Here is a 57,671-nt window from a genome sequence, read left to right on the forward strand (position 1 = left end):
TTACCACGCAGAGCGTGGGAACGATCATCTAAGCCGAATGAGGTCAAACTGTGGGAGGGGGCTTGCTCCCGATGGCGGTGGGTCAGTCAATTCATGTATCAACTGTGAAACTGCTATCGGGAGCAAGCCCCCTCCCACAAAAAGCAAAAAAAGCAGATCTGCGGTGTATGCAAAACTGCTTTTGATCTGCTTCAACCACTCAGGTCGGCTTTCAGGCCGCCGTGCTTTTGCTTTTGATCTTTGTGATCTTGATCTGAGAAGCGCCCCGTTAAACCACGCTGGCCGCACGCAGGATAGCGCTTCTCAGTCCAGATCACTCGCCGCGTGCCGCTCGGCCAACTGCTCGGCAGGTTCACCGGAGACCCGGTTCACCCGACGCCCGCGCTGCACCGCCGGGCGTGCGTCAATCGCGTTCGCCCAGCGCTGTACATGCGTGTACTCGTGCACCGCAAGAAACTCCGCCGCGTCGTACAATCGGCCTTTGACCAGCCCGCCGTACCACGGCCAGATGGCGATGTCGGCGATGGTGTATGCATCACCGGCGATGTATTCACTCACCGCCAGGCGCTTGTCCAGCACATCCAGCTGACGCTTGGCCTCCATCGCAAACCGGTTGATCGCGTACTCCATTTTGCTCGGCGCATACGCATAAAAATGCCCAAAGCCACCGCCCAGGTACGGCGCACTGCCCATCTGCCAGAACAACCACGACAAACACTCGGCACGCGCCGCCGGCTCGGTCGGCAAGAACGCCCCGAACTTCTCCGCCAAGTACTGCAAAATCGCCCCTGACTCAAACACCCGAATCGGCGTATCACCACTGCGGTCCATCAGGGCCGGAATCTTCGAATTCGGGTTAACCGCAACAAACCCGCTGCCGAACTGGTCACCGTCGCCGATCTTGATCAGCCAGGCATCGTACTCAGCGCCGCGGTGACCCAAGGCCAACAGTTCTTCCAGCAGGATCGTGACCTTTTGCCCGTTCGGCGTGGCCAGCGAATACAGTTGCAGCGGGTGTTTGCCGACCGGCAGCGCTTGCTCATGCGTGGCGCCAGCGATGGGCCGGTTGATGCTGGCGAAAGTGCCGCCGTTTTCGGCCTCCCAGTTCCAGACCTTCGGGGGTACGTAGTCGCTCATGCTTACTTTTCCTTAGTGTCAGTCGTGTTCCGCCGGCAGGCGCAGCGCTTCGCAGTCTAGACCCAACCGCCGTCGACAATAAAGTTTTGCGCCGAACACATCGCTGATACATCGGAGGCGAGGAACAACGTCATGTTGGCGATGTGTTCCGGCAGCACGCTGCCGGGCAAGCACTGGCTGCGGCTGATCAGTTCCCTGGCCGCGTCGTCGACCCACATCTCCAGTTGTTTTTCGGTCATGACCCAGCCGGGCACCAGGGTGTTGACCCGAATGCCACTGGGGCCGAGTTCCCGCGCCAGCGCGCGTGTCATGCCATGCGCGGCGGCTTTGCTGGCGGCGTACACCGGGTAGCCGGCAGACGCCATCATCCAGCCGACCGAGCCGAGGTTGATGATCGCCCCGCCGCCCGCCTTTTTCATCATCGGCACCACCGCCTTGGCGGCAAAAAAGGCGTGTTTGAGGTTGACTGCGATCAGCCGGTCGAACATCGCAGAATCGACTTCTTCGAGGGTGTGACGCACGTCATTCGCGGCGTTGTTGACCAGCACGGTGATGGCGCCCAGCGAGTGTTCAAAACGCTCGATGGCTGCCTTGAAGGCGATTTCATCGGTGATGTCGCAGCACACGAATTCAACGCGATGCCCTTGCGAACTTAAAAGCGCCGCCAAGCGTTCGCCCTGGCTTTGCGCACGGTCCACAAAACCGACGTTGGCGCCCTGCGCGGCGAAGGCGCGCACCATGAATTCGCCGATGCCGGAGGCACCACCAGAGACCAGTACGGTCTTACCCTTGAGGTCGGGATAAACGGCCTGTTCAGTACTCATATAACGGTTGCCTCGATCAATTAGTCTTATTTTATTTTACGTAATCGGCGTTAAAGGCTATAAATTCGCTGTCTACTCGACAAAATATCGCACATTAGTAGAACTATTCCACTCAAAACAACAAAAGGAAGTTCGACCATGAAGCACCCCAGGCATCTGCTGTCCGGCCTCGCTTTGTCCATGATGATCGCCAGCGGCGGCGCTCACGCCGCAGGGCTCACCAGCGAGCATAAACCCTTCGGCAAAACCAATGACGGCACCGCCGTCGAGCAGTACGTATTGCGCAACAGCCATGGCATGCAAGCCACGGTGATTACCTACGGTGGCGTGTTGCAGTCACTCAAAGTACCGGACAAAAACGGCACAGTCGAAGACGTGGTACTTGGCTTCGATGATGTGCAGGGCTACCAGGCCGGTACGGCGTTTTTCGGCGCAACCATCGGCCGCTTTGGCAATCGCCTGGCCGGCGGCGCCTTTGAACTCGACGGTAAACGCTACCAGGTTCCGCTCAACGATGGCCCCAACTCGCTGCATGGCGGCGCGCAGGGTTTCGACAAACACGTGTGGCAGGCTGAACCGGTCAAGGGCAAGGACTCGGTCGGCGTGAAGCTGAGCTACCTGTCCAAAGACGGTGAGATGGGCTTCCCCGGCAACCTGAAAACCGAAGTCACTTACAGCCTCAACGACAAAAACGAACTGCACATTGATTACACGGCCACCACCGACAAACCGACGGTGCTCAACCTCACCAACCACAGCTACTTCAACCTCGCCGGCGCCGGTAACGGTGACATTCTCAAGCAAGTCGCCACCTTGCACGCCAGCCATTACACGCCGGTAAATGCGACCTTGATTCCGACCGGCGAACTGGCCCCCGTCAAGGGCACGCCGATGGATTTTCTAACGCCTACCGCCATCGGCCAGCGCATCAAGGATGATCATCCGCAGCTCAAATTCGCCGAGCCAAAACAAGGCGGGTTCGACTTCAACTGGGCGTTGGACACCCAAGGCAATATCAAGCAACTGGCCGCCGAAGTGCATGACCCGGCGTCTGGTCGACGCTTGCAACTCTATACGACGGAGCCTGGCGTGCAGTTCTACACCAGCAACTTCCTCGACGGCACGGTGAAGGGTAAGGCTGGCAAGACCTACCAGCACTGGAGCGGTTTCACGCTGGAAACCCAGCATTTTCCGGATGCGCCCAACCAGCCCAAATTTGCCTCGACGCGGTTGAACCCTGGGCAGACGTATGCTCAGCACACGGTGTTTAAATTCTCTGCTGATTGATGAGGCTGCGAGCCCGCTTGTGTAGCGAGCGGGCTTGCTCACCACAGGGGCCCGCTCGCGACACAACTCTATCCGCGTTGCTTCATGCGGTCGATCACCACGGCCAACAGCAAAATAGAACCGCGAATCACGTATTGGTAGAAGGTATCGATGTTCTTCAGGTTCATCGCATTTTCAATAATCGCCAATATCAACACCCCGGCGATCACGTGCCGAATCATGCCCACCCCGCCGCTCAACGACACCCCGCCCAGCACACAGGCAGAAATCACCGTCAGCTCAAAACCCTGGCCGATCATTGGCTGGCCAGAGGTCATGCGCGACGCCAGAATCACCCCGGCCAACGCGCCGATCACGCCATGGATGGCGAATATCAGGATCTTCGTACGATCAACATTCACCCCAGCCAGCAGCGCCGCTTCGGGATTGCCGCCAATGGCCATGGTGTTGCGCCCGTAGGTGGTGTAGTTGAGCAGCCAGCCGAAAAACAAGAAACACAGAATCGTGATCAGGATCGGTACGGGCACGCCGAACAGTTGGCCGTTGCCGAAAATAAAAAACTGTTCCTGCGACACGCCAACCGCTTTGCCATTGGCAAAGATATACGCCAGGCCGCGCACGATCTGCATGGTCGCCAGCGTGGTAATCAACGCGTTGACGCGCAACTTGGCGATCACGATGCCGTTGATCAGCCCCACGATCAGCCCCATCAGTAACGCCGCGCCGATGCCCAGCATCACGCTGTCGGTATCGCGCATGACGATCGCTGCCACCACCCCGGCGCAGGCAATCACCGAGCCCACGGACAAGTCGAAATGCCCCGACGCCAGGCAAAACAGCATGGTGCAGGCGGCGATGCCCACCGTCGAAATCGCCAGGCCGAGCCCGCGCATGTTCAGCGGCGAGAGGAAGTTATCGATCAGCAAGGCGCAGAGTAAAAAGATACTCACGGCGGCCAGCAGCATCGCCCAGTTGTCGAGCAGCGCGCGCAGGTCGAGGGGTTTGCGTGCCTGCGGCAACGCGTTGTGTTGGGTCGTCATAGTCGTCTCTCAGTTCGCCGGGCCGCGCGGCAAGGCCAGCTGCAGCAAGTTGGATTCAGTCGCGTGTTCGCGGCGTTCTTCGCCGCGCAGGGCGCCTTCGCACAGCACCAGGATGCGGTCGGAAATACCCATCACTTCCATCAGGTCGCTGGACACCACGATCACCGCAATGCCGCTGGCCGCCAGGTTATGAATGATCTGGTAGATCTCGGCCTTGGCGCCGATATCGATGCCCCGAGTCGGCTCATCGAGCAACAGCACCTTCATCGGCATCGACAGCCAACGGCCCAAAATGGCCTTCTGTTGATTGCCACCGGACAGGTACATGATTTTCTGCTCTGCGTTTGGCGTTTTAACTTTCATCGCGTTGATTTGCTGGTCGGCATTGCCCTTTTCCCAGCCTTCGCGCAGCAGCCAGCCAAACGCTGCATGCGCGCCTCGCGCACTGATATTGATGTTTTCGGCGACGCTTGCCAGCGGAATAATGCCCTCTTTTTTGCGGTCTTCCGGGCACAGCAGCACGCCCGCCGCGATCGCATCGCGCGGTGAGCGCAGTTGCAGCGGTTGCCCACAGAGGTGCAACTGGCCGGCAGTCGCGCGCTCCAATCCGCTGAGCAGGCGAAACAGCTCGGTACGCCCCGCACCGACCAAGCCGAACAGGCCGAGAATCTCGCCTTTGTGCACCTCAAAACTCACCGGCTCACGCAAGCCAGGGCCGAGTAAACCCTCAACCTTGAGCGCAACCTCGCCGTGGTCGCGTGGGCGATAATCGTAAATATCCTGAATATCGCGGCCGACCATGCAGGTGACCAACTGGTCGTGGGTCAGCGCGTGCATGTCGTCAAAGGTGCGCACGTAACGGCCGTCCTTGAACACGGTGACGGCGTCGCAGATGCGGAATACTTCCTCCATGCGGTGCGACACGTAAAGCACCACTTTGCCCTCGTCACGCAGGCGCGTGATGATCGCCATCAGCCGGTCGATTTCGCGCGCCGACAAGCTGCTGGTCGGTTCATCGAAAGCAATCACATGCGCGCCACGCGACAGCGCCTTGGCGATTTCCACCAGTTGGCGCTGGCCGAGTGACAGCCGGCCGAGCTTTTCCTCGGGGTCGATTTCATCCGCCAGGCCTTTGAGGCAGGCCAGCGCCTGCTTGCGCAGCACGCCGCGATTAACCACGCCGAAGCGCGACGGCAGATGCCCGAGAAACAGGTTTTCGGCCACGCTCATTTCCGGCACCAGGTGCAGCTCCTGGTGAATCACCGCGACGCCGCTGGCGATGCTGTCGGCAGCGCATTTGAAAGCCATGGTGTGCTCGCCGATCTGCAACGTGCCGCTGCTGGGGATGTAGGCGCCGCCAAGAATTTTCAACAGCGTCGATTTGCCTGCGCCGTTCTCGCCCATCAAGGCGTGCACCTGCCCCGGCTGGGCGGTGAAGCTGATGGCGTCGAGCGCCTTCACGCCGGGAAAGGTTTTACCGATGCCGTTGAAACTCAAATGTGCACCGGCATTATTATGTGTTTGTAATTGCGCGTGCATAACCACCTCGTCACACCGATCAGGCGGCCCCGTTGCCGGGGCCGCCAAGCAAAACCATCAGTTCCACAAACCGATTTTTTCCAGTTCCTGCTTGAAGTTCTCGCGGGTAATCAGCGTCACTTCATCCATGGCGGTGTACTTCGGCGGCTCTTTGCCGGTGGTGACCCAGTCGAACATCATCTTCGCGGTGTTGTAGCCCTCGATGTGCGGGCTAGGCAGCATCGAGCCGAAGAAGCCGCTGTTGGGCTTTTTCAGTTCACCGATGGCGTCGGTGCCATTGATGCCAATACCGATCACATTGGCAGCGGCAAACCCTGCGCTTTCGGTGGCGCGTACGCCGCCCAGCACGGTGTTGTCATTCATGCCGCCGATGATCAGGTTTTTTGCGCCGCTGGGCAGTTTGACCAGTGCCGAGTTAGTCGCGTCCATGCTGCCGGGTACGTCGAGGGTCTTGGCGGCGGTGAAGAGAATGTGGTCCTTGGGAATACCGGCTTCTTCCAGCGATTTAACCGAACCGTCGGTGCGTTTCTTGCCGGTGTCGAGTTCGTTGAAGGTGTTGATCACGGCGTAGGTGTCTTTCCAGTCCCAGCCGCGTTTTTTCGCTTCAGCCGCCATCGCGGCGCCCTGCTTCTGGCCCACTTCGAAGGCGGCCATGCCCAGGTAAGGCACGTCCTCCATGAAGTTGCCCTTGGCATCGACAAAACGGTCATCCACCGCGATCACTTTCAGGCCGTTGGCCTTGGCTTTGGCGACGATGGCCGGGCCGAGCGACACGTCCGGCGGGCAGATGACAAAACCCTTGGCGCCATTGGCCGCAAGGCTGTCGATGGCCGAGAGGGTTTTTTCACCATCGGGCACGGCGATCTTGATCACGGTAAAGCCATGTTCCTTGCCAGCTTTTTCGGCAAAGGCCCATTCGGTCTGGAACCACGGCTCTTCAGCCTGCTTGACCAGAAAACCGATCTTCACTTCCTCTGCGGCCAGCAACAGGCCGCTCAAGCTTAAGGCTGATACCGCCACAGCGGCGCAGCACAGGGAACGGATACCACGACGACGATTCATACGGGTGACTCCTTGTTGTTGTTGTTCAAGTCTTGGGGTTAACCGGCAAAGCGGTGACAGGCGGTGCCTGGCACGTCAACCTCGATGGCCAACAGCGCTCCATCCAGGGGGTGATCAAGTGGGCTGGCGGCGCTGGTGATGTACAAGGTGTTGAGGTTGGGGCCGCCGAATACGCAACTGGTGGGGCGGCTGACCGGCAGTTCGATGATACGGTCGACCTCACCCGAAGGTGTCAGCCGCAGCAGGCAACTGCCGTCCCACCGCGCGTTCCAGATATAGCCTTGGCTGTCCAGCGCCGAGCCGTCCGGCCCGCCGCGCGCGTGCGCGCCGAACCACACCTGCGCCGGGCCGAGTTGGCCGTCGGCCTGGATCGCATGCCGATACAGCGTGCCGTCCAGGCTGTCGCCAAAATGCACGTGGCCGCCGTCTTCGCTCCACAGCAAGGTGTTGGGAATGCCCAGGCCGTGCAGCAACGGCGTGACCTGCGCATCGGCATCGATGCGAAACAGGCCGCCGGAACGCCGCGTGACGGGCAGGTCTTGACCCTGCTCACCGATATTGTTTTGCATGGTGCCCAGCCACAGACGACCCTGGGCATCGCAGCGTGCTTCATTGCCACGATTGCCCGTTTGCGGGTCGGCCACGCAGAGCAAGGTCAAGGCTTCGGTGGCGAGGTTCAGCCGGTAAACGCCGCTGCACAAGGTCACCAGCGCGTCACCGCTGGCACACGGAATAAACGCCGAGACGTGCTCGGGCAACTGCCAGATTTGCAGCTGCCCGCCCATCCAGCGCAGCGCCTGTTTGCCGATGATATTGACCCAATACAGCGCCTGAGTGGGCGCGTCCCAGAACGGACCTTCGCCCAACTGTGCGCGGTGCGGGGTAACGGCGATACACGGCATATGGCCTCCTGGATTATTGTTTTTTTCAGGTGCGTGTTTTCAAAGCAGTACTACAGCGAATCGCGCGACGGCGTGCCAGCCACCAGCCGCTGGATACGCAACGGGTTGGCGTTTTTCAACGCGTCCGGCAGCAGGCTGTCAGGGTAGTTCTGGAAGCACACAGGGCGCAGGAAGCGGTCGATGGCCAAAGTGCCAACCGACGTGCCGCGCGCATCAGACGTCGCCGGGTACGGCCCGCCGTGCACCATCGAATCGCAGACCTCAACGCCAGTTGGGTAACCGTTAAGCAGGATGCGGCCGACCTTTTGTTCCAGCAGCGGGGTCAGTTCGGCGAACTGTTCGAAGTCTGCCGGCTCGCCAATAATCGTCGCCGTAAGTTGGCCGTGCAGGCCGTGCAACGCGGCGCTGAGTTGCGCCTGATCGGCGACTTCGACAAACACCGTAGTCGGGCCGAACACTTCTTCTTGCAGCACTTCATCGCCGTCGATCAGCAAGCGCGCATCGGCCTTGAACAACTGCGGCTGCGCCTGGCTGCCGGCTTGGGTGCTACCGGCCAAATGCTCAATGCCAGGGTGCGCCAGGAGCTTTTGCAGGCCCTTGCCGTAACTGCTCAAGGTGCCGGCGTTGAGCATGGTTTGCGCCGGTTGCTCGCCGATCAACTGGGCGACCTGTTGGGTGAATGCGCTGAATTCAGGCGATGCGATACCGATCACCAAGCCTGGGTTGGTGCAGAACTGGCCACAGCCTTGCACCACCGAAGCGGTCAAGTCGCGGGCGACGTTTTGCGCGCGCGCCTGCAAGGCGTGGGGCAACACGATCACCGGGTTGATGCTCGACATTTCGGCAAATACCGGGATCGGCTGCGCACGTGCCGCCGCCATGTCGCACAACGCGCGGCCGCCCTTGAGCGAGCCGGTAAAGCCGACCGCCTGGATCGCCGGGTGCTTGACCAGCGCTTCACCGACGCCACCGCCGAAGATCATATTGAACACACCCGCCGGCATCTCGGTGGCTTCGGCGGCGCGCATGATCGCGTCAGCCACCTGCTCAGCCGTCGCCATATGCCCGCTGTGAGCCTTGAACACCACCGGGCAACCCGCCGCCAGCGCCGCCGCGGTGTCGCCGCCCGCAGTGGAGAACGCCAGGGGAAAGTTGCTCGCGCCGAACACGGCAACCGGGCCGAGGCCGATGCGGTATTGGCGCAGGTCCGGGCGCGGCAGAGGCTGGCGATCAGGTAGCGCTTTGTCGATACGTGCGCCGTAGAAATCACCGCGACGCAACACCGTTGCGAACAGACGCATCTGGCCGCTGGTACGCCCGCGCTCGCCCTTGATACGTGCGGCGGGCAACGCGGTTTCGCGGCACACCAACTCCACAAAATCGTCGCCCAGCGCGTCCAGCTCGTCGGCCACCGCGTCCAGGAACTGCGCGCGGCGCGAGGCACTCAAGGCGCGGTACGCCGGGTAAGCCGCTGCAGCCGCCGTGGCGGCTGCGTCGACTTCTTCGGCGGTAGCCTGGTAGAAATGCTGCGGCAAGGCTTCGCCGGTGGTTGCGTCTACGCTGTGCAAGGTAACGCTGCCGTTGGCGCTGCGCTGGCCGCCGATGTAGTTGTGGCCGAGTAACTGGGTCATGTGGCTCTCCTTAAAGGGTGATGACATTGCCGGGTTCGAACACCGCGTCAGCGCTGCCGACCGTGTTGATCAGCGGTGCGCCGAACTCGGCTTGGCTGATCTCGAACACATCGCCCGGTTGGGTACGTATACCGTCGGCGAATGACAGCGTAGCGGTGCCAAAGAAATGAATGTGCACATCGCCCGGCGTGAGGAACTGACTGTACTTGAAATGATGGTATTCGAGGTTTTCCAGGCTGTGGCACATATTCGCCTCGCCACTGAGGAACTGGTTTTCCCAAATAACCTTGCCGTCACGCAGGATGCGGCTGGTGCCCGCCAGGTGCTCGGGCAACTCCCCCACGCGCAGCTCCGGGCCGTAGCTGCAACTGCGCAATTTAGAGTGGGCCAGGTAAAGGTAGTTCTTGCGTTCCATAACGTGGTCGGAGAATTCGTTGCCTACCGCATAACCCACGCGATAGGGTTTGCGGTCGTGGCCGATCACGTACAGGCCGCCGATTTCCGGTTCTTCACCGGCGTCGTCGGCGAACGGCGGCACCGGGAATGCCTGGCCTGGGCGCACCACGGTGCTGCCGTCGCCCTTGTAGAACCACTCCGGTTGCACGCCCGCCTGGCCGCTGGCAGGTTTGCCGCCCTCCACGCCCCATTTGAAGATGCGCATGGTGTCGGTCAACGCGCTGTCATCGCCGGCCTGGTGCATTTTGTCGCGCGCCGAAGCGCTGCCCAAGTGGGTCAGGCCGGTGCCGCTGATCAGCATGTGCGCAGGGTCCGGGTGGTCGAGTGGCGGCAAAATTTTCAGCTCGGCCAGCAATGCAGCGTAGTCATGGCTATCGCCCACGCCGAGGCTTTCAACCTGTTGTTGCAGTTTGACGCCGGCCTCGATGGCGGCCAGCGCCAGCTCGCGCACCGTCTGCACGCTCTGAACTTCGCGCAGTTGCGTGCCTTCGACAACGCCAACCCGACGCTCACCGTTAGCCAATTCGAACTGAACTAAACGCATGAAACTTCTCCTCGATTAAGTGCGTGTGGCGCCGCGCGCGCTGGCGGCAAACTGGTCGGCGGGCAATACGTGCTTGCGTTCCAACACACGATAGACCACGCCGGTCAGCAGCAACCCGAACACCATCACGGCGGACAAAAAGTACAAACCCGACGCCATGTTGCCGGTGTATTCCTTGAGCGCACCGATCACGAACGGGCCGATGTAGCCGCCGAGGTTGCCGACCGAGTTGATCAGCGCAATACCCGCCGCCGCACTCGCGCCGGCAAAAAACCGCCCCGGCAAGGTCCAGAACACCGCGGTGCAGGAAAACAGTGCGAACGCCGCCAGGCACAGCGCCGCCATTTGCAGCACCGGCACACTCAGCCAGGCACTGAAAAACAGGCCGATGGCGCCGAGCACATAGAGCACGGCGAGGTGGCCATAGCGGTCATTCAAACGGTCGGAGCTGCGCGGGATGATCAACAGCCCGATGATGCCGAAGATATACGGCACGGCGGACACGAACCCGGTGGTCAGGTCACTGCCGCCGAACTGCTTGATCAGGGTTGGCAGCCACAGGCCAAGCCCATAGATGCTCAAAGTAACTGGCAGGTAGAACAACGCCAGCAGCAACACACGCGTATCTTTCAGCGCATGCAGCGGGTTGCCGTGGCGGGTTTGGCCATAGGTTTGCAGGTCCTTCGCCAGCTCACCGGTGAGCCAGGTTTTTTCGTCCTCGCTCATCCATTTGACCTGCTTGGGGCCGTCCGGCAGGTAGCGCAGCACCGGCCAGGTCAACAACAGTGCCGGGGTGCCGATCACAATAAACAGCCACTGCCAGCCGTGCAGGCCAAGTATGCCGTCCATACCCAGCAGGCCGCCGGACACCGGGCCGGTGATCATCATTGCGATGGGTTGCGAGAGGATGAACAGCCCGAGAATCTTGCCGCGATGGCGTATCGGAAACCACTGGGTGATGTAGTAGAGCACGCCCGGAAAGAACCCGGCTTCGGCCGCGCCAAGCAGAAAACGCATCACGTAAAAGCTGTGCGGCCCCTGCACAAACGCCATGCCGATGGTGATGGCGCCCCAGGTCAGCATGATGCGCGCAAACCAGCGCCGCGCACCGAAACGGTCGAGCATCAGGTTGCTGGGGATCTCAAACAGAAAGTAGCCGATAAAGAACAGCCCTGCCCCCAGGCCATACGCCGCGTCACCGATACCGACGTCGGCGCCCATGTGCAGCTTGGCAAAGCCCACCGCCGAGCGATCCACGTACGCGATCAGGTAGAGCAAGATCAGGAAGGGAATCAGTTTCAGCGTAATGCGCCGTATAAGCCGCAGTTCCTGGCTCATGGAGTCGATCTCCGATTGTTGTTTTTATAGAAGCTCGGGGGATGCCTCTGGCGAAAATACGCCAGGGTCATGCCGAAGATGAGATTGACTATATAGTAGTACTATTTAGCAAACAACACTTCCAAACAGAAGATTTTGCGCTTATGTTTAGCGGCATAGAGATCATATAGTCATACAATAAGAGAGACCATCATGCCTGACAAAAAGCCCGGCCTACGCTCCGCCCAGTGGTTTGGCACCGCCGACAAGAACGGCTTCATGTACCGCAGCTGGATGAAGAACCAGGGCATCGCCGACCATCAGTTCCATGGCAAACCGATCATCGGTATCTGCAATACCTGGTCAGAGCTGACGCCGTGTAACGCGCATTTCCGCCAGATCGCCGAGCATGTAAAACGTGGCGTGATCGAGGCGGGTGGCTTCCCGGTGGAATTCCCGGTGTTCTCCAACGGCGAATCGAACCTGCGCCCTACCGCCATGCTCACCCGCAACCTGGCGAGCATGGACGTAGAGGAAGCGATTCGCGGCAACCCTATCGATGGCGTGGTGTTGCTGACCGGCTGCGATAAAACCACCCCGGCGCTGCTGATGGGCGCGGCCAGTTGCGACGTGCCGGCCATCGTGGTCACCGGCGGGCCGATGCTCAACGGCAAGCACAAGGGCCAGGACATCGGGTCGGGTACGGTGGTGTGGCAGCTCAGCGAACAGGTCAAGGCGGGCACGATTACCCTGGATGATTTTCTCGCAGCCGAAGGCGGCATGTCGCGTTCGGCGGGCACCTGCAACACCATGGGCACCGCGTCGACCATGGCCTGCATGGCCGAGGCACTCGGTACGTCGCTGCCGCACAATGCGGCGATCCCGGCGGTGGATGCGCGCCGTTACGTGCTGGCGCACATGAGCGGCATGCGCGCGGTAGAGATGGTGCGCGAAGATCTGAAACTGTCGAAGATTCTGACCAAAGAGGCGTTTGAAAACGCGATCCGCGTGAATGCGGCCATCGGCGGCTCGACCAACGCAGTGATTCACCTCAAAGCAATTGCCGGGCGCATCGGCGTCGAACTCGACCTGGATGACTGGACCCGCATGGGCCGGGGCATACCGACGATTGTCGACCTGCAACCGTCGGGGCGTTTCCTGATGGAAGAGTTCTACTACGCCGGTGGCCTGCCCGCCGTGCTGCGCCGCTTGGGCGAAGCCAACTTGATTCCGCACCCCAACGCACTCACCGTGAACGGCAAGAGCCTGGGCGAGAACACCAAGGACTCGCCGATTTATGGCCAGGACGAAGTGATCCGCACGCTCGACAACCCGATCCGCGCCGACGGCGGTATTTGCGTGCTGCGCGGCAATCTTGCGCCGCTGGGCGCAGTGCTCAAACCCTCGGCTGCGAGTGCCGAACTGATGCAACACCGTGGCCGCGCGGTGGTGTTCGAGAATTTCGACATGTACAAGGCGCGCATCAATGACCCGGAACTGGAGGTGGATGCCAACTCGATCCTGGTCATGAAAAACTGCGGCCCCAAGGGTTACCCAGGCATGGCCGAAGTCGGCAACATGGGCTTGCCGGCCAAACTGCTGGCGCAGGGCGTGACGGATATGGTGCGTATTTCCGACGCACGCATGAGCGGCACCGCCTACGGCACCGTGGTCTTGCACGTGGCACCCGAAGCCGCTGCTGGCGGGCCGTTGGCCACGGTGCAGGAAGGTGACTGGATCGAACTCGACTGCGCCAATGGCCGCTTGCACCTGGACATATCCGACGCAGAGCTGGCGGCGCGCATGGCTGACCTTAAACCGCCGCAGAACTTGATTGTCGGTGGCTACCGCCAGCTGTACATCGAGCATGTGCTGCAGGCGGACCAAGGCTGCGACTTTGACTTTCTGGTGGGTTGCCGTGGGGCGGAAGTCCCGCGTCATTCCCACTAATTGGGATGCTATGATGCCGCCTATTTAGCCAGAGCCTGCCTTTCGTTATGGATCACCAGCCGCCCAAGCCGCGCAAGAGCATGCATGCCCAGATCGTTCAGGACTTGGGCATGCACATCGTTTCCGGCCGCTTCAAACCCGAAGAACGGCTGCCCATGGAGGCCACGCTCTGCGAGGAGTACAAGGTCAGCCGCTCGGTGCTGCGCGAGGCAACGCGAGTGCTTAGCGCCAAGGGCCTGGTGTATTCCAAACCCCGCGTGGGCGCAGTGGTGCGGCCGCGCTTGAAGTGGCATTTGCTCGACCCGGACGTGTTGTCCTGGTTGATGCAGTCCACGCCGCACAGTGAATTTTTCAACACGCTGGCCGGCGTGCGGCGCATCCTCGAACCGGAAATCGCCGCCATGGCAGCGACCACCGCCACCGACGAAGACATCGCTACCATCGAGGCTGCTTACCTCGGCATGGAAACCGCGAAGACCCACGATGCGCTGTTACAGGCCGACCTGGACTTTCACCGTGCGATTGCCGACGCCACCCGTAACGACTTGCTCGCCTACATGTGCAACATGCTGTCGCTGCCGCTGCGCGAGTCGATCAACATCACCAACCGCCGCCCGGATATTCAGGGCCTCAGCCTGCCCCGCCACAAGGCGATCCTCACGGCCATTCGCAACCGTGACGCCCTCGGCGCGCGGCACGCCTCGCTGGTGCAACTGGATGACACGCGGGTGGCGCTGGATACCGTGATGAACGTGCTGACCCCGCTGTAAGGCAGGGCCAGTCGGCTGCGCGTCAAAGCGTGTAGGCAATGCCTGCTTGCACCGTCCTCGGTTCACCCGGATACGCATACACGTTACCGAACGCGCCCTCTTCATAGTCACGGTTGAACAGGTTCTTCACCTCCAGGTTCAGCCGCACATGCTCGTTGACCTTGTAGTAGCTGAGCAGGTCGACCACGCTGTAGGCGCCCATCGAAAACGGCGTGTTCGAGGTTTGGCCGACCCGCTCAGCCACGTACTTGCTGCCCGCGCCGAGGCCCAAACCCTTGAGCGCGCCGTCCTGGAACTCATACACGTTAAGCAAGCTAAAGCTGTTGCGCGGGATGTTGGCCAAACGCGAGCCGACGCGAATGCTGTTGTCTTTGGTGACCTCTGCGTCAACAAAGGCGTAGCCGCCGATAACGCGCCACTGCGGGGTGATATTGCCGGCGATGTTCAAGTCAAAACCTCGGCTGCGCACCTGGCCTGCGGCAACGCTGAAGGCCGAGTCGACGGGGTCGGTGGTCAGCACGTTGCTCTTGTCGATCTGATAGATCGCTGCATCCACGCTCAGCGCTCGATCCAGGGCCTCCCACTTCACGCCCACCTCGTATGACTTGCCTTTTTCCGGCTGAAAACCACCGCCCTGGCGGCTGGCACCGGTGTTGGGCTTGAACGAGCGCGCGGCGTCGGCGTACACCGCCACGGTGTCAGTAAGGTCGTAGATCACGCCCACACGCGGGGTCAGCGCATTGTCGCTGGCTTGCCAGCTTTTGCCGCCGGCTACGTAGGTTTCATAGTCGTGCTCAAAGCGCTCGAAGCGCGCACCGGCCAGCACTTTCAAGCGTTCGGTCAGCGCTACTTGGTCCTGCACGAACGCGGCGTAGGTCTTGAGGTTTTCCTTGTCGTGGGTCGGCGTGCGCGTGAGGGTCGGGCGCGGCTGGCCATACACCGGGTTAAACAGGTCGATGGGGTAAGTACCCGCCGCGCCGCTGGAGCGTTGGATGATCGACGTGTAGTCGTAATCTTCAAACTCTACGCCGGTCAGCAATGTGTGATCAAAACCGCCGGTAGCGAAATGCCCGGTGAGGTTGAGCTGGGTGTCTTTGTCGGTCCACTCAAGCTTGCGGTAGTTGAAGTTGCGACTCAGCGTGCGCCCGTCGGCGGCCAGGCTGTTGGCTTCGATGGCGTTACCCTGCAAGGTGCCTTCAAGCCATTGAAAGCCGCCGCCGAGTGTCCAGTTGTCGTTGAGCACATGCTCGAAACGCAATTGGGCCATGTTGTTGTCGTTGTGTAATTTACCCGCGTCTTTTTCACCCCAAAAGGTGTCGCGCGAAGCCTTGCCGAGTTGATTCGGATAACGCGTCAGCCCGCGATCCAGCGGGTGATTGTTACGCATGAAGTCGCCTTCGAAGATCACCTTGGTGTCATCCGTAGCCTGCCAGCTCACTACCGGCGTCACGCCGTAGCGTTCGGTTTGCACATGATCGCGAAAGGTCTCGCCACCCTCGCCCACCACGTTCAGCCGGTAGGCCAGGCGGCCTTCTTCATCCAGTGGGCCAGAAGCGTCCAGCGTGCCGCGACGCATGCCTTGGTCATCCAACTGACTGCCCAGCGTCACGCTGCGCTGCGCCAGCGGCTGCTTGGAGACCACATTGAACGTACCGCCGGGATCACCTCGGCCGTAGAGCATGGTCGCAGGCCCGCGCAGCACCTCAAGACGCTCGATGGTGTTGGCGTCCGGCATGTTCGGGTAACCGCGGTTGATTGGAAAACCGTTGCGGTAGAACTCGCCGGTAGTGAAGCCGCGCACGGTAAAGGTGGTCAGCCCCTGCCCGCCGAAGTTGTTCGCGCGGCCTACGCCGCCTGCGTAGTCCAACGCGTCCTGTAAACGGGTAGCGCCGAGGTCTTCGACCACCGCCTGAGACACCACGCTGATCGACTGCGGCGTTTCATGAATCGACGTATCAGTTCGCGTCGCACTCGCCGAACGCGTGGCGTGATAGCCGTGCACCGGCCCCTGGGCCGTTTCATAGTCGGCAGTGCCGGTGATGCTGGTCGCTTGCAACTCTAGTGGGGCTTTTTCAACCGGCTCGGCGTCTGCCCAACTCAACGGGGAAAACGCCTGAAGCACACAAATCGAAACCAGGGTACGACGCATGGAAGATGAACCTAATCAAGAAGCCAAAGGAGGCAGCAAATCTGCCTGTTATTTTGGCGCGCAGGGTATACCAACACCCTAACGATTGATATGTATTCTCATTTGAGTTTTTTCGACAGGCCAAAAAAAAGCCACTCCTGAGAGTGGCTACAAGACTTGATGTTGGGGTTGCCTCGCCTCAGCGATAGCGTTCCAACCAATGCGCGTAAGGTGCCGGCAAGGTCCAGGACGCATTGTCGACGCCCAGCTCTTTGGCTGCAAAATACGCCCAATGCGGGTCGGCCAAGTGGGCGCGGCCCACCGAAACCAGATCAAGGTGCCCGGCTTGCAGGGCGCTTTCAGCCAGCTGCGGCGTACCAAAACCCCACGCCGAGGTGACCGGGATGCCCGCTTCGCGACGTACGCGTTCGGCGATCGGGCCCATGAAGGCCGGGCCCCACGGAATGTTGGTGTCAGGAATGGTGAAACCGACGCTGACACTCAGCAAGTCCAAGCCGCCAGCCTTGAAACGGCGGGCCAGTTCGATGGATTCAGTCAGTGTTTGTTCGTCACGGCCGTCGTATTCGATCACACCGAAACGTGCGGTCAGCGGCAGGTTCTCTGGCCATACTTCACGCACGGCGGCCAGGGTTTCCAGCAGGAAACGGCAGCGGTTGTCGAAGCTGCCACCGTAGGCATCGGTACGCTGGTTGGAATGCTCGGAGAAAAAGCTCTGCCCCAGGTAGCCGTGGGCGAAGTGCAGTTCGATCCATTCAAAACCGGCGTCACGCGCACGGCGGGCGGCATCGACGAAGTCCTGGCGCACGCGGGCGATGTCTTCCAGGGTCATGGCGCGCGGCACGTTAGGCAGGTTCGCACCAAACGCAATCGCCGACGGCGCGATGGTTTCCCAGCTGCGCGCGTCGGACGCGGGCATGTGGTCATCACCTTCCCACGGGCGGTTGGCGCTGGCTTTGCGGCCGGCGTGGGCAATCTGGATGCCCGGCACTGAGCCAGCAGCCTTGATGGCCTTGACCATCGGCACGAAGGCTTCGGCGTGTGCGTCGCTCCAGATGCCGGCGCAGCCTGGGGTGATGCGGCCTTCGGGGGCCACGGCAGTGGCTTCAACCACCAGCAAACCGGCGCCGCCACGGGCCATGCTTGCCAAGTGAACGTGATGCCAGTCGTTGACCATGCCATCGTCGGCTCGGTACTGGCACATCGGCGGGATTGCGATGCGGTTGCGCAGGGTAACGTCTTTGAGTTTGAACGGTTCGAACAAGGCTGACATCGTGGACTCCAGAAGCGAGTGAGTGATTCGATAGTTCGATGGTAATCGAACTATAGTATTCAACGATAGCCCCCTGTTATGATTCATTTCATGCGAGCTTTCAAACACCCGGCCATTGAAGACCTGACTCTCGAACGCGTGCTCTACGCGTTGAGCGACTCTGTGCGCCTGGAAATCGTGCGCTGTTTGGCCGGTGTGCCCGAGGCCACGTGTGGCGAGTTGGACGGCGGGCGGCCTAAATCGAGCATGTCCCACCACTTTCGCGTGCTGCGCGATGCAGGCCTGGTGCACACCCGCAGTGCGGGCACCACGCATCTGAATTCATTGCGCGGCGAGTTGCTTGAGAGCCGTTTCCCCGGGCTGCTGCAGAGTATTCTCAGCCAGCGCTAAAATCTGCATCAGTCGAGCAGCGAAACAAGCCGCGGCTCGATCGAGCTGCCCAGCACCTCAAGCACCGCCAGCGTCACCGACAATTTGAAGCGCCGCCGCCCCGCGCTGCCGGGGTTCACATACAAAACTGAGCCGCGCCACTCAATCAAAGGTTTATGCGAGTGACCGGTGATCACCAGCCGCGTCTGCGGGCCAAGTAAGGCAGGCACGTCGGCAATGTCATGCACCACCAGCGTATTCCAGCCGTGCACATCCAGGTGCAGATGGTCGGGCACCTGCTGCGCCCACACCGCGTCCTGGTCATTATTGCCGCGCACCACGTGCAGCGGCGCGATGCACGCCAAATGCTGAAGAATCTCCGCGCTGCCGATGTCACCCGCATGGATGATCTGTTCACACCCTTGCAGCGCCGCCACGGCTTCGGGGCGCAGCAGGCCGTGGGTATCGGAAATTACGCCAACTGTGTACATCAGGTGTCCTGTTTTGCAGAAGGCGGCTGATCAAGCAAATGCGCCCTGTAGGTGTTGTAAATCTGTTGAACCTCTGGGTTATCCAGATCTTCGTAAGTGATACCTTCCTTATCCAGCCCGTCCAGCCCTTCGATACCGCCAATCATTCCTGGCCATTCATCACGATGGTTAATATCGACCACGAAGGGTTTCAAGTAGCTGTTCAAGTGCCCTTTGAATGGCTCCCGAATCTCCTCGCCAAGTGCCAGAAGATACTCATCCTTGTTCGTTCTTGACCACTCAATGGCAAACTTGGCGCGGTAACATAGCTCCATGAAAACGAGCAGAATCGTACGACCATTACCATCAAGAAAAGGGTGCGCAAACGCCAGTTGGCCCATCACATCGCCGGGGTAATCTCTAAAACGTTGCGTGTTTGAGGCCAGTTCAAGTGCATATTCAATAGAACGCGCGCCGCTTTTCTTGAAGATAACTGCCTTGAAGTGCCAGGGTTTCCGATTTGCTCAGGACGCCCTTGCGCTTAAGGTTGACCAACAATTGCTCGACACCGTCCAACTCGACAACGTCGCCAGCCAAGCCGCTGATTGCCACAGCCATTCGGCTGATGCCATCACGTTCGGCGGTGATATGGTGAGCTTTGGCCATTCGGCGTACCTGGTTGGCAACACTGACATCGGCTGTTTTAGTCATCTGCAATCCCTCGATTAGCACATTAAGCATAGCATGGCGCTGATCCTGCCTATCAACCCGCCTCAAGGTATGCAGCAACAGCACGCAACTTAATCGATTCAGTCGCATGGCGAACCTTTACCCGCAAATCAGCGTCCGAGTGTAGGTATTCTTGCTTACCGCTCCCCGCGAGGTCCTCGTTTGAAAGCCGCCATCATCAAAAAGTATCGCCTGATCATCAAGACCATGGGTTATGTGGGTTGGGCGCTGTTCTGGCTATTGTTGTGGGATGTCGCCGTCACGGTGGACTTCATGCTGTTCCTGACCTCCAAGCTCAATTTACCGCTGATGCCCCTGACGCTGCTGGGTTCGGCGCTGGTGGTGCTGATCAGTTTTCGTAACAGCAGCGCCTATAACCGCTGGTGGGAAGCCCGAACCCTGTGGGGCGCGATGGTGAATAACTCGCGCAGTTTTGCGCGCCAGGTGCTGACGCTGCTGGATGACCCGGACGGCGAGGCGCACCCGATCAAAGCCACCCTGCTGCGCCGCCATGTGGCCTACGTAAACTGCCTGGCCGCGCAACTACGACGCAAGCCGTGCCCGGACGAGGTGCGCGCGTTTATCCCGGCCGAAGAATTTGCCCGCAATGGCACCACCAATAACTTCGCTAACGACATTCTCACCGGCTCCGCGACCCTGCTGGCCAAGGAATACAAGGCCGGGCATTTGGACAGCATTCGCCTGGCGCGGATCGAATCCACTCTGGTGGACTTGTCCAACTCGCAGGGCGGCATGGAACGCATCGCCAACACGCCGCTGCCCTACCCTTACGTGTATTTCCCGCGGCTGTTTATTTCGTTGTTCTGCCTGATCGTACCGGTCGGCCTGGTGGAGTCGCTGGGTTGGTTTACGCCGCTGGCGTCAACGGTGGTGGGCTTTATGCTGCTGGCGATTGAACGCATCGGCACTGACCTGCAAAGCCCGTTTCACTCCAGCGAACACCAGATCCAGATGGAAAGCATCTGCGAAACCATCGAGAAAAACCTGCAGTCGATGCAGCGCGATGCGTTGGGCAGCGACCGCATCGGCTAACCACCCGCCTTACTGCATCCTCCCGCCTCAAGTGCCTGCTGCCCCGGTCGATATACCGGGGTAAGCATGGACCGCTTCACCCAAAAAACACATGCGCCGCTCCCTCCAACCGTTTCCCCTTGCCATAACTATAAATACCTGCGGGAGAAGTAATGAATATCAAGCAAAAGCTGACGTGGGCGTTTGCGGCTGTCGCGTGCCTGCCGGTTATTCTGGTGGCCGTGCTGGTTGTGTTGAACCTGCGTGCGGGGGCCATGGCCAACTTCCTCGACAGCAGTGGCCGCGAGATCCGCCAGATCGACAATGGCATGCAGCAGTTCTTCGACGGCATCAGCCAGAACGTCGACTACGTGGCCAAAGACCCGCGCATTATCGCGGCCAAAGACCTGAAGAGTTACGCCGGTGCCGACGCCGCGCAAATTGCGCTTACGCCGACCAATAAAGAGCTGCTGGAGATGTTCGACCAGTTCGCCAAGACCCACCCCAGCACCGCTTACCTGTCTTTGGGGTTGAAAGACGGCGGCTACGCCAGTTGGCCTGACGACACCAAACTCAACAACTACGACCCGCGCGTACGCCCCTGGTACCAGGCCGCTCTGGCCGCGCCCGGCACCACCGTACGCACCGGCGCCTACTACTGGGCACCGGACGATGTGTCACTGATCGGCACCGTGCACACCGTCGCCGACGCCACCGGCAACATACTGGGCGTGGTTGGCCTGGACGTATCGCTTAAACAACTCACCGAATTGGTGCGCAACATCAAGCTCGGCGAGAGCGGCTACCTGATGCTGGTGGAAGCCAACGGCAACGTGCTGGTGGACCCCAGCGATGCCAAGCACAACTTCAAGCCCCTGGCCGACCTGGGCGCGCATTACGCCGAGCTGGCCAAGCGTGGCGACGGCGTCACTCAGGTCGACATCAATGGCGTGACCTACATGGCCAACGTGGTCAGTTCCAAGGGCTTGGGCTGGCGCTTTATCGGCTTGATCAAGCGCGATGAAGTGATGGCGCAAGCCTCAAGCCTCACTTGGCTGATTGCCGCCATCGCGGCGGTTCTGGCGGTGATCTTTGCACTCGTCGGCGCAAGCTTCGCCCGCGTCATCGTGCGTCCAATTCGCGGGGTCGCCGAGGGTTTGCAAGAGATTGCCGAAGGCGAAGGCGACCTGACCCGCCAGCTCAAGGTCGAGGGCAAGGATGAAACCGCCAGCCTGGCGGGCTGGTTCAACCAGTTCCTGAGCATGATCGCGCAGTTGGTGCAGCGCATCGGCAACGCCTCTACCGACCTGCAAGCGGCCGCCGCCGATACGCGCGACGTCGCGCACAACATGAACCAGGCCGCCGGGCGCCAGCGTGAAGCGGTGGAACTGGTGAGCACCGCCTTCAACGAAATGCTCGCCACCGCCAACGAAGTGGCCCGCTCGTGCAGCGCCGCCGCGTCGAGTGCCGACGCAGGCTATCGCGATGTGCACGACGGCCAAGCGCACATCGGCGAAGCCACCGGCAGCGTGCTCAAACTCAGCGAAGACCTGCAAAAGTCGACGCAGACCATGCAGTTGCTGGAGCAGGACAGCAAGAACATCAACACCATCCTCGACACCATCCGCTCGATCGCCGAGCAGACCAACCTGCTGGCCCTCAACGCCGCTATCGAGGCCGCCCGTGCGGGTGACCAGGGCCGTGGTTTTGCCGTAGTTGCCGACGAAGTCCGCGCCCTGGCCCGGCGCACCGCCGACTCCACCGGAGAGATCGACAGCCTACTCGGCAACCTCGCCCGCCGCACGCAAGACGTCACCCAACAGATGCAGGCCAGCCTGACGGTGTCGCACACCAGCGTGGAACGTATCCAGCAGGCCCGCGACAGTTTCGACAAGATTCGCGGCTCGGTGGATTCGATTCGTGACCAGAACACCCAGATCGCCACGGCCGCCGAGGAGCAACACCAGGTGGCTGAAGAGATCAACCGGCACATCGCGCAGATTCATGCCGACGCGCAGTTGATTGAAGGCTTTGCCCACTCGGCGCAGACCGGGTCTGGCCGCTTGACGGATATTTCCGGCCAACTCAACGGCTTGGTGGGGCGCTTCAAGTACTGACGCGTCGGTGAGGCGGTGAGCATTCACCGCCTCACTGGGCTTGAAGACGCGGGTCTTGAGCACGTCGAACGCAGTGCATCATCGCCGCAAGCGTAAAAGACTGTTGCAGGACGGAATGTACTAACTGGTTACTTATGTTGCTAAAATCGCGTCTTTGCCCTCTCACCTTCGAGTCCTGTCGACATGAAAAGAGCATCGCGCGCCGCTGGCGCCTCAAAATATCTGCTGCTGGGGCTGGGCGTCATCATCGCCCTGCTCGGCCTCGCGCTGGCCATTGGCGGCGGCAAACTGGTCAGCCTGGGAGGCTCGTGGTACTTCCTGATCGGCGGTGCGGCGATGGCCGTCTCCGGCCTGTTGATCGCCCGACGCAACCCGGCGGGTGCGTGGCTGTTCGCGGCGTTCCTGGTCGGTACGGCGATTTGGGCGGTGGCAGACGTGGGCCTGGTGTTCTGGCCGTTGTTCTCGCGGCTGTTCATGTTCGCGGCCATCGGCGTGGTGGTTGCGCTGGTGTATCCGCTGCTGGCCGGCAAACCTGCGCGCGGGGCCTATGGCGTTGCCGCCGTGTTGGCGGTGGGCGTGGTGGTGGCGGCCGGCAACATGTTCGTCGCGCACCCAAGTGTGGCACCGACCGGCGCTGGCCCAGGCGTAACGCCGGTGGCCCCGGCCGATGCACAAAAAGACTGGGCGCACTACGGCAACACCGAAGGTGGCAGCCGTTTCGCCGCACTCGACCAGATCAATCGTGACACCGTTGATAAACTTAAAGTGGCGTGGACCTACCACACCGGCGACGTGGCTATCAGCGACGGCAACGGCGCGGAAGACCAGCTGACGCCGCTGCAAATCGGCAACAAGGTGTTCATCTGCACGCCGCATAACAACCTGATCGCGCTGGACGCCGACACCGGCAAAGAGCTGTGGAAGAACGAGGTCAACGCCAAGTCGGCGGTATGGCAACGCTGCCGGGGCATGGCGTATTTCGACGCGACCGCGCCGCTCGCCCAACCGAGCCAACCGAACAGCTCGCCGATCATTGCCGCCAGTGTGGCCGCCGGTGCGCAATGCCAGCGCCGCTTGCTGACCAACACAATTGACGCGCGCCTGATCGCAGTGGATGCCGACACCGGCAAATTCTGTGAAGACTTCGGCACCCACGGCCAAGTGGATTTGAAAGCCGGCTTGGGTAACGTGCCGGACAGCTACTACCAACTGTCCTCGGCGCCGCTGATCGCCGGCACTACCGTGGTGGTTGGCGGCCGCGTGGCCGACAACGTGCAAACCGACATGCCGGGCGGCGTGATTCGTGGTTTCGACGTGATCAGCGGGCAAATGCGCTGGGCCTTCGACCCGGGCAACCCTGAAGACAAGCAAGCCCCGAGCGGCGACAAGACCTACGTGCGCAGCACCCCAAACAGCTGGGCGCCGATGTCGTATGACCCGCTGATGAACACCGTCTTCCTGCCGATGGGCAGCTCGTCCACCGACATCTACGGCGTGGAACGCACCCAGCTCAATCATAAATACGGTGCCTCCGTGCTGGCGCTGGACGCCTCCACCGGCGCTGAAAAGTGGGTATACCAGACCGTCCACAATGACCTGTGGGACTTCGACCTGCCGATGCAGCCGAGCCTGATCGATTTCACCCCGCCAGGCGCCGACAAGCCTGTACCTGCGCTGGTGATCGGCACCAAAGCCGGGCAGATTTACGTGCTCGACCGCGCCACCGGCAAGCCGTTGACCGAGGTTAAGGACGTACCGGTCAAGGCCGCGAACATCCCCAACGAACCCTACTCGCTGACGCAGCCAAAATCGGTGGGCATGCCGCAGATCGGCGCGCAAACCCTGACTGAATCAGACATGTGGGGCGCCACGCCGTACGACCAGTTGCTGTGCCGCATCGACTTCAAAGGCATGCGCTACGAAGGCCTGTACACGGCACCTGGCACCGATAAATCGCTGAGCTTCCCGGGCTCGTTGGGCGGCATGAACTGGGGCAGTATGTCCACCGACCCGGTGCATGGTTTTATCTTCGTCAACGACATGCGCCTGGGCCTGTGGATTCAGATGGTGCCGTCGCAGAACAAAGCCCTCGCCGCGTCCGGTGGTGAAGCGCTGAACACCGGCATGGGCGCCGTACCGCTCAAGGGCACGCCCTATGCGGTGAACAAAAACCGCTTCCTCTCGGTGGCCGGCATTCCGTGCCAGGCGCCGCCGTTCGGCACCCTCACCGCCATCGACATGAAGACCCAGAAAATCGCCTGGCAAGTGCCGGTCGGCACGGTGGAAGACACCGGCCCACTGGGGATTCGCATGCACTTGCCGATCAAGATCGGCCTGCCGACCCTCGGCGGCACCTTGTCGACCCAAGGCGGCCTGATCTTCATCGCCGGCACCCAAGACTTCTACCTGCGCGCCTTCAACAGCGGCAACGGTGATGAAGTCTGGAAAGCCCGCCTGCCGGTGGGCAGCCAAGGTGGCCCGATGACGTATGTGTCGCCGAAAACCGGCAAGCAGTACATCGTCATCACCGCCGGCGGCGCGCGCCAATCCACCGACCGCGGCGATTACGTGATCGCCTACGCCCTGCCCTGACCCCTGCTCGCGCGGTGCCACCCGGCACCGCGCTTTGCGTTTGCTACCAATGCGTTTGGAAAACCCCGCATGCACCCCACTTCTCACACCTCTATTGGGCGCCTGTTGCTGGGCCTGGCCTTGGGCGCTGCCCTGCCCGTACACGCCGACGACACCCGCCTGAGCGGCGACTGGGGCGGCCTGCGCCGCGAACTCGACGAGCAAGGCATCCGCTTTACCGGCGACTACAGCGGCGAGACCGCCTACAACGCCAACGGCGGCCAGCACCGCGCGGCGCGCTATTCGCAAAACCTCAAGCTCGGGGTGCAGTTCGACCTCGGCAAGCTCTACGGGTTTAACCATGGCGACCGCGTCCAACTGACGATTAACGACCGGCGCGGCAACAGCGCCTCCGAAGACCTGGTGGGCAACCGCCTGCCGATTCAGGAAAACTACGGCGGCCTCTACACGCGCCTCACCGAGCTGAGTTACGAGCGCACGCTGTTCACCGACGCGCTGAACCTCAAACTCGGCTACATGGCGATGGGCAATGACCTCGGCGGCCTCGACAGCGGCATCCTGTGCAACTTCATGAACGCCGGTTTCTGCGGGCACCCGCTGAACATGTCCGGTGGCAGCGGCTGGACCAACTACCCGAATGCGCGTTTGGGTGCACGGCTGAAATACGACCTTTCGCCGCAGTGGCAACTGCGCGTGGCCGCGTTCAATGTCGACCCGTCGAGCAACGGCAACGCCAGCCGTGCCTGGCACCTGACGCCCAAACACACCACCGGCACCGTGGTGCCCATCGAACTGGTCTACACACACGCGGGCACGCTGCCGGGTGAATACAAGCTGGGTTATTACTACGACAGCTCCGATGTAAAGCGCATCGGCAGCCACCAGGACGTCAGCGGGCGCAGCGGTCATTACCTGCTGATTGACCAGGCCGTGTGGGCTTCCAGCGCCACCGCCGGCCGGGTGCTGCACGCCTTCGGCCAATACTCGGGCGCAAGCCTGGCCGCCTCGCCCTTCAGCAAATGGTATGGCGCGGGCGTGGTGCTGTACGCGCCCTTCGAAGGTCGCCCGCGCGACACCGTCGCCCTCGGTTATGGCCGTGCGGTGCCGAACCCGCGCAGTCGTGAGGTGCAAGAGTTGGCGGCGCTCAACGCCGGGGCAGACTACCCAGACCTGAACAATGCCGAGCAACTGGTAGAACTCAGTTATGGCTATCAGGCTACGCCGTGGCTGACCTTGCGCCCGGATGTGCAATACATCATCGAGCCGGGGGCATTTTCAGGCATGAACATCGACAACGCGCTGGTGCTGGGTTTGCAGGTCAAGGCGGTGTTTTAAGCCGCCCCACGCTCTCAAGCAGAATGCACTCAACTGTGGGAGCGGGCTTGCTCGCGATGGCCTCAACTCGGCAGGCCTGATGGTCCGAGGTGCCTGCATCGCGAGCAAGCCCGCTCCCACAAAAAAGCAGAGCGCGGTTAACCCACGCTGGCGGCACTTTGCTGATACTCGCGCGGCGTGCAGCCGAACTCGCGCCGAAACACGGTATGCAGGTACTGCGCCGATTTGAAGCCACAGCGCGTGGCGATGTCGGCAATCGCCAGGGCATGGTTTTCCAGGCCCTTGGCGGCGGCCGCGAGTTTGAAGCGCAGGATTTCGTCGTGCACGCTGCAACCGCGCGCCTTGCGAAAATGCGATTCCAACGACGAGCGCGACACGCCGACATACGCCGCCACTTGCGCGGTCTTGATGCCCTGGCAGGCGTATTGGCGGATAAACAGCAAAGCCTGCATCACATAAGGGTTGCCCAAGGGTTGATGCACGCTGGACGCCTGAACATTGATCGCATCCGGCGGCACCAGTATCTGCGTGCCCGCGCAGGGTTTGCCGTGCAGCATCTGGTGCAGCAGCGCGGCGGCGGTGCGGCCCATGGTCTCGGTGCCCTGAATCACCGAACTGAGTGGCACGCGCGTAAGCGTGCGCGTCAGCGGGTCATTGTCGATGCCGATCAACGCGACTTCTTCCGGCACCGCGATGCCGGCCGTGAGGCAGGCTTGCAGCAGTTGCCGGGCGCGGGCGTCGGTGACGGCGATGATGCCGATGGGTTTGGGCAGGCTTTGCAGCCAGGCGATTTGCTGCTCGACCGCGCTGTCCCACAGCGGTGCGCTGGTGCCCAGGCCGCGATACACCTCAACGTACAGGCCATCGCGTTGCAGCAGTCGCCGAAAGGCTTTTTCGCGCTCCTGAGCCCAGCGGTTGGCTTGGGCTTCGGGCAGGCTGAAACAGGCAAAGCGCGTCAGGCCAGCTTCGATCAGGTGTTCGTAGGCCAGCTTCATCAACGCGTGGTTGTCGGTGGCCACGTAGGGAATGCCCTTGGGGTAGGCGCGCGCATCCTGATAAGAGCCGCCCACCGCCACCACCGGCAGCTTGATGTCGGCCAGCGCCTCGCCGATCAGCGGGTCGTCGAAGTCGGCAATGATACCGTCGCCCTGCCAGCGTTCGATACCTTTGAGGCGGCACAAAAAGTCTTCTTCCAGGAACAAGTCCCACGACACACGCGTGCTGCTGAGGTAATTGCCGATGCCGGTAATGATGCCACGGTCGTAGATTTTGCTGCCGTTGAACAACAGCGCGATACGGTGAACAGGCGGTAGGGTTTTCATTATTTTTATCCAGGGCCAGTGCTCACAGACTAGACCTGACTGTTCAAAATCGCACTACGTCTTGGTGATTTTCATAATCGCAAGCCCACGTGCCGTTGCTAGTATCGAGACACCGCCAAGAACAATAAGGAAAGCCCCATGCCGTATTTCCCCGGTGTCGAGAAGGTTCGCTTCGAAGGCCCCAGCAGCGACTCTCCCCTTGCCTTTCGCCATTACGACGCCAACAAAATTATCCTCGGCAAACCGATGCGCGAGCACCTGCGCATGGCCGCCTGTTATTGGCACACGTTTGTATGGCCGGGGGCGGACATGTTCGGCGTGGGCACCTTCAAGCGCCCGTGGCAGCGCAGCGGTGACCCGATGAAACTGGCGATCGGCAAGGCCGATGCGGCGTTCGAGTTTTTCTCCAAACTGGGCATCGACTACTACAGCTTTCACGACACCGACGTGGCCCCCGAGGGCCAGTCGATCAAGGAGTACCGCCACCATTTCGCGCAGATGGTCGACCACCTTGAGCGCCATCAGGAAACCACCGGCATTCGGCTGCTCTGGGGCACTGCCAATTGTTTCAGTAACCCGCGTTTTGCCGCCGGGGCGGCCAGTAACCCTGACCCTGAAGTATTTGCCTACGCCGCCGCGCAGGTGTTCAGCGCGATGAACGCGACCCAACGCCTCAAGGGCGCCAACTATGTGCTGTGGGGCGGCCGCGAAGGCTATGAAACCCTGCTTAATACCGACCTCAAACGCGAGCGCGAACAGCTCGGGCGGTTTATGCGCATGGTGGTGGAACACAAGCACAAGATCGGTTTTAAGGGCGACCTGTTGATCGAGCCCAAGCCTCAGGAGCCGACCAAGCATCAGTACGATTACGACAGCGCCACGGTGTTCGGCTTCCTGCATGAATACGGCCTGGAACACGAGATCAAGGTGAATATCGAGGCTAACCACGCGACCTTGGCCGGGCACAGTTTTCATCATGAGATTGCCACCGCGGTGTCGCTGGGAATTTTCGGCAGCATCGACGCCAACCGTGGCGACCCGCAGAACGGCTGGGACACTGACCAGTTCCCCAACAGCGTCGAGGAAATGACCCTCGCCACCTACGAAATCCTCAAGGCCGGTGGTTTCAAGAATGGCGGCTACAATTTCGATTCCAAGGTACGCCGCCAGAGCCTCGACGATGTTGACCTGTTCCACGGCCACGTCGCCGCCATGGACGTGCTCGCGCTGGCGCTGGAACGTGCCGCGGCGATGGTGCAGAACGACCGCCTGCAACAGTTCAAGGACCAGCGTTATGCCGGCTGGGACCAGCCGCTGGGCAAGGCGGTACTGGCCGGTGAGTTCAGCCTGGAGTCGCTGGCTGAACACGCGTTTGCGCACGCGCTGGACCCGCAGGCAGTGAGTGGCCGGCAGGAGATGCTCGAAGGCGTGGTGAACCAGTTTATCTACCGCTGAAAAGCGGGCTTACTGCAGTGAGCCGTCTTACTGTAATGAGCGGGCTGTTGTGGCGAGCAAGCCCGCTCGCCACAAAAAGCCAGCTCGCCACAGGTACAGCCTTAGCCTGGAGTTGTTACACAGTGTCTTTCCAACAACAATAAAAGGACGCACAACCATGAACTCGTTCAAACGCAGCTTGCTCGTCACTGCCCTGTCCCTGCTCGCGCTGCCGGTAATGGCGGATTCCGCGCACCCGAAAATCGGTTTTTCGATTGATGACCTGCGCCTCGAACGCTGGTCCCGTGACCGTGACTACTTTGTCGCCGCCGCCGAAAAACTCGACGCCAAGGTGTTCGTGCAATCGGCCGATGCCAACGAGCAGAAACAAATCTCGCAGATCGAAAACCTGATTTCACGCGGCGTCGACGTGATCGTCATCGTACCGTTCAACGCCACGGTGTTGACCAACGCCGTTACAGAAGCCAAGAAAGCCGGGATCAAAGTCGTGTCCTATGACCGCTTGATCCCGAATGCCGACATCGACGCGTACATCTCCTTCGATAACGAAAAAGTCGGCGAAATGCAGGCCAGCGGCGTGTTGCAAGCGGCGCCCAAAGGTAACTACTTCCTGCTCGGCGGCGCGCCCACCGACAACAACGCCAAAGTACTGCGCGAAGGCCAGATGAAAGTGCTGCAACCGGCCATCGACAAGGGCGATATCAAGATTGTCGGCCAGCAATGGGTCAAGGAATGGAACCCCACCGAAGCCCTGAGCATTGTCGAAAACGCGCTGACCCGGAACAACAACAAAATCGACGCCATTGTCGCCTCCAATGACGCTACCGCAGGCGGCGCTATCCAGGCCCTGGCCGCGCAGAAACTCGCGGGCAAAGTGCCGATCTCCGGCCAGGATGCCGACCTGGCCGCGATCAAGCGCGTGATCGATGGCACCCAGACCATGACCGTCTACAAGCCGCTCAAACTGATCGCCACCGAAGCCGCCAAACTCTCGGTGCAACTGGCCCGTAACGAGAAACCCGCCTACAGCTCGCAATACGACAACGGCAGCAAAAAAGTCGACACCATCTTGCTCACGCCGACACCGTTAACCAAAGCCAATATCGACCTGTTGGAGAAGGACGGCTTCTACACCAAAGAGCAGATTGGCGGGCAGTGACCGCCATGTCCGACTACCTGCTGCAAATGCACGGCATCGTCAAAACCTTTGGCGGTGTCAACGCGTTGGACGGCATCGACATCAAGGTGCGGCCGGGCGAATGCCTGGGCCTGTGCGGCGAGAACGGTGCCGGCAAATCGACCCTGATGAAGGTGCTGTCAGCGGTGTACCCGTACGGCACCTGGGACGGTGAAATTGTGTGGGACGGCCAGCCGCTGCGGGCCCAGTCCATCAGCGAAACCGAGGCCGCCGGCATCGTCATCATTCACCAGGAATTAACCCTGGTGCCCGACCTCTCGGTGGCCGAGAACATCTTTATGGGCCACGAGCTGACGCTGCCCGGCGGGCGCATGAACTACCCGGCGATGCTGCACCGCGCCGAGGCGCTGATGCGCGAACTCAAAGTGCCGGACATGAACGTTGCGCTGCCGGTGTCGCAATACGGCGGCGGCTATCAGCAACTGGTGGAAATCGCCAAGGCGCTCAACAAGCAAGCGCGCCTGTTGATTCTGGATGAACCCTCCTCGGCCCTGACCCGTTCGGAAATCGAGGTGCTGCTCAACATCATCCGCGACCTCAAAGCCAAAGGCGTGGCCTGTGTGTACATCTCGCACAAGCTCGATGAAGTGGCAGCGGTGTGCGACACCGTCGCAGTGATACGCGATGGCAAGCACATCGCAACCACCGCCATGGTGGACATGGACATCGCGCAGATCATCACGCAGATGGTCGGCCGCGAGATGAGCAACCTCTACCCCACCGAACCGCATGCTGTCGGCGAGGTGATTTTCGAAGCGCGCAACGTCACCTGCTTTGACGTCGACAACCCCGCGCGCAAACGCGTCGACGACATATCGTTTGTGCTCAGGCGCGGCGAAATCCTCGGCATTGCCGGGCTGGTGGGCGCCGGGCGCACGGAGCTGGTGTCGGCATTGTTCGGCGCCTACCCCGGCCGCTACAGCTGCGAGGTGTGGCTCGATGGCCAACTGATCGACACGCGCACGCCGCTTAAATCGATCCGCGCCGGGCTCTGCATGGTGCCCGAAGACCGCAAGCGCCAAGGCATCATCCCCGACTTCGGCGTGGGCCAGAACATCACCCTGGCCGTACTCGACACTTACGCGCACCTGAGCCGCATCGACGCCGAGGCTGAGCTGGGCAGCATCGACCAGCAAATCGCACGCCTGCACCTCAAAACCGCCAGCGCGTTTTTGCCGATCACCAGCTTGTCCGGCGGCAACCAGCAAAAGGCCGTACTGGCGAAAATGCTCATGGCCAAACCGCGCGTGCTGATCCTCGATGAACCCACGCGCGGCGTGGACGTGGGCGCCAAATACGAGATCTACAAACTGATGGGCGCACTGGCGGCCGAAGGCGTGTCGATCATCATGGTCTCTTCGGAGCTGGCCGAAGTGCTGGGCGTGTCCAACCGCGTGCTGGTGATCGGCGACGGCCAACTGCGCGGTGACTTCATCAACCAGGGGCTCACCCAGGAACAGGTACTCGCCGCCGCGCTCGGCCCTAACAATAACGATCGGAAGACCGCGTAGATGAATCAGGTCAAATACCTTTTTACCCGATACAAAATGCTCGCGCTGGTGATTGCCGTGGCGCTCATCTGGCTGTTTTTCAGTTGGCAGACCGAGGGCGGGTTCCTGACCCCGCGCAACCTGTCCAACCTGCTGCGGCAGATGTCGATCACCGGGATTCTGGCGTGCGGCATGGTGCTGGTGATTATCAGCGGCGAAATCGATTTATCGGTGGGCTCGTTGCTTGGCTTGCTCGGTGGCCTGGCGGCGATTCTGGACGTGGTGTATCACCTGCCGCTGCTGGCCAACCTCAGCCTGGTGGCGCTGTGTGGATTGATGATCGGCCTGGCCAACGGCTACATGACCGCCTACCTGCGCATCCCGTCGTTTATTGTCGGTTTGGGCGGCATGTTGGCGTTTCGCGGGATTCTGCTCGGCATCACCGGTGGCACCACCATCGCGCCGGTATCGCCGTCGCTGGTGTACGTGGGCCAAGGGTATTTGCCGCACAGCGTGGGCGCAGGGCTCGGGGTGCTGTTGTTCGCCTTGAGCGTGTATTTGACCTGGAAACAACGGCGCAACCGCGCGCTGCATGGCTTGGCCGCGCACTCACGGATGCGTGATTCGCTCCGTGTGGTGCTGATCGGCGCGGTGCTGGCCGGGTTTGTCACCACGCTCAACAGCTACGACGGCATCCCGGTGCCGGTGTTGCTGTTGCTGGTGCTGCTCGGCGTGTTCAGCTACGTCACCAGCCAAACCGTGTTCGGCCGCCGCGTGTACGCGGTGGGCAGCAATATGGAAGCCACGCGCTTGTCGGGCATCAACGTGCAAGCGGTGAAACTGTGGATATTCGGCATCATGGGCGTCATGTGCGCCTTCGCCGGCATGGTCAACACCGCACGCCTCGCTGCCGGCTCACCCTCGGCGGGCAATATGGGCGAACTCGACGCCATCGCCGCCTGCTTTATCGGCGGCACCTCCATGCGCGGCGGCTCGGGCACCGTGTACGGCGCATTGCTGGGGGCGCTGGTGATCACCAGCCTGGATAACGGCATGTCGATGCTCGACGTGGACAGTTACTGGCAGATGATCGTCAAGGGCAGCATTTTGGTGCTGGCGGTGTGGGTGGACGTGAGCACGCGCGCAGGAAGACGATGAAGCGGCAAGCGAGCTTTAAGCTGCAAGCCGCAAGCTGCAAGCTGCAAGCTAAAACCAGGCAGCTTGAAGCTTGGAGCTTGGAGCTTGCAACTGCCCCTAGCTTATTGGGTTAGCGCCACGTCGCGCATCGGCGGGATGTAGCCGTAGTCGTACGCTTCCTGCACAAATGAGCGGTCGCCCTTCAGTACAATCCTCACCGTTGGCGCTTCGGTACCGCCGATACGGAAGTCGTCGCCGGTGGTCGGCACGCTGTCGATAAACGAGGTGACCAAACCATTCGGCATCACGCAGTGCGAATAGGTTTGAAACGGCTGCGACGGCGGGTTGCCGAGCACCAGGCCGGAGGCATTCATCGGCGTATAAGGGCCGAACAGGTGATCGCCGACAAACCCATACACGCCGTCCGGGCCGGTCAAGCCGTCAGCGTAGGTAAACTTGTGGCTGATGGTGAACAGGTAATACTTGTTGTCTTGAAATACATAGTGCGGCCGTTCGGTTTGATCATTCACCCCGACGGCAGTCACCAACGGCGGCAGAATTTCCCACTCTTCGCCTGTCAGGTCCTTGGCAACCGCTATACCGATACAACCGATTTGGAAACGCGCACCGCCGACATCTTCGTAACCGGGCGGCACCAGGCCGAGTTCATCCGGGCCAATGGTGTGGCTGCCGCGTTCTCCGCCAACATTGCCCTCAAACACCATGTACAACTTGCCATCTTTCGGGTCGATAAAAGGGCTGGGGTCGCGGAAGTTCCACGTGGCGTTCTGCGCTTCGGTCTGGTAATAGGTGCCGTCCGCAGAAAATAAAGATTTAACCTGTGTAAAGCCTTGCAGTTCAACGCCGGTGTCCGACGTAACAACTTGGCCCCTGACTTTAGCAATAGTGGCACCCGGTGTGACGCACGTGTAATACAGGTCAATGTCGCCATTGTTATTCAGCAGAATCGGGGTGCCCGCCCATTCACGTGTGGTCGGCGAGACGCCTTCGGCCATCACCCGGCCGCCGAAGATCCAGTCTTTGCCGGTGCGCGAGTACCAATAGCAAATACGCGCATGGCCATGACGGTCTTCCCAGTCGCGCTTGATGTCATAGCGGCCATCGGCATTGATGAACTGCGGGTCATGCGGGCGGCGGTCTGCTGTAAGGGTAAAAATCACCGACCAGCCATTCACGGATACCACAGTGCCATCAAGTTCGCGCAAGGGCATGGTGTCCCAGATAAACACGCTGTCGCTCATAACGGGAAAGTCGGGGCTCACTAACGGCTGCGTAGTCGTCGGGTCATTTTCATTAACTTTAAGCGCATCAGCCCGTGTCCAGCGAGTGGGTGTGTAATTCGCATGTTTCATGTTGATGTCCTTTTACTGACGCTCAGGTAACAAGCGAAGATTAAATAGCACATGACAGCCGACAACTAAGTGGCGACTGAAAAGAATGAGTCACGGTGGACTCTGAAAGTGCAGAACAAGGTTTAACATGGAACATCGCCTACCGCAACATGAAGAAATATTTAAACTATAAAGGCCATCACTGTATTTATGTCCTTGATATAAAAATAATGGCACTTCACAACTAAGCAATTAAATAGAAAGTTAGCTAATCAAGTATCTCTTGCTGAACAATGGCTGAACAATGGCTGAACGATGGCAAAAGAGCGGCACGGCAGTCACTTAAACAGTTGATACGTCTCAGGCGATACATGGATTATCCGCCGCATCCAACCCGCCCCGCCCCCTCTTGGAGAGACCTGTGACGCGTCCCACGTTATTCACCTGCCTGAAATTGACGCCAGCCCTCATGCGCGTCGTTGCGCTGTGCGGGTCGCTGCTAATACCGATGCTCGCCCACGCCGACGATGTACCCGACGGTTTCGCCAAGGGCGTGACAGGCGGCGGTACAGTCGCGGCCGTGCACCCGGCCAGCCTGGACGAGTTGAAAAATTTGCTCTGTGCAAGCTATGACTACTTTGGCAACTGCACGGATGACACGCCACGCGTGATCGCCCTGGACCACGTCTATGATTTTCGCGGCAGTGTGCTGCACAACGGCAGCGCCCAAACCGTTGAAAGCGGCTGCATGGTCAATATCTGCAAAAAGGGCGGCGGGCAATGGGCTCTCAATGGCGCCAACAATTTTTGTCAGTCGCGGCCGCCCGTCCAAGTGACCTATGACAATGCGGGCCTGGAGCGTTTGAAGGTGGGGTCGAACAAAACCCTGATTGGCGAGGGCGACCAGGGCGGTATCCAGGGCATGGGCTTATACATCGGCGGTGGCGCGCACAACGTGATCGTGCGCAACCTGAGCCTTTCAGACATCAACGCACGTGTGGTGTGGGGTGGCGATGCGCTGACCATCGACGGGGCCGACGGCGTGTGGATTGACCACAATCGGTTCGCGCTGATCGGCCGACAGATGATCGTAACCGGCTGGGGCACCGCTGCCCACGTGACCATTTCCAACAACGAGTTCGATGGGCGCACCGATTATTCAGCGAGCTGCGACGGCCATCATTACTGGGTGTGGTTGTTTCTCGGGCATCACGACACCCTCACGGTGGCCCGAAACTACGTGCACGACACCTCTGGCCGTGGCCCCCATTCCGGGGGTATGGGCGAGGCAGAAATCTTCGCGCATGTGGTCAACAACGTTTTCAGCAACCTCACCTATCAGGGCGCGATCATGTCGCGAACTGACACCTCCCACCTGTTTGTAGAAGGCAACGTGTTCGACCATGTGGCCCATCCGCTATTCAATTACCCGGTGCAACCCGGCACAGCATTTGCGCCGTTCAGCCCACTATCGCCTTCAGTCAACAGCACCTGCCAGCGTATTATTGGCCGGCCCTGCGCAGCCAACCAGGCGCAGGTGAGCGGCAACGATTATCGACCGCAGGATAGCGCTGCGCTTGAAGCGTTTCAGCCCTACCTAGACTACCTCATCACCCCGCTGTCTGCAGATGTCGCAATGACGCTGGTGCCCAGCGAGGCGGGTGTCGGCAAAATCGGCAACGCCCCTCATCCCAATTAAGGATAATTTCGGATGCCGCACCCTCTACTGATTCTGTGCTTTGCCTGCTTTGCGAGCATTGCCCTGCCCGCCTCTGCCCAAGCCGGCAATTTTGGCGCTACCCAAACCGGCACGCGTGTGGTGGTGGATACCGGCGCGGCGCTGGTGTTCAGCGTCGACACCCGCAACGGCGACCTTGTGTCGCTGCGCTATCGCGGTGACGAGTTGCAAACCCGTGAGTCGAAAAACTCGCAAATCGCCTCCGGCCTCGGCACCGCACGCGTCGACGTGAAAACTGTCGGCGAGGTGATCGTGGTGAGCGCGCAGGCGGGCAATTTGATTCACTACTACATTGCGCGCAAAGGTCGCGACGCGGTCTACATGGCCACGTACGCGCCAACCTTGCTGCCGATCGGGGAGTTGCGTTTCGTCACGCGGCTCGACGTCAACAAGCTGCCCAAGGCGGCCTATGGCACCGACTCGAATGTGGGCAGGGCGATCGAAAGCGAGGATGTGTTTTTGTTAGCGGATGGTCGCACCAGTTCCAAGTTCTATTCGGCAAAACCCATGATTGACGACCCCCTTCACGGGGTCAGCGGGCCAACCGTTGCCGTGTACATGCTGATGGGTAACCGTGAGCTGAGTGCCGGCGGGCCGTTTTTCAAGGATATTGCCACGCAGAAAACCGCGACCACCCACGAACTGTACAACTACATGTTCTCCAACCACACCCAGACCGAGGCGTATCGCGGCGGCCTGCACGGCGTGTATGGCTTGCTGTTTACCGGCGGTGCGCAGCCGAGCGCCACGCTGAGCGACGTGAGCTTTGTGAATGACTCATTGGGGCTCAAGGGCTTTTTGGGCAGTGCCGGCCGAGGCTCTGTTTCAGCGCATGTGTCCGGTGTTGCCGCAGGCCAGCAAGCTTTGATCGGCTTGAGCAATGCGAACGCGCAGTATTGGGCGCGTGCCGACGCGCGAGGTGATGCGCAATTGACGGGGGTGCGCCCCGGTCAATACCGCACCACGCTGTACCAGAACGAGTTGGAGGTGGCGCGCGGTTCGGTTGACGTCAAGGCAGGCAATATCGCCAATACAACGTTGACCGCGCAGCCACCGACTGGCCGCGTAAAATGGCAGATCGGCGTGCCTGATGGCACCCCTGCGGGCTTTCTTAACGCCAGCCGACTTGCCTCGTCACACCCTTCAGACACACGAATGGCTCCGTGGGGGCCAATCACCTACACGGTGGGCACCAGCCCGCTCGGCGACTTCCCCGCAGTGCAGTGGCGTGACATCAACAGCCCAACGCGCATCGACTTTGTGCTCGGCGCCAATGAGCTTCAGGACTACCACCTGCGCGTGTACGTGACGCTTGCGCAAGCAGGCGGCCGCCCCGGCGTCAGCCTCAACCAACGCTGGAACGCGCCGGTGCCCGCAGCCTCCAACCAGCCCGACAGCCGAGGTATCACGCGCGGCACCTACCGCGGCAACAACACGCTGATCGACATACTCGTACCCAAGTCGGCCTTGCAAGCCGGGCGTAATACACTGGAAATTGGCGTCGCCTCCGGCAGCGCTGTTACCGGGTTCTTGAGCCCTGGTTTTGTGTACGACAGCGTGCAATGGGTGTCGCAGGCAGCGCAGTAAAAACCTGTGGGAGCGGGCTTGCTGCCATCGGGAGCAAGCCCCCTCCCACATTGGATTCGCAGCGTTTTACAAAGCGTCACTTGCTACAGACATCGCAAATCCGCGCACCGCTACGATTCCGGGAACACGCTTAAAACTGTGGGAGGGGGCTTGCAGCGTTTTTGCGATGTGTCACTCGGCCACAGACATCGCAAATCCGCGCACTGTTACGATTCCGGGAACACGCTTAAAACTGTGGGAGGGGGCTTGCTCCCGATGGCGGTATATCAGTCAATTAATGCGGCGACTGACACTCTGCCATCGGGAGCAAGCCCCCTCCCACATTGGATTTGCGGCGCTTCTGCAAAGTGTTAGCTGGCCACAGACATGGCGGATCTGCGCACCGCTCCGATTCCGGGAACACGCTTAAAACTGTGGGAGGGGGCTTGCTCCCGATGGCGGTGTATCAGTCAGTTAATGCGGCGACTGACACACTGCCATCGGGAGCAAGCCCCCTCCCACCTTGATGCGGTGAGTGGCATTTAGACATGGTTTGTAAAGGGCCAGCAGTCCATGTCTCTGTTAATTGCAGGACGTTTCCTAGACAATCCCTGCCGCCTTGTGCCTGCTGGAATCGGTGGCTAGTCTGCGATCCGTCACTGCTTATCAGTGACCGGGTTTAGTCGCCCGACCTTTTCAACGCGTGCATGGCCCTCCATGAGATTTTATGGTGGCTGTGCGCAGGGCACCTTCGGGTGCGCCGGATTTCCCGCGTTGACCGGTCGACTAACCTGCGTACAGCCGCCACCTATTCGTTTAGTCGCGACGGGTGCTGGCTCCTTCATTCGACCGGAGTTACAGCATGAACAAAGCCGTCCCCGACCCACCGCTCAATCCTTCCAAAGAGCGCGCCGCATTCAACCGCGCCATTGATCATTACCTGCCGACCCACACGGCTCAAATCGATGACTTGAGCTTCGAAGACGCCCTGCTCTACACCGCCAGTTTGCTGCACAGCGCTTCGGCCACGGCGCTCAATTGCGGTGAACCACTGGCGAGTCCCGAGCGGGCGAAAATTCTGGCAGTGTGGCACCTGCTGGAAATGGCCAAGACCACAGTGGATCGCGCCATCGACTGCCTGAAGCCACAGAAGGTATCGGCCTAAACGCAGTCAAAACTGTGGGAGGGGGCTTGCTCCCGATGGCGGTGTATCAGTCAATTAATGCGGTGATTGACACTCTGCCATCGGGAGCAAGCCCCCTCCCACATTGGATTCGCAGCGTTTTTGCAAAGTGTTAGTTGGCCACAGACAGGGCAAATCCACGCACTGTTACGATTCCGGGAACACGCTTAAAACTGGGGAGGGGGCTTGCTCTCGATGGCGGTGTATCAGCCAATTAATGCGGTGACTGACACACTGCTATCGGGAGCAAGCCCCCTCCCACATTGGATTTGCAGCGTTTTTGCGATGTGTCACTCGGCCACATACAGGGCGAATCCGCGCACCGCTACGATTCCGGGAACACGCTTAAAACTGTGGGAGGGGGCTTGCTCCCGATGGCGGTGTATCAGTCGATTAATGCGGTGACTGACACACTGCTATCGGGAGCAAGCCCCTTCCCATCTTGATGCGGTGAGTGGCATTTAGACATGGTTTGTAAAGGGCCAGCAGTCCATGTCTCTGTTAATTGCAGGACGTTTCCTAGACAATCCCTGCCGCCTTGTGCCTGCTGAAATCGATGGCTAGTCTGCGATCCGTCACTGCTTATCAGTGACCGGGTTTAGTCGCCCGGATTCAGAACAGGCGCACGGCTTCATGATGTTTATGGTGGCTGTGCGCAGGGCGCCTTCGGGCGCGCCGGGTTCCTGTTCTGACCGGTCGACTAACCTGCGTACAGCCGCCACCCATGGTTTAGTCGCCAAGCGTGCTGGCTCCTTGATTCAGACAGGAGCTCCAAGATGAACAAAGCCGTCCCCGACCCACCGCTCAATCCTTCCAAAGACCGCGCCGCCTTCAACCGCGCCATTGATCATTACCTGCCGACCCACACGGCTCAAATCGATGACTTGAGCTTCGAAGACGCCCTGCTCTACACCGCCAGTTTGCTGCACAGCGCTTCGGCCACGGCGCTCAATTGCGGTGAACCACTGGCGAGTCCCGAGCGGGCGAAAATTCTGGCAGTGTGGCACCTGCTGGAAATGGCCAAGACCACAGTGGATCGCGCCATCGACTGCCTGAAGCCACAGAAGGTATCGGCCTAAACGCAGTCAAAACTGTGGGAGGGGGGCTTGCTCCCGATGCCGGTGTATCAGTCAATTAATGCGGTGACTGACACACTGCCATCGGGAGCAAGCCCCCTCCCACATTGGATTTGCGGCGTTTTTGCGATGTGTTAGTCGGCGACAGACATGGCGAATCCGCGCACGGCTACGATTCCGGGAACACGCTTAAAACTGTGGGAGGGGGCTTGCTCCCGATGGCGGTGTATCAGTCGATTAATGCGGTGACTGACACACTGCTATCGGGAGCAAGCCCCCTCCCACATTAGAATTGCGGCGTTTTTGCGATGTGTCACTCGGCCACAGACAGGGCGAATCCGCGCACGGCTACGATTCCGGGAACACGCTTAAAACTGTGGGAGGGGGCTTGCTCCCGATGGCGGTGTATCAGCCAATTAATGCTGTGACTGACACACTGCTATCGGGACCAAGCCCCCTCCCACATTGGAGTTGCGGCGTTTTTGCAATGTGTTAGCTGGCCACAGACAGGGCGAATCCGCGCACGGCTACGATTCCGGGAACACGCTTAAAACTGTGGGAGGGGGCTTGCTCCCGATGGCGGTGTATCAGTCGATTAATGCGGTGACTGACACTCTGCTATCGGGAGCAAGCCCCCTCCCACATTGGATTTGCAGCGTTTTTGCGATGTGTCACTCGGCCACAGACAGGGCGAATCCGCGCACGGCTACGATTCCGGGAACACGCTTAAAACTGTGGGAGGGGGCTTGCTCCCGATGGCGGTGTATCAGTCGATTAATGCGGTGACTGACACACTGCCATCGGGAGCAAGCCCCCTCCCACATTGGAATTGCAGCGTTTTTGCGATGTGTCACTCGGCCACAGACAGGGCGAATCAGCGCACGGCTACGATTCCGGGAACACGCTTAAAACTGTGGGAGGGGGCTTGCTCCCGATGGCGGTGTATCAGTCGATTAATGCGGTGACTGACACTCTGCCATCGGGAGCAAGCCCCCTCCCACATTGGATTTTGGATGCTTTATAAATGGTTATTTGGACACGGGCATCGCAAATTCCGCGCCTTGCTCAATGCTCTCGGACCAGCGCTGCATGATTGATTTTTGCTTGGTGTAGAAGCGCACACCCTCGGTGCCGTAGGCATGCATGTCGCCAAACAGGCTCTTTTTCCAGCCGCCGAAACCATGCCAGGCCATCGGCACGGGGATCGGCACGTTGATGCCGACCATGCCCACTTCAATACGCCGCGAGAATTCGCGGGCGATGTTGCCGTCGCGGGTAAAGCAACTGACGCCGTTACCGAATTCGTGGTCGTTGACCAGTTTCACCGCCTCGGCAAAATCACTCACGCGCACACACGCGAGTACCGGGCCGAAGATTTCTTCGCGGTAGATACTCATGTCTTTCGTCACGTGGTCGAACAACGTCGCGCCGAGCCAAAAGCCGTTTTCCAGCCCCGCTTCGGCAGGCACGTAATCACGCCCATCAAGCAGCAACTGCGCGCCCGCTTGCACGCCCTGTTCGATGTAGCCGCTAATACGCTCGCGTGCAACGCGCGACACAATTGGCCCCATTTCGGCCTTCAAGTCGCGCCCGTCGGTGATGCGCAGCGTCTTGGCGCGCTCGGCCAGGGCGGCGACGACTTTGTCAGCCACATCGCCCACCAGCACCGCCACCGAGATCGCCATGCAGCGCTCACCGGCACTGCCGTAAGCGGCGCCGATCAGGGCATCGACGGTGCGGTCTATGTCCGCGTCGGGCATCACCACCATGTGGTTTTTCGCGCCGCCCAAGCCTTGTACGCGCTTGCCGTTGCGCGCACCGGTTTCGTAGATGTATTGCGCAATCGGCGTGGAACCGACAAAGCTCAATGCTTTGACATGTGGGTGCTCAAGCAGCGCATCCACCGCTTCTTTGTCGCCTTGCACCACGTTGAATACACCTTTGGGCAAGCCGGCTTCACGCAGCAACTCGGCCATAAACAGCGAGGCGCTCGGGTCAGTCGGGCTGGGCTTGAGGATGAAGGTGTTGCCCGCCGCGATGGCAATCGGGTACATCCACATCGGCACCATCACCGGGAAGTTGAACGGCGTTACGCCGGCGACCACGCCCAAGGGCTGGCGCAGCGTCCAGTTGTCCATGCCACGGGAAACCTGGTCGGAATGCTCGCCCTTGAGCAAGTTGGGAATGCCGCAGGCAAATTCAAGGATGTCGATACCGCGGTCGACTTCGCCCTGCGCGTCGGTGAACACCTTGCCGTGCTCGGCGACGATGATGCGCGCCAGGTCGTCTTTGCGCTCACGCAACAGGTGCAGGTATTCGAACAGCACGCGGGCGCGGCGGATCGGCGGCGTGTCGGCCCAACCGGCAAACGCAGCTTGCGCGGCGTCGACGGCTTCACCAACGGTCTGGCGGCTGGCCAGTGCCACGCGCCCGGTCACTTCGCCAGTGGCTGGGTTGTAGACGTCCTGATAGCGATCATCGCGGGAAACGCGCTGGTCGTTGATGTAGTGCTCAAGGGTTGTGGTCATGGCAATCGGTCCCTGGTGATTAGCGTCGAGCCACACGATAGGCTTTCGATTTGTTCAAAACCAGAGCATTATCCAGAACTTATTGTCCTTACAGGCGAACAATAGAACCATGGAAAAGGCTGAGATCGAAGGGCTTTGGACGCACATTCACTGGCTGTCAGTGCTGGAAGAACACGGCACCTACACCGCCGCAGCGGCGCGGCTGGGGGTGAGTAAATCCGCCGTCAGCCAGCGTATTTCCGACTTGGAGAAAGCCACCGGTACACGCTTGGTAACCCGCACCACGCGCAGCGTTCGGTTGACCGATGCAGGGCAGTCATTAACCCGTGAAGTGCGCAGCGCCTACGCGCACATCGCCCGCAGTTTCTCGTCGGTGCGTGACGCTGCCGGCGAGATTCGCGGCCTGGTGCGCCTCACCGCGCCGGTAGCGTTTGCCCGGCAACAACTGGTGCCGCACCTGTCGCAGTTCCTGCAGCAATACCCGCAGGTGCGCATTCAGCTGGAGGTGTCGGACGCGCTGAGTTCGCTGGCGGCTGAGGGTTATGACCTGGCGGTGCGGCACGGCTTTCAAGTACCGGAAACCCACGTAGCGTGGAAGCTTTGCGACACCTCCTCGGTGTTGGTCGCCACCCAGGACTACCTGCAACGCCACGGCGAACCGCATCAGCCCGATGACCTCACCGCGCACAATTGCCTCTACTATCCACGCGGCAGCGACCAGCCCGCCTGGACGTTCGAGCGCGCGGCCAAACAGGTCGAGCGGGTCACGGTGCCCATCTCCGGCAGCTTTTCGACCAACAACAGTGAAGCCCTGCGCGACTCGGCGCTCAACCACTTGGGCATCGCCCTGCTCCCGGATTTCAGTGCACAGGCCGCACTGGCTAGCGGCAAGCTGGTGCAGGTGCTTAAAGGCTGGACGCTCAAGGGCGCGTTTGCCGATGAGATTTATTTGATTCGGCCGTATTCACCGCACGTGCCGAAATCGGTGAGCGCGTTGGTGGCGTATTTGAAGGAGAAACTATCAGATGGGTTCCGGTTTACCGGGTAACGCTGCAAAGCGTGGCACGCTAAATGTGCTGCAAAAAAAATTCCGCACCGCGTCTACATTTCACAGGGTTTTCACAGTCGGGCGCCTAGATTTGACTCAGCTCCTAAGCGAACACCTTTAAGCCCGCGCCCCCATCGTGGGCTTTTCTTTGCCTGCGATTCGGGCTTACCGCACGCCGCGCATCAATCAACGCGTTAGAAAATTTGAATTAGCCTGTTGCCCATCCGGTCAAGAATTATGAACGCAGTAATCTGATGAGGTAACAGCCATGACTATCCAAGCAGAGACACTCGTAAAATTGACCAAAGCGCTACAGGAGCGTGGTCTCAACCTGGTGGCGGATGTTCATTTCACCCGTGCGCCCTATCGGCACAATCACCGCTGGGTCTGCAGCGTAGCGTGATGCTCGCCTTGGCTGGCGGTCAGGCTGTAAAGCAGACCGCCAGCAGCGCTCGCGCAATGGTTTACGTCGAGCGTTTGGGGTTACGATTTTGTTGTTTTTTTACGCCTTTCCCATTCTTTCGTTCGTATTGATGGTGAACAAACCAAACCACCAACAGCAGGCCAGCCAAGCCAAAAATGAGCAGCAACAGCTCTAGTGCGGGACCTTCGTGTGAAAACATTTTTCGTTCCTCGTCCTGAAGTCGCGCGACCTGTAAAAAGCCGCACCCGAAATTATTCGTAACAATTCATACATTTTCAGGTTAGCTGCCGAATCCGTGTGTGGCAACCCTGAATTCGGTTGGAACTATTGATCCAGACGGGTTGTTTATTGAATAACTTGCTGGTAACGGGCGTCACGACTCGGCGGCAAGCGCGCCTGCTGGTCGAAAACCTACAAACCATAGAGACAAAAAACCCGGCGCAGTGGCCGGGTTCGCTGACATGAGGCTGATCAATTGTCGGGGTGCTCACTCGCCACAGAATCGGCAGCGTCCACGTCCGACATATCTTCTTCGAGCGGCGCGCCGTCGTCATGATGCGGCGCGGTAGTCGGGTTTTCATCCCGCCGAGGGTCATGCCCCGTTTCATTGTCTGTGCCACGCGTTACGTCCTGCTGCGACAAGTTGCCTGGTGCATTCTCGTTAATTTCCATGCTGGTTCACCGTGTTAACGCTCGGGAAGTCCGCGGTTGATTATAAGAGGCGGTGGCTCGCTGCGAGTGCCAAGGTTTGGACGAACGGTGAAAACCAATAGGCCAAACCCGTAACCTAAGCTGATTCAACAATCCGAGGGAGGCTGTTATGAAATACGTGAAGCTGGGCAGTACCGGCCTGGACATCTCCAGGCTGTGCCTTGGGTGCATGACCTTCGGCGAACCTGACGCCGGTACGCACCCGTGGACGTTGGGCGAGGACGCAAGCCGGCCCATCATCAAGCACGCCGTAGAGCACGGCATCAATTTCTTCGACACGGCGAACAGCTACTCCGCGGGCACCTCGGAAACCATCGTTGGGAAGCTGCTGAAAGAGTTCACGCGCCGGGAAGAGACAGTGATCGCCACAAAGGTATTCTTTCCGGCCAACATGTGGGAAGGCTCCACAAAGCCGAACGAAAAAGGCCTCTCGCGCAAAGCCATCATGGCGAGCATCGATGCCAGCCTGACACGGCTGGGCACCGACTACGTTGACCTGTACCAGATACACCGCTGGGACTACGACACGCCCATCGAAGAAACCATGGAAGCCCTGCACGACGTGGTGAAGGCAGGTAAAGCCAGGTACATCGGCGCTTCATCGATGTACGCATGGCAATTCGCCAAAGCTCAACAGGTGGCCGTGGCCAACGGATGGAGCAAATTTGTGTCGATGCAGAACTATGTCAACCTCGTGTACCGGGAAGAAGAACGCGAAATGATCCCGCTGTGCCTCGATCAGGGCGTAGGGCTGATGCCTTGGAGCCCGATGGCACGCGGCAGGCTTACGCGGCCGCATGGGCAACAGACCGAACGCACCAAAACCGACCTCTCCGGGCAGTCGTTTTACCAGGCGACCGAAGTTGAAGACGGTCGTGTGATCGATGTTGTAGAGCAGCTCGCCGGCGAGCGCGGTGTGCCAATGGCGCAAATCGCACTGGCGTGGGTGTTGGCTAAACGCGGTGTATCAGCGCCCATCGTTGGCGCCTCCAAAGCCCGCCAATTGGACGACGCCATCGCAGCACTTGACCTGGTGCTCAGCGACGAAGACATCCAACGCCTTGAGGCGCCTTACGTGCCGCATGCGGTCACAGGATTCGCCTGAGCCGCATAAACACGCACTACTCGTTAAGCGCCGGAGCGGCTCGCAGCACAATCTCGGTAATCTCGGCGGGTACACCGAGGCGGATGGGAAAGCCGTTCCACAAGCCAGTGCCGTTGCTCACGTAAAGGGTCATTTTGCCCAGCGCATAACGACCCGAAACAAAACCTTGATTGGCGTAACCCACCACCCGATCCAGGCCGCTGATCATGCCGCCGTGGGTATGCCCGGACAGCTGTAACCCGACACCCGCCGCCGCTGAATCCGCGGCCCCGGCTGGGCGATGCTTCATCAAAATAGTCGGTGCATCGGCGGGTGCGCCGGCAAGAGCTTGAACGAGGTCCGGGCCTTTATGGCCAAACCGGGTCGCGGCCTCGTCGGCGACACCCGCGACCACCCAGGCGTCTGCGCCTTTGCGCAGCACGACGTGCTCGTTCACCAATACTCGTATGCCCAAACGCTCGAACTCTGCGCGCCACTGATCAACATCGAAGTAATATTCGTGGTTGCCAGGGATGGCGAGCACACCCAAGGGAGCGCTCAATTTGCTCAATGGCGCTACGTCTTTCTTGCGAGCCTCCACAGTGCCATCGATAAGATCACCGGTGATCAAAATCGCATCGGCATTCAGCGCGTTGGTGCGCGCTACAACGCCCTCAACCCACTCGGCCTGGAACAGGCGGCTGATGTGCAGATCGGTCAATTGCACGATGCGCAGCCCATCGAGTGAGCGCGGCAGATGCTCAAGGGTGACTTCCACACGCCGTACCTCAGGCAACTGCACCGCCTGATAAACACCCACGGCTGACAGCAGCAGCGCTGCAGCGGCGACAGCGCAGCGCACTCGGGCATTAAACACATCGCTGATCTTGATTCTGCGACACACTGCAACAACAACGCTGACCAGATCGGTCAACAGCGTGAGCACAAACATCAGCACAAAGGCGCAGAACAGCCACCCTGCAATCAAGACGGCGGCGCGCGGCATTTCGGGCGAGAACATCGTCGAGTAAACCGCGATCAGAATAAGGTGATACTTGGAGATGACCAGCAGCGCCACGGCCAACAGCACGCGCCAGCCACGTGCGATGGGAAGCGGCAGCACAAAGCGCCACAGCACGTACAGGTAGGCAACGGTTAGGTAAATGTGAAACATAATAAAAAACACCGCCTAGGGGGTTGGCGCAGCCATTGTTGAGAAGGGTTGATAGTACAGGAGATAGACCTTGCCCTTCCTCATCTGGAACAGTGTGTATAGGGCCAAGAGGCGGCCGGTACTGCATTACCTCTGGCGGAAACAAACGTTACGGCGTTTGATGTTGCTGACCACTGCAACGCAGCTAAGCCAATCGGCGTAGCCACCCATTCACTTGCTCCATGGTTTTGCGTTCTTGCTGCCCCTCCATTACGAACCCTTCCAGCAGGTGAGCGCCGGGCGCAAGATCGGCGATTACGTTCAGGCTGTTGCCCATCCCTTAGCCACGCTTACTAATGAATTCAACTCACAAGGGCGCGCGTGGGCGGGAGGCTAATCATCGCGTGCGCCTCACCGTAGAGTGGGGTCAAGCCATTCAAAGAGAAGCGAAAATGACTGAAGTCACTGTGGTAATGGGTGCGGGTTCAATTGGCCAGGCCATCGCTCGGCGTGTCAGCGCCGGCAAACACGTGGTACTCGCAGACCTGCGGCGCGAAACCGCGGATGCCGCCGCCAAGGTGTTGAGCGATGCGGGTTTTGAGGTCGTGACGGCCGACGTGGATGTGTCGTCCCGCGAATCCGTGCAGGCACTCGTCAGCCTGGCGTCGAGCCTTGGCGACATCACCGGCGTCATCCATGCGGCAGGTGTTTCCCCCTCCCAGGCTGCGCCTGCGACTATTTTGCGTGTCGACCTGTATGGCACCGCGCTGGTGCTGGAATTGTTTGGTGAGGTCATCGCAAAAGGTGGCTCGGCAATCGTCATCGCCTCGCAGTCCGGCCACCGCTTGCCGGCACTGACCGCCGAGCAAAACAAAGCCCTGGCGTTAACCCCGACGGAGGAGTTGCTCGCGTTGCCGATGCTACAACCTGAGCGCGTGACCGAGTCGCTGAACGCCTACCAGATTTCCAAACGCGCCAACTCGCTGCGCGTGGCTGCGCAAGCGGTGCGGTGGGGCAAGCGTGGTGCGCGGGTGAATACGATCAGCCCCGGCATCATTTTCACCCCGCTGGCGCGCGATGAACTCAATGGCCCGCGTGGTGATGGGTATCGCCGCATGATCGAATCTTCTGCAGCCAAACGCGGTGGTACGCCCGATGAAGTGGGTGCCGTGGCGGCGTTGCTGATGGGCCTGAGGGCACGTTTATCACCGGCAGCGATTTTTTGATGGATGGCGGCGTTACTGCACAGTATTGGTACGGCGAGTAACGCGGCTGCATTTCAGCCAGCGCTATCAACGCGATTGCGCCTCAAACAGGCGAGGCGTTGTTCAAGAGCGCGATCGTTGCCCCGCTCCGCGTGGGAATGCATCCCGTGACGCTCCGCGTCACTGCGTCGGTATTATTGCCTTCACCTAACGCTGGATGCAGAGCATCCAAAGCGACATTACCGCGCAGAGCGTGGGAACGATCATGTGAAGTACATCCCCTTCTTACCACTACGATAGCGGTCATTTAGGCCAACGCAGCGGACGCGTCAGATTTAGGGATCTGCAGCCGCATTAGTGAGTATCTGCCCAAGTCATGCAACGTGACTTCGGCGCAGGCTTACGAACGGTCGCACGGCCGTGTCGGAAGCGTCCTGCATCAGTTTTTTTTCCGGTTTGTTAGCGTGCCCGACACTTAAGCGTGTTCAAGCCGGAGGCCTGAGCATCGCCTGCCGCCCCGCTCTCGGATGAAGGATAAGCGCATGTACGCGCCGGCCAATACTGCGCACTTCGCGTTGGTGATTCCCACTGTTCGCAACGACTTCAAGGTGCTGGCGTTTCACGGCACCGAAGCCATCAGCAGCTTGTACGCGCTCCAGGTTGAACTGGTCAGCGAGTACCCTGACTTCGATCTGGAGAGCCTGCTCAGTCAGCCGGCTTTTTTGCAGTTTGGCCTGAACGGCGAAGGTATTCATGGGCGCATCGAGGAGGTGTGCGTGGGTGAAGCCGGCAAGCGCCTGACCCGTTATCACCTGACCCTGGTACCGGCTCTGCACTACTCGCAAATCAGTGTGTGTTATTGGCACGGCGCAGGCTGGGAAATAGCCCACAACCCGGTTCCCGGCGAACACCCGCTGCCTGCCGACCCACCGTGGCTGAGTGTTCCAGTGCCGGCGAGCCTGTCGATGGAGATGCTTCATTCGAATATTTACCGGTATCTGTGGGCAGAACGCAGCGACGACCTGATGCGACTCAGCCAACGCCACGACCCCGGCGAGTGGCTGACGGAACAACTCTCGCAGGCTCAGGAGTGGGGATGGTCGGCGCCTGAACAGGTGCATTTTTTGATTATCAGTAAATTGAATGAAGCTGAGCCACCGCTTATAAAAAATTGGTTACCTCATAACGGCGACGCGCCGCAGGTTCACTTCGAGCGCCTGTTTAATGAAGTGAAGTTTTGGTCTGGGGAGTCATCAGTGTGAGGGTTTTAGGTCGGGTTAATCCACAGTGTTTTCGGGGCTTGTTTGCGTGCGCAATGGCGTTGGTATTTTCGGGCTGTTCGATAGTGCAGACGGAGAGCTTTACTTTTCAGGCAGAACTGCCGGAGAACTTTACTGTTGGTGCGGTTACACATTATGAATCTGTATCAGGTGAGATGTGCTCTAAGCGTAAAGCTTTTCGCAGCAAGCAACCCAAGACGACGCCCCTGGTTGAACTCCAGCTACCGCTAACAGACACGGCGAAGGGATGTTCAATGGTTTTGAAAAAGGTTGTGCTGCATATCGAAGGGAAATGGGGAAAGCGTGACCTGGACATGGATATGGACACTGCGGGTTTATCCATACGTGACGCCCCGTCAGAAACAGTTCGCCCTTTTCCTGCTTCGGGACCTCTGGTCTTTCAGGGGCAATGCCAGTGGTTGTTTCGCACAATGGGTTCGCGTCGTTACATCGTAAAAATCTTACAGTGCCGAGCGCTCGACGCGAATGGAGTCGTGCAAAAACAGCTTGCGGGTGCAACGTTGCAACGTGATCAGTTAGCGGGAAAAACCGTGAAGATGGTGCTGACGGTGGCGAAAGAGGAAACGCCGTACTTTGGGCGTTCATGGCTAGAAACACCAAAGGGTTGGAAGCCATGCGTCGAAACGAAAGAGACTTTTCGTTGCCAGGCTCCACCGACCTTCACCGATTTCAAAATGCCTGACGGACGTGACTGCACCGTCTATCCCAACTGCACTGAATAAGGACATCAAACAATGGATTCGTATAAATCTATGTCACTGGAGCAGTCCGCATGATATGCGTCCGGCACGTTACGCCCCACTACCTTAGATTCTTATTTGTTAGCGCGATGGCGTTGGTCGTTTCGGGCTGCTCAATAGTGCAGCCAAAGAGTTTCACTTTTCAGGCTGAATTGCCGGAAAACTTTACTATTGGTGCGGTTACACATTACGAATCAGAATCAGGTGAGATGTGCTCTAAGCGTAAAGCTTTTCGCAGCAAGGAACGCAACGCGGCGAACTTTGTGGAACTGCAGCTACCGCTCACAGACACAGCGAAGGGCTGTTCAATGGTTCTGAAAAAAGTTGTGCTACACATCGAGGGGAAGTGGGGTAAGCGTGAACTGGAAATGAGTTTACAACGGGCCAGTATAACAATACGCGACGAGCCGTCGGAAACAGTTCGCCCTTTCCCTATTTCGGGACCGTTTGTCTTTCAGGCGCAGTGCCAGTGGTTTTTCCGCACTACAGGTCCGCGTCGCTACATCGTCAAAATCTTGGAGTGCCGAGCGCTCGACGCGAATGGAGTCGTGCAAAAACAGCTTGCGGGTGCAGCGTTGCAACGTGATCAGTTAGCGGGCAAGACCGTGAAAATGGTGCTGACGGTGGCGGAAGAAGAGCTGCCAGCAGTTGGTGACAACTGGGTTAAGTTTCCAACTGGTTGGAAGCGATGTATGGGTAAAGGACTTGATGACCTAGATGCTTTCTGCTTTGGGAATACTATCGATTTCAAAATGTTCAAAATGCCTGATGGTCGTGACTGCACCGTCTACCCCAACTGCACCGAATAAGGACATGAAAAGATGGGTTCGTATAAACCGCTGGAAGATGTGCATAAGCCTTCTTTTAACGACAGGATGTTTGCCTGCCCATTAAAAGGTCATTCGGTAAGTTTTCAGCTAGTGGACGAATTCGGTGATGGCAAACCCTACGCTGGTCTTGCCTATACCCTTCAAGATAGCGCAGAGCAAAAATATAGCGGAGCGCTGGACGCCGAAGGTTTCGCCAAAATTGACAACTGTCATCGAGGGCCAAGCGTATTATCGCTAGATACGGCGTATACGGGAGGAGAACATCCATACAAGAGACTAGCAGAGCGTCCCTCGTACAAACTCCCAATCACCGAACTCCAAGTCCGCGCCGAACAAACCCGTTTCTTTCACAAAGACGGATTTCCTGTCGAACACAACCCCGCGTTAAAAGCAGGAGACACATTTATCCAAGTGGAAGTGCGGGACTTGGTCAAACAGCGCGCGCATTTACCGCCGCCCCTTAAACGTAAATACCCGCCGAATGACCTCTTAATCAGAGCACTTGATGAACTGAGGCTTAGTCCAGAGCCGTTATCTCTGAAGGGTGTCGGGCTGCTGTCTAACCGGCACACGCTACTACAGGTTCGCCCCCTGCGTGCATTCAGGCCCATGCTCTCAACCGACAATGCCTTCAGCGCACTCAACCTGTACCAGCTCGCGATTATGTCGAACTTGAGCTACAACAATTTCGGCCAAAAACCCGCCAAAAAACCTGTGGACACCGTGAGTTTCCCACTGGAACCCAGTGTGGGTAACTTTTTTGGTGAAGCGCTTCCCAACTTTCGAGAAAGCTGGAAGGTGGACAGTTCGCAGTCGCCGGTTCACCGTTTCTACCCACTGTATGAGGAAGTTCCTTACTCGAAGCGCTTTGAAATTTTACCGTTCGACCCAACAATATATGAGCAAAACAAGCCGAGCGACACTCAGGAACATCCTGCCAATCTGCATTTTTTTGATGACACCAGCGAGTACTGGCTAAGCGGCAAGAGCACGCAAGCGTTTATCACGCATCATGACGAGGTGGTGTTGATCGCTATCCGTGGAACGTTGGAATTATCAGATTGGTGGCGTGACGCGGATGCGGCACAAGTTCCTTTCAGCGAGGGTAAAGGCAACGTCCATCATGGCTTTTACGATGCGTATAAGGCGTTAAAAAAGTTCGTTCAGGACTATCTGAATAGGTTTTACATCGACCAAAAAATCATTATCAGCGGCCACAGCCTGGGCGGTGCGATTGCTTTACTGCTGGCGGAAGCATTGCGATCTGATAAAACCAAGAACTACGACGTCCTCCTCTACACCTACGGATCGCCACGTGTAGGTGATTCCACATTCGTCGCCGCTGCCGAGCCGCTGACGCACCACCGCATGGTCAACAACAACGACATGATCCCCGGTGTACCCGCACCGTGGATGAACGCACGGCGAAGCATCTGGATTACCGGGCTTGCGGGACTTTTTATTACCAACCCGGTGTTAGGCATTTTAATTTTCGTCGCAGGCCTGGTTCGGGTGGGTGGCGCGCCTTATGAGCATCACGGCACGTTGCATCACTTTATGCCGGTGAACTTCAACGAAAAGCAACTTTCGTCGATTCTCTGGAACCCGGGGTGTGACTCCCTTGAAGAGGCCGCGTGCACGCGTGCGCTGGCCAAAGACGGCGACCTGCCGTTTCGGGGTGGTTTTATCGATCAAGCCATGAGCCTTGCTGATCACAGTATACCGGGGGCCTATATCCCGTTTTCCTGGGCGACCTTTAGACGCTGGCAACAAACCGAGGAAACCAGGGGCACGGTGGTGACTCAACGTGAATACGATGTGGTTGCGTCGGCACTGACGACCATGCGCAGCAAGGTGCACGACCAACGCAAGCGAACAATGGACACGCTGCGCTACTGCAACAACGACCCCGAGTACCTGCAAACGGTGAGCGAGTTGTCCGACGAGTATTACAAGCTGCAAGATTCACTGCAGCGGCTTGAACGATTACGCGTGCGCGCACTGAGGCGGGTGGATGTTTACGGCAGCGCGGCGCACTCGCCCAACCTGGAAGCCGCTCTGCAACGCTGGAAGGGCCAGCGGGAGAACGCACTGCAGGTGCAAATTGCGATGATTCCCGAGCCGGACGATGTCGCTTCGATGTTCGCCTCCCGCAGCAGCGGGCCATATACATTCGACATCGATTCCATTACCTAGCGGGCGTGACGCGCGGACAATGGGTCGCGAATTCTCGTCATGATCGTTCCCATGCTCTGCGTGGCAATGCTGCCTCAGACGCTCTGAGTCCCGCTATAGAGGAAACTCTCGATGCCTGTGCAATGTGACGCGGAGCGTCACGGGACGCATTCCCGCGCAGAGCGTGGGAACGATCAGCTTAGCGCTGAAGCGCGGCCGCGCCGGGATTGTTTATTTCCTGGCTACGCGCCCATTCGCGTAGCGCCTCGACGAACATGCGCAAAGCCATCGGGGGGTGCCGATTGGCAGGGTAGTACAGGCACGCGCCTGAATAGTACGGCCCCCAATCCGGCAACAGATGCACCAGGCGACCGGCCTGCAAGTGGTCTTCAACCTGGTGCTCCGGCAGCCACGCAATGCCGATACCGGCCAGCGCCGCTTCCGTCATCAAATTGAGGTTGTCCATCGTCATCGGCCCATCGACATCAATGCTGGCGGATCGGCCGAGGTGATCCAGGTCCCAGCGAAACAGCGTGCCGCTGGCGAAGCGGAACCGGATGCATCGATGCGCTTTTAGGTCGTGGGGCGCCATTGGCGCCGGGTGCCGACTCAGGTAAGCGGGAGACGCCACTGCGGCAAATCGCACATCGGCGCCGAAGCGCACCGCGATCATGTCGCGCGGCACGTCGTCATACAGGCGAATACCTGCATCAAAACCATCAGCGACAATATCCACCAGGCGGCTATCGGCCACGCACTCGATATGAATCTGCGGATTGTCCTGAAGAAATTGCGGCATCACGTGACGGAGCAGAGGTTTGAATGACGACTCGGATGCGCTCAGGCGGATCAGGCCCGAAGGCGTGTTGCGCTCTGAGGTGACGTCGTTAACCGCGCATTCGAGCTCGCCCAACAGCGGCTGCACGCGCAAGAAAAGTTGCTCACCGGCCTCGGTCAAGGCGACCGAGCGGGTGGTCCGGTTGAACAAGCGCAGTTCCAGGCGTGATTCAAGCCCGCGCATGGAGTGGCTAAGCGCAGAGGCCGACACACCCAGAATCTTGGCCGCGCCGCTGAAACTGCGTTGCTTAGCGATAGCGACAAATGCGGTCAACTCAGGCAGGCCGGCACGGATCATTGGTGAATTCCCCTCAGGTACTCATGAAGCGATGTGCCAATTGTTGAGCAATGCACAGAAATCTAAAGTGTACCTGTGCATTACAACTTTGCGAAGGAGACGAAACATGCTGAAACGTCAGCTCGGCAGAAGCGGTTTGGAAGTGTCCTCTATAGGCTTGGGCTGCATGGGCCTGAGTTTCGCCTATGGCCCCGCCCTGGAGCGTAAAGCAGCGATTTCGCTGATCCGCAGCGCTTTCGACAAGGGCGTGAATTTCTTCGACAGCGCCGAGGCGTATGGCCCGTACACCAACGAAGCACTACTGGGCGAAGCATTGGCGCCTATCCGCGATCAGGTGGTTATCGCAACCAAATTCGGTTTCAAAAATGGCCTGACGGCTGAAGGCCTCGACAGCCGCCCCGAGACCATCAAAGCCGTGGTCGAAGCCTCGCTGAAGCGGCTCAAGACTGACCGCATCGAGCTGCTCTACCAGCACCGCATTGACCCGCAGGTTCCGATTGAGGAGGTTATGGGGGCGGTAAAGCAACTGGTCGAAGCAGGCAAGGTGCTGCACTTTGGCATGTCGGAAGCCGGGCCTGAGGCTATCCGCCGCGCGCACGCCGTGCTGCCCGTTGCCGCGCTGCAAAGTGAGTATTCGTTATGGTGGCGTGAGCCTGAAGAGGCGATTCTGCCGTTACTGGAAGAACTCGGAATCGGCTTCGTTCCGTTCAGCCCGTTGGGCAAGGGTTTTTTGACCGGCGCCATCGACGCCGAGACAAAATTTGCGCACGACGACTTCCGTAATCTGGTGCCGCGTTTCACCGAAGAAAACCGCAAGGCCAATGCGAAACTGGTCGAGGTGCTCGGTCAAATCGCCGAGGGTAAAAGCGCAACCCGAGCGCAGGTTGCGTTGGCGTGGCTGTTGGCGCAAAAACCCTGGATCGTGCCCATCCCAGGCACCACCAAGCTGAATCGACTGGAAGAGAACATCGGTGCCGCCAGCCTCGTTCTGGACAACGCCGATCTGGCTGCTATCGCAACGCAACTGGAGCAGATCAAGGTTGCGGGTGATCGCTACCCTGCGCACTTGCAGGAGAGGGTTAACCGCTGACGCGAACGCCCTCCCCTGGCCTTGGTGCGCTCAGCTGACTTTGCGCCCTTCGACCGGGTAGCCCGGGTCGGTGAAACCGTGGGTCGACGCATGGCCCGGCACCACCAGGCTGTCGACCACTTTTTCGTCATCCGGCCCCAGCTCCAGCCCTAACGCTTGCAGGTAGCTGTCCCAGTGAGCCTCAGTGCGAGGGCCGGCGATCGCCGCACTGATCAGCTGATTCTTGAGTACCCAAGCGATGGCAAACGCAACTGAAGTGGTGCCGCGGTCGGCCGCATGCTGGGCGATGGTTTGCGCAATCTTCAACGACTCGGGGCGCCATTCGGTCTGCTGGATACGCTTGTCACCGCGCCCTGCACGCGTGTCAGCCGGCGGCGGCGCGTCCACCGGGTACTTGCCGCTGAGCACACCGCGTGCGAGCGGGCTATAAGGGACTACGCCAAGGCCATAATGGCCGGCGACTGGCAGTTGCTCGACTTCGGCAATACGGTTGACGATGTTGTACAACGGTTGGCTGACGGTCGGCCGCTGGATGCCCAACGAATCGGCGATGCGCACCATTTCGGCGATTTTCCAGCCGTGGAAGTTGGACGCGCCGTAATAGCGGATCTTGCCCTGGCGAATCAGGTCGTCGATTGCGCGCAAGCCCTCTTCCATCGGCGCATCGCTCAGGGTGCGGTGGAAATACAGGATGTCGATGTAGTCGGTGCCCAGACGTTTCAGGCTGGCCTCGACGTTCTGCATGATCCACTTGCGTGACTGGCCCTGTTGATTCGGGCCAGCCTCAGCCGACGACGGGTAGCCGAACTTGGTCGCCAGCACCCAGTTATCACGCTGCGCTGCAATGGCGCGGCCCACCACCTCTTCGGAGCGCCCGCCGTGATAAGCATCTGCGGTGTCAATGAAGTTGATACCGGCGGCACCGGCCTTGTCGATGATGCGCTGGCTGGTGGCTTCGTCGGTCTCGCCGCCGAACATCATTGCGCCCAGGCACAAAGGCGACACTTTCAAGGCACTGCGGCCCAGATAACGGTAATTCATCATTAACCCTCAACGGCGTTCAAAAGATCGATTGATCCTAGACCGATTCGCAGGGGTGATTAAGGCGCAAAAAAAGGATACGGCCATGAGGCTCACTCATGAATGGTCGGTGCCGTGTAGCGCAGAGCCTCCACTACCAGCGCCAGCGCGCGTGACGACTGCCGTCGGCTCGGGTAGTAGATGTGCAAACCCGCAAAGGTCGGAAACCACGCTTCCAGCACCCAGCACAAGCGCCCGGCGGCAACGTGTGCCTTAACCAGATCTTCAGGCAGATACGCCACACCGCAGCCGTCCAACGCCGCCGCGAGCATCGGGTAAGTGCCATTGAACGTCAGTTGGCCGTGCACCCGAACCTGTAATTCACGCTCACCGTTGGCCAACTCCCATGGGTAGCAACCGCCATGCGTGGGCAGCCTGAGATTGATGCAATTGTGCGCGGCCAAGTCGTTCGGCTCCCGAGGCGCCGGGTGCGTTTGCAGGTACGCAGGCGATGCAACCATCGCCATGCGCAGGTCGGGGCCGATTCGAACGGCAATCATGTCCTGGGCAACCTGGTTGCCCAAGCGCACGCCCATGTCATAGCGCTCGGCGACAATATCGGTCAGGCCATAGTCAGTGGTGATTTCGATGTTGATATCGGGGTAGCGCGGCATGAACTCCGCCAGGCGCGGCCACAGCACTGCGTTTGCCGCGTAGTCAGTGGCCGAGATGCGCAGTGTGCCGCGCGGCGAATCGCGCAGCTCGACCACTTCGGCAAGGTCGGCCTCAATCTCGTCGAAGCGCGGCGCGAGTTTGTTGAACAACTGCTCGCCGGCTTCGGTTGGCGCCACGCTGCGTGTGGTGCGCGTCAGCAAACGCACACCCAGCCGGGCTTCCAACGCGCGGATGGTATGGCTCAGCGCCGACTGCGACACGCCGAGCTGTGCAGCAGCACGGGTAAAGCTGCACTCGCGCGCCACCGCCACAAATGCCAAAAGGTCGCCGTATCCTTCGCGCGCCATTGATGAACCTCATTCATAAAGTGATCGCAGTAAAGCCTACATCAGAACACGTTGCATTGATGAGCTGAACTCATGACGCCATGCAGGTTATGCCTCTTAATCAATAGGTCGCGGTTGACTACCATGGGCAGGTCTATTCGTTTCGACACGCCAATGGGGACACTCG

At 59.6% G+C, this 57,671-nt stretch carries 43 protein-coding genes and 6 pseudogenes; 25 read left to right on the plus strand and 24 right to left on the minus strand.

All coding sequences use genetic code 11. The features are described 5' to 3' along the window. Positions 1-303: 303 nt before the first annotated feature. Both yghU and AO240_RS22635 read right to left on the minus strand, forming a co-directional pair. The gene (yghU, locus tag AO240_RS22630; protein WP_099239390.1) at positions 304-1,137 is read right to left on the minus strand and encodes a glutathione-dependent disulfide-bond oxidoreductase; all 834 of its coding nucleotides are present in this window, start codon (positions 1,135-1,137) and stop codon (positions 304-306) included. A gap of 56 nt (positions 1,138-1,193) precedes the next feature. Continuing rightward, the gene (locus AO240_RS22635) at positions 1,194-1,961 is read right to left on the minus strand and encodes an SDR family NAD(P)-dependent oxidoreductase (RefSeq protein WP_099239392.1); all 768 of its coding nucleotides are present in this window, start codon (positions 1,959-1,961) and stop codon (positions 1,194-1,196) included. Positions 1,962-2,099: 138 nt separating this feature from the next. On the opposite strand from AO240_RS22635, the gene AO240_RS22640 reads away from it, so the two are divergent. Further along, positions 2,100-3,248 carry an aldose epimerase family protein gene (locus AO240_RS22640; protein WP_099239394.1) on the plus strand — a complete coding sequence of 383 codons (1,149 nt, stop codon included), beginning with the start codon at positions 2,100-2,102 and terminating at the stop codon, positions 3,246-3,248. 68 nt (positions 3,249-3,316) lie between these two features. On the opposite strand, the gene araH is transcribed toward AO240_RS22640, so the two are convergent. Genes araH through AO240_RS22675 form a run of 7 tightly spaced genes read right to left on the minus strand, consistent with a single transcriptional unit; the run spans position 3,317 to position 11,760 of the window. After that, positions 3,317-4,288 (minus strand): L-arabinose ABC transporter permease AraH, encoded by a 972-nt coding sequence (gene araH, locus AO240_RS22645; protein WP_099239396.1) that lies wholly within the window; start codon positions 4,286-4,288, stop codon positions 3,317-3,319. 9 nt (positions 4,289-4,297) lie between these two features. Further along, positions 4,298-5,827, minus strand: a complete 1,530-nt coding sequence (araG, locus tag AO240_RS22650; RefSeq protein WP_099239398.1) for an L-arabinose ABC transporter ATP-binding protein AraG — start codon at positions 5,825-5,827, stop codon at positions 4,298-4,300. A gap of 57 nt (positions 5,828-5,884) precedes the next feature. Beyond that, complete coding sequence (locus AO240_RS22655) at positions 5,885-6,889, minus strand: substrate-binding domain-containing protein (protein ID WP_099239400.1); 1,005 nt, start codon at positions 6,887-6,889, stop codon at positions 5,885-5,887. Positions 6,890-6,927: 38 nt separating this feature from the next. Then, on the minus strand, positions 6,928-7,791 hold the full coding sequence (locus tag AO240_RS22660; protein ID WP_099239402.1) for an SMP-30/gluconolactonase/LRE family protein: 864 nt from the start codon (positions 7,789-7,791) through the stop codon (positions 6,928-6,930). Between the two features lie 50 nt (positions 7,792-7,841). Then, on the minus strand, positions 7,842-9,422 hold the full coding sequence (locus tag AO240_RS22665) for an aldehyde dehydrogenase (NADP(+)) (protein ID WP_099239404.1): 1,581 nt from the start codon (positions 9,420-9,422) through the stop codon (positions 7,842-7,844). Positions 9,423-9,432: 10 nt separating this feature from the next. Next, a complete protein-coding gene (araD1, locus tag AO240_RS22670) occupies positions 9,433-10,422 on the minus strand; it encodes an AraD1 family protein (RefSeq protein WP_099239406.1) in 990 nt (329 codons plus the stop codon). Between the two features lie 15 nt (positions 10,423-10,437). After that, complete coding sequence (locus tag AO240_RS22675) at positions 10,438-11,760, minus strand: MFS transporter (RefSeq protein WP_099239408.1); 1,323 nt, start codon at positions 11,758-11,760, stop codon at positions 10,438-10,440. A gap of 192 nt (positions 11,761-11,952) precedes the next feature. On the opposite strand from AO240_RS22675, the gene AO240_RS22680 reads away from it, so the two are divergent. Both AO240_RS22680 and AO240_RS22685 read left to right on the plus strand, forming a co-directional pair. After that, the gene (locus AO240_RS22680; protein WP_099239410.1) at positions 11,953-13,689 is read left to right on the plus strand and encodes an IlvD/Edd family dehydratase; all 1,737 of its coding nucleotides are present in this window, start codon (positions 11,953-11,955) and stop codon (positions 13,687-13,689) included. A 47-nt stretch (positions 13,690-13,736) separates the two neighbouring features. Further along, a complete protein-coding gene (locus tag AO240_RS22685) occupies positions 13,737-14,459 on the plus strand; it encodes a FadR/GntR family transcriptional regulator (protein WP_099239412.1) in 723 nt (240 codons plus the stop codon). 22 nt (positions 14,460-14,481) lie between these two features. Here the strand turns inward: AO240_RS22685 and AO240_RS22690 are convergent, their stop codons facing one another. Together AO240_RS22690 and AO240_RS22695 are read right to left on the minus strand one after the other, a co-directional pair. Further along, positions 14,482-16,608, minus strand: a complete 2,127-nt coding sequence (locus AO240_RS22690) for a TonB-dependent siderophore receptor (protein WP_099239414.1) — start codon at positions 16,606-16,608, stop codon at positions 14,482-14,484. Positions 16,609-16,786: 178 nt separating this feature from the next. Further along, positions 16,787-17,878: an NADH:flavin oxidoreductase/NADH oxidase gene (locus tag AO240_RS22695; protein ID WP_099239416.1), complete on the minus strand. Its 1,092-nt coding sequence runs from the start codon at positions 17,876-17,878 to the stop codon at positions 16,787-16,789. A gap of 78 nt (positions 17,879-17,956) precedes the next feature. On the opposite strand from AO240_RS22695, the gene AO240_RS22700 reads away from it, so the two are divergent. Continuing rightward, positions 17,957-18,268: a helix-turn-helix transcriptional regulator gene (locus AO240_RS22700; RefSeq protein WP_058413245.1), complete on the plus strand. Its 312-nt coding sequence runs from the start codon at positions 17,957-17,959 to the stop codon at positions 18,266-18,268. Positions 18,269-18,276: 8 nt separating this feature from the next. Here the strand turns inward: AO240_RS22700 and AO240_RS22705 are convergent, their stop codons facing one another. From AO240_RS22705 to AO240_RS22715, 3 genes and pseudogenes are all read right to left on the minus strand, one after another. Further along, complete coding sequence (locus tag AO240_RS22705) at positions 18,277-18,738, minus strand: metallophosphoesterase family protein (protein WP_099239418.1); 462 nt, start codon at positions 18,736-18,738, stop codon at positions 18,277-18,279. Then, positions 18,738-19,184: pseudogene (locus AO240_RS22710) on the minus strand (cell filamentation protein Fic); the annotation flags it as partial. The pseudogene AO240_RS22710 and the gene AO240_RS22705, both read right to left, overlap by 1 nt. Next, a complete protein-coding gene (locus AO240_RS22715) occupies positions 19,177-19,428 on the minus strand; it encodes a hypothetical protein (protein WP_099239420.1) in 252 nt (83 codons plus the stop codon). The gene AO240_RS22715 and the pseudogene AO240_RS22710, both read right to left, overlap by 8 nt. 180 nt (positions 19,429-19,608) lie before the next feature. On the opposite strand from AO240_RS22715, the gene AO240_RS22720 reads away from it, so the two are divergent. The 5 genes and pseudogenes from AO240_RS22720 (at position 19,609) to AO240_RS22735 (ending at position 26,522) form a co-directional block, all read left to right on the plus strand. Then, positions 19,609-20,499 carry a bestrophin family protein gene (locus AO240_RS22720; protein WP_099239422.1) on the plus strand — a complete coding sequence of 297 codons (891 nt, stop codon included), beginning with the start codon at positions 19,609-19,611 and terminating at the stop codon, positions 20,497-20,499. A gap of 254 nt (positions 20,500-20,753) precedes the next feature. Next, positions 20,754-21,731, plus strand: a pseudogene (locus tag AO240_RS29415) (cache domain-containing protein); the annotation flags it as partial. Positions 21,732-22,058: 327 nt separating this feature from the next. Beyond that, positions 22,059-22,595 (plus strand): annotated as a pseudogene (locus AO240_RS29420) (methyl-accepting chemotaxis protein); the annotation flags it as partial. A 183-nt stretch (positions 22,596-22,778) separates the two neighbouring features. Further along, a complete protein-coding gene (locus AO240_RS22730; protein WP_099239427.1) occupies positions 22,779-25,187 on the plus strand; it encodes a glucose/quinate/shikimate family membrane-bound PQQ-dependent dehydrogenase in 2,409 nt (802 codons plus the stop codon). Between the two features lie 69 nt (positions 25,188-25,256). Then, complete coding sequence (locus AO240_RS22735) at positions 25,257-26,522, plus strand: carbohydrate porin (protein WP_099239429.1); 1,266 nt, start codon at positions 25,257-25,259, stop codon at positions 26,520-26,522. A gap of 137 nt (positions 26,523-26,659) precedes the next feature. Here AO240_RS22735 and AO240_RS22740 read toward each other — a convergent pair whose 3' ends face one another. Further along, positions 26,660-27,844 (minus strand): XylR family transcriptional regulator, encoded by a 1,185-nt coding sequence (locus AO240_RS22740; protein WP_099239431.1) that lies wholly within the window; start codon positions 27,842-27,844, stop codon positions 26,660-26,662. A gap of 138 nt (positions 27,845-27,982) precedes the next feature. Here AO240_RS22740 and xylA point away from each other — a divergent pair, with 138 nt between their 5' ends. From xylA to AO240_RS22760, 4 genes are all read left to right on the plus strand, one after another. Beyond that, a complete protein-coding gene (gene xylA / locus AO240_RS22745; protein WP_099239433.1) occupies positions 27,983-29,299 on the plus strand; it encodes a xylose isomerase in 1,317 nt (438 codons plus the stop codon). Between the two features lie 157 nt (positions 29,300-29,456). Continuing rightward, positions 29,457-30,458: a D-xylose ABC transporter substrate-binding protein gene (xylF, locus tag AO240_RS22750; protein ID WP_099239435.1), complete on the plus strand. Its 1,002-nt coding sequence runs from the start codon at positions 29,457-29,459 to the stop codon at positions 30,456-30,458. Positions 30,459-30,463: 5 nt separating this feature from the next. Next, positions 30,464-32,008 (plus strand): D-xylose ABC transporter ATP-binding protein, encoded by a 1,545-nt coding sequence (gene xylG, locus AO240_RS22755; RefSeq protein ID WP_177445857.1) that lies wholly within the window; start codon positions 30,464-30,466, stop codon positions 32,006-32,008. Further along, positions 32,009-33,145: a sugar ABC transporter permease gene (locus AO240_RS22760; protein ID WP_099239439.1), complete on the plus strand. Its 1,137-nt coding sequence runs from the start codon at positions 32,009-32,011 to the stop codon at positions 33,143-33,145. Between the two features lie 101 nt (positions 33,146-33,246). Here AO240_RS22760 and AO240_RS22765 read toward each other — a convergent pair whose 3' ends face one another. Then, positions 33,247-34,497 carry a glycoside hydrolase family 68 protein gene (locus AO240_RS22765; RefSeq protein ID WP_099239441.1) on the minus strand — a complete coding sequence of 417 codons (1,251 nt, stop codon included), beginning with the start codon at positions 34,495-34,497 and terminating at the stop codon, positions 33,247-33,249. Between the two features lie 448 nt (positions 34,498-34,945). Here AO240_RS22765 and AO240_RS22770 point away from each other — a divergent pair, with 448 nt between their 5' ends. From AO240_RS22770 to AO240_RS22785, 4 genes are all read left to right on the plus strand, one after another. Next, positions 34,946-36,175, plus strand: coding sequence for a pectate lyase (locus AO240_RS22770; protein ID WP_099239443.1), 1,230 nt, complete (start codon positions 34,946-34,948; stop codon positions 36,173-36,175). A 12-nt stretch (positions 36,176-36,187) separates the two neighbouring features. After that, entirely contained in the window at positions 36,188-37,801 is a 1,614-nt protein-coding gene (locus tag AO240_RS22775; RefSeq protein WP_099239445.1) for a rhamnogalacturonan lyase B N-terminal domain-containing protein, read from the plus strand. 841 nt (positions 37,802-38,642) lie between these two features. Then, positions 38,643-38,945, plus strand: coding sequence for a DUF6124 family protein (locus AO240_RS22780; protein ID WP_099239447.1), 303 nt, complete (start codon positions 38,643-38,645; stop codon positions 38,943-38,945). A gap of 794 nt (positions 38,946-39,739) precedes the next feature. Continuing rightward, positions 39,740-40,042, plus strand: a complete 303-nt coding sequence (locus AO240_RS22785; RefSeq protein WP_058413259.1) for a DUF6124 family protein — start codon at positions 39,740-39,742, stop codon at positions 40,040-40,042. Positions 40,043-41,067: 1,025 nt separating this feature from the next. Here AO240_RS22785 and AO240_RS22790 read toward each other — a convergent pair. Further along, positions 41,068-42,567 carry a CoA-acylating methylmalonate-semialdehyde dehydrogenase gene (locus AO240_RS22790; RefSeq protein WP_099239449.1) on the minus strand — a complete coding sequence of 500 codons (1,500 nt, stop codon included), beginning with the start codon at positions 42,565-42,567 and terminating at the stop codon, positions 41,068-41,070. 109 nt (positions 42,568-42,676) lie between these two features. Here AO240_RS22790 and AO240_RS22795 point away from each other — a divergent pair, with 109 nt between their 5' ends. After that, positions 42,677-43,615 (plus strand): LysR family transcriptional regulator, encoded by a 939-nt coding sequence (locus AO240_RS22795; protein ID WP_099239451.1) that lies wholly within the window; start codon positions 42,677-42,679, stop codon positions 43,613-43,615. 464 nt (positions 43,616-44,079) lie between these two features. Here AO240_RS22795 and AO240_RS28685 read toward each other — a convergent pair whose 3' ends face one another. Both AO240_RS28685 and AO240_RS22800 read right to left on the minus strand, forming a co-directional pair. After that, a complete protein-coding gene (locus AO240_RS28685; RefSeq protein ID WP_177445858.1) occupies positions 44,080-44,238 on the minus strand; it encodes a hypothetical protein in 159 nt (52 codons plus the stop codon). A gap of 272 nt (positions 44,239-44,510) precedes the next feature. Next, a complete protein-coding gene (locus AO240_RS22800) occupies positions 44,511-44,711 on the minus strand; it encodes a hypothetical protein (RefSeq protein WP_058413262.1) in 201 nt (66 codons plus the stop codon). Between the two features lie 148 nt (positions 44,712-44,859). Between AO240_RS22800 and AO240_RS22805 the strand changes: the two genes are divergently transcribed. Then, positions 44,860-45,855 (plus strand): aldo/keto reductase, encoded by a 996-nt coding sequence (locus AO240_RS22805; RefSeq protein WP_099239453.1) that lies wholly within the window; start codon positions 44,860-44,862, stop codon positions 45,853-45,855. A gap of 16 nt (positions 45,856-45,871) precedes the next feature. Here the strand turns inward: AO240_RS22805 and AO240_RS22810 are convergent, their stop codons facing one another. After that, positions 45,872-47,008, minus strand: coding sequence for a metallophosphoesterase (locus tag AO240_RS22810; RefSeq protein ID WP_099239455.1), 1,137 nt, complete (start codon positions 47,006-47,008; stop codon positions 45,872-45,874). 184 nt (positions 47,009-47,192) lie between these two features. After that, positions 47,193-47,327: pseudogene (locus tag AO240_RS29080) on the minus strand (flavodoxin); the annotation flags it as partial. A gap of 112 nt (positions 47,328-47,439) precedes the next feature. Between AO240_RS29080 and AO240_RS22820 the strand changes: the two are divergent. The 5 genes and pseudogenes from AO240_RS22820 to AO240_RS22840 all read left to right on the plus strand — a co-directional run bounded on the left by AO240_RS22820 (position 47,440) and on the right by AO240_RS22840 (position 53,259). Next, positions 47,440-48,254: pseudogene (locus AO240_RS22820) on the plus strand (SDR family oxidoreductase). Positions 48,255-48,734: 480 nt separating this feature from the next. Beyond that, positions 48,735-49,043: pseudogene (locus tag AO240_RS22825) on the plus strand (contractile injection system protein, VgrG/Pvc8 family); the annotation flags it as partial. A 464-nt stretch (positions 49,044-49,507) separates the two neighbouring features. Next, entirely contained in the window at positions 49,508-50,215 is a 708-nt protein-coding gene (locus AO240_RS22830) for a hypothetical protein (RefSeq protein ID WP_099239457.1), read from the plus strand. Between the two features lie 107 nt (positions 50,216-50,322). Next, positions 50,323-51,042, plus strand: coding sequence for a hypothetical protein (locus AO240_RS22835; protein ID WP_099239712.1), 720 nt, complete (start codon positions 50,323-50,325; stop codon positions 51,040-51,042). Positions 51,043-51,054: 12 nt separating this feature from the next. Further along, positions 51,055-53,259 carry a lipase family protein gene (locus AO240_RS22840; RefSeq protein ID WP_177445859.1) on the plus strand — a complete coding sequence of 735 codons (2,205 nt, stop codon included), beginning with the start codon at positions 51,055-51,057 and terminating at the stop codon, positions 53,257-53,259. A 178-nt stretch (positions 53,260-53,437) separates the two neighbouring features. Here the strand turns inward: AO240_RS22840 and AO240_RS22845 are convergent, their stop codons facing one another. Continuing rightward, positions 53,438-54,373 (minus strand): LysR family transcriptional regulator, encoded by a 936-nt coding sequence (locus tag AO240_RS22845; RefSeq protein ID WP_099239459.1) that lies wholly within the window; start codon positions 54,371-54,373, stop codon positions 53,438-53,440. A 106-nt stretch (positions 54,374-54,479) separates the two neighbouring features. Here AO240_RS22845 and AO240_RS22850 point away from each other — a divergent pair, with 106 nt between their 5' ends. Then, positions 54,480-55,463: an aldo/keto reductase gene (locus tag AO240_RS22850; RefSeq protein ID WP_099239461.1), complete on the plus strand. Its 984-nt coding sequence runs from the start codon at positions 54,480-54,482 to the stop codon at positions 55,461-55,463. A gap of 30 nt (positions 55,464-55,493) precedes the next feature. On the opposite strand, the gene AO240_RS22855 is transcribed toward AO240_RS22850, so the two are convergent. Both AO240_RS22855 and AO240_RS22860 read right to left on the minus strand, forming a co-directional pair. Continuing rightward, complete coding sequence (locus AO240_RS22855) at positions 55,494-56,504, minus strand: aldo/keto reductase (protein WP_099239463.1); 1,011 nt, start codon at positions 56,502-56,504, stop codon at positions 55,494-55,496. A 92-nt stretch (positions 56,505-56,596) separates the two neighbouring features. After that, entirely contained in the window at positions 56,597-57,505 is a 909-nt protein-coding gene (locus tag AO240_RS22860; RefSeq protein ID WP_099239465.1) for a LysR family transcriptional regulator, read from the minus strand. Positions 57,506-57,671: the final 166 nt, after the last annotated feature.

Source organism: Pseudomonas sp. ICMP 460, assembly GCF_002723595.1.
In the GTDB taxonomy this organism is placed as follows: Bacteria; Pseudomonadota; Gammaproteobacteria; order Pseudomonadales; family Pseudomonadaceae; genus Aquipseudomonas; species Aquipseudomonas kitaguniensis.

Bases quoted from the DNA above. Each gene is read 5' to 3' on its own strand.
- AO240_RS22700 (WP_058413245.1), top strand. From the start codon at position 17,957: ATGATTCATTTCATGCGAGCTTTCAAACACCCGGCCATTGAAGACCTG.
- AO240_RS22800 (WP_058413262.1), bottom strand. From the start codon at position 44,711: ATGGAAATTAACGAGAATGCACCAGGCAACTTGTCGCAGCAGGACGTA.
- AO240_RS22680 (WP_099239410.1), top strand. From the start codon at position 11,953: ATGCCTGACAAAAAGCCCGGCCTACGCTCCGCCCAGTGGTTTGGCACC.
- AO240_RS28685 (WP_177445858.1), bottom strand. From the start codon at position 44,238: ATGTTTTCACACGAAGGTCCCGCACTAGAGCTGTTGCTGCTCATTTTT.
- AO240_RS22665 (WP_099239404.1), bottom strand. From the start codon at position 9,422: ATGACCCAGTTACTCGGCCACAACTACATCGGCGGCCAGCGCAGCGCC.
- AO240_RS22765 (WP_099239441.1), bottom strand. From the start codon at position 34,497: ATGAAACATGCGAATTACACACCCACTCGCTGGACACGGGCTGATGCG.
- AO240_RS22685 (WP_099239412.1), top strand. From the start codon at position 13,737: ATGGATCACCAGCCGCCCAAGCCGCGCAAGAGCATGCATGCCCAGATC.
- AO240_RS22760 (WP_099239439.1), top strand. From the start codon at position 32,009: ATGAATCAGGTCAAATACCTTTTTACCCGATACAAAATGCTCGCGCTG.
- AO240_RS22770 (WP_099239443.1), top strand. From the start codon at position 34,946: ATGCGCGTCGTTGCGCTGTGCGGGTCGCTGCTAATACCGATGCTCGCC.
- AO240_RS22860 (WP_099239465.1), bottom strand. From the start codon at position 57,505: ATGGCGCGCGAAGGATACGGCGACCTTTTGGCATTTGTGGCGGTGGCG.
- AO240_RS22655 (WP_099239400.1), bottom strand. From the start codon at position 6,889: ATGAATCGTCGTCGTGGTATCCGTTCCCTGTGCTGCGCCGCTGTGGCG.
- xylA (WP_099239433.1), top strand. From the start codon at position 27,983: ATGCCGTATTTCCCCGGTGTCGAGAAGGTTCGCTTCGAAGGCCCCAGC.
- AO240_RS22805 (WP_099239453.1), top strand. From the start codon at position 44,860: ATGAAATACGTGAAGCTGGGCAGTACCGGCCTGGACATCTCCAGGCTG.
- araH (WP_099239396.1), bottom strand. From the start codon at position 4,288: ATGACGACCCAACACAACGCGTTGCCGCAGGCACGCAAACCCCTCGAC.
- AO240_RS22705 (WP_099239418.1), bottom strand. From the start codon at position 18,738: ATGTACACAGTTGGCGTAATTTCCGATACCCACGGCCTGCTGCGCCCC.
- AO240_RS22730 (WP_099239427.1), top strand. From the start codon at position 22,779: ATGAAAAGAGCATCGCGCGCCGCTGGCGCCTCAAAATATCTGCTGCTG.
- AO240_RS22635 (WP_099239392.1), bottom strand. From the start codon at position 1,961: ATGAGTACTGAACAGGCCGTTTATCCCGACCTCAAGGGTAAGACCGTA.
- AO240_RS22810 (WP_099239455.1), bottom strand. From the start codon at position 47,008: ATGTTTCACATTTACCTAACCGTTGCCTACCTGTACGTGCTGTGGCGC.
- AO240_RS22715 (WP_099239420.1), bottom strand. From the start codon at position 19,428: ATGACTAAAACAGCCGATGTCAGTGTTGCCAACCAGGTACGCCGAATG.
- araG (WP_099239398.1), bottom strand. From the start codon at position 5,827: ATGCACGCGCAATTACAAACACATAATAATGCCGGTGCACATTTGAGT.
- AO240_RS22830 (WP_099239457.1), top strand. From the start codon at position 49,508: ATGGCGTTGGTATTTTCGGGCTGTTCGATAGTGCAGACGGAGAGCTTT.
- AO240_RS22790 (WP_099239449.1), bottom strand. From the start codon at position 42,567: ATGACCACAACCCTTGAGCACTACATCAACGACCAGCGCGTTTCCCGC.
- araD1 (WP_099239406.1), bottom strand. From the start codon at position 10,422: ATGCGTTTAGTTCAGTTCGAATTGGCTAACGGTGAGCGTCGGGTTGGC.
- AO240_RS22695 (WP_099239416.1), bottom strand. From the start codon at position 17,878: ATGTCAGCCTTGTTCGAACCGTTCAAACTCAAAGACGTTACCCTGCGC.
- xylF (WP_099239435.1), top strand. From the start codon at position 29,457: ATGAACTCGTTCAAACGCAGCTTGCTCGTCACTGCCCTGTCCCTGCTC.
- AO240_RS22780 (WP_099239447.1), top strand. From the start codon at position 38,643: ATGAACAAAGCCGTCCCCGACCCACCGCTCAATCCTTCCAAAGAGCGC.
- yghU (WP_099239390.1), bottom strand. From the start codon at position 1,137: ATGAGCGACTACGTACCCCCGAAGGTCTGGAACTGGGAGGCCGAAAAC.
- AO240_RS22640 (WP_099239394.1), top strand. From the start codon at position 2,100: ATGAAGCACCCCAGGCATCTGCTGTCCGGCCTCGCTTTGTCCATGATG.
- AO240_RS22775 (WP_099239445.1), top strand. From the start codon at position 36,188: ATGCCGCACCCTCTACTGATTCTGTGCTTTGCCTGCTTTGCGAGCATT.
- AO240_RS22795 (WP_099239451.1), top strand. From the start codon at position 42,677: ATGGAAAAGGCTGAGATCGAAGGGCTTTGGACGCACATTCACTGGCTG.
- xylG (WP_177445857.1), top strand. From the start codon at position 30,464: ATGTCCGACTACCTGCTGCAAATGCACGGCATCGTCAAAACCTTTGGC.
- AO240_RS22735 (WP_099239429.1), top strand. From the start codon at position 25,257: ATGCACCCCACTTCTCACACCTCTATTGGGCGCCTGTTGCTGGGCCTG.
- AO240_RS22845 (WP_099239459.1), bottom strand. From the start codon at position 54,373: ATGATCCGTGCCGGCCTGCCTGAGTTGACCGCATTTGTCGCTATCGCT.
- AO240_RS22850 (WP_099239461.1), top strand. From the start codon at position 54,480: ATGCTGAAACGTCAGCTCGGCAGAAGCGGTTTGGAAGTGTCCTCTATA.
- AO240_RS22785 (WP_058413259.1), top strand. From the start codon at position 39,740: ATGAACAAAGCCGTCCCCGACCCACCGCTCAATCCTTCCAAAGACCGC.
- AO240_RS22835 (WP_099239712.1), top strand. From the start codon at position 50,323: ATGGCGTTGGTCGTTTCGGGCTGCTCAATAGTGCAGCCAAAGAGTTTC.
- AO240_RS22840 (WP_177445859.1), top strand. From the start codon at position 51,055: ATGGGTTCGTATAAACCGCTGGAAGATGTGCATAAGCCTTCTTTTAAC.
- AO240_RS22660 (WP_099239402.1), bottom strand. From the start codon at position 7,791: ATGCCGTGTATCGCCGTTACCCCGCACCGCGCACAGTTGGGCGAAGGT.
- AO240_RS22690 (WP_099239414.1), bottom strand. From the start codon at position 16,608: ATGCGTCGTACCCTGGTTTCGATTTGTGTGCTTCAGGCGTTTTCCCCG.
- AO240_RS22740 (WP_099239431.1), bottom strand. From the start codon at position 27,844: ATGAAAACCCTACCGCCTGTTCACCGTATCGCGCTGTTGTTCAACGGC.
- AO240_RS22855 (WP_099239463.1), bottom strand. From the start codon at position 56,504: ATGAATTACCGTTATCTGGGCCGCAGTGCCTTGAAAGTGTCGCCTTTG.
- AO240_RS22675 (WP_099239408.1), bottom strand. From the start codon at position 11,760: ATGAGCCAGGAACTGCGGCTTATACGGCGCATTACGCTGAAACTGATT.